Below are 57671 nucleotides of genomic sequence, written 5' to 3' on the forward strand. Positions count from 1 at the left end.
AGTAAGCCACGTCCGGTCTGCCGAGAACTGACCACCAACCCGCCAACCTTCAACCGCATACCGCTCCATTCGATGTCCCGTTCAATCGGGTAGGGGGCTATTGCCCGCGACATCGTGATCGTCACTGAGGAGCTCATGTATCGCCGAACCAGCACTGCGGTGGCAGTTTATGAAACATTCAGGCTAGGCAGCGCGAGGCGGGCCTGATATTACAGTTTCCAGACATAGGCGACGCGCGCCCAGCTTTCCACCGGCTTGCCCTTGGCGCTGGCCGGGCGGAACTTGCACAGCTTGAGCGCCTGGTGCGCCGCGTCGTCGAGCGCCGGGTGGCCGCTCGAGCTTTCCACCTTGCTGTCGGCCAGCTTACCGTCGGCGCCGACCAGGAAGGCCAGCTTCACCGTGCCGTCATGCTGTGCGGCGCGCGCGTCGGCCGGGTAGACCGGCTTGGCGCAGGATGCCAGGTCGACCTTGGGGTGGCTGGCGGCGGCCGGCGCGCTGAAGGCGGCGCAGGCCGCAACTGCCAGTATGGCCATCGAATTGATAAATGGGTTCATGCGATCTCCTTTGGTGGCGTCGTGCGCCTTGGTTTGGGCGGGTGCCTGATTTATAGATTAATCTGTCTAGACAGAGTTGTCTATGACTTTCTTTCCGTCTTTATTGTCAGTGAAATTTATGTAGACAACATTGTCTACGTTGCGTATTCTCGCGTTTTCATTTCAGATCATCCGCGGAGAACCCATGCTCAAAACGATCGCCGCCGCCGGCGCCCTGTCCCTGTTGCCGATGGCCGCGCAAGCGTCTGGCTTGCCCGATTATCCTTTCATCCATGTCAGCGGCGTTGGTACCGCGGTTGCCATGCCGGACCTGGGCCAGATCGATTTCGAGATCGCCGCCTTCGACGCCGACCCGGCCGCCGCCGTCGGCGTGGTCGAGGCGCGCGCCACCGAGATCCGCGCGGCCATGGCGCAGGCGGGCGTGCCGCTCGACGACGTGGAAATTCGCGATGTGCGCAAGGACTTCCGCAAGCAGGACGCGACTGCGGCGGGCGCGCCGGTGCAGTACGATATCCGCGCCGGGGTGCGCATCAACGTGCGCAACCTGGCCCAATGGCGCGCCGCCGCAACGCCGCTGCTGACCATGCCGAACCTTGATGGTTTCATGATCGTGTTCGATACCACCCAGCGTGAAAAAATAGAGATGGAACTGGCCGGCGATGCGCTCAGGATCGCGCGCCGCAAGGCGGAGGGGATTGCGGCGGGACTGGGAAGAAAGCTGGGAGCGGCGAGCGCCGTCAGTACAGGGGACTTGAAGAATCTGACCCGGGCCATGGGGCTGGCGCCGAGCGAGGCTGGTGCACGGTCGTCGCCGGACCAGAAAATCGGCACCGAGCGCGCCGACCTGCTGACGGTGATGTCGCTGAAATTCGCGCAGCCGGTCGACGTGATCTATCGTTTGAAGTAGCCGGGTTCCCGCAGGGTGGGTTGTGCCCTGCGGGAGAGGGCGAAGGTCAGGCGGCTTTGCGAACCGGGTACAGTTCGCTGTCGTCGTCCATATGGGTTGGATTGGCCAGTTCGCGTTTCATGCGGTCGTGATCGAGCTCTTTTTCCCAGTGCGAGACCACCACGGTGGCGACACCGTTGCCGACAAAATTGGTCAGTGCGCGGCATTCGCTCATGAAGCGGTCGATCCCGAGAATGAGCGCCATGCCGGCCACCGGGATGGTCGGCACCACGGCCAGGGTGGCGGCCAGGGTGATGAAGCCGGCGCCGGTGATGCCGGACGCGCCCTTGGAGGTCAGCATCGCCACGCCCAGGATGGTGAGCTGCTGGCTAAGGGTCAGGTCGGTATTGGTGGCCTGCGCCACGAACAGGGCCGCCATGGTCATGTAAATGTTGGTGCCATCGAGGTTGAACGAGTAACCGGTCGGCACCACCAGGCCGACCACCGATTTGGAGCAGCCGAGTTTTTCGAGCTTGCGCATCAGGGCGGGCAGGGCGCTTTCCGAGGAGCTGGTACCGAGCACGATCAGCAGTTCTTCCTTGATGTAGGCGATGAAGCGGAAGATCGAAAAGCCGGTCATGCGGGCGATGGCGCCGAGCACGATGAACACGAACAGGGCGCAGGTGAGGTAGAAGGAACCCATCAGCTTGGCCAGCGGCAGCAGCGAGGCCAGGCCGAATTTACCGATGGTGAAGGCCATCGCGCCGAAGGCGCCGATGGGAGCGACTTTCATAACGATGCCGACCACGCCGAAAATCACATGCGACATGTCGTCGATCAGTTTCGCGACCGGACGTCCGCGCTCGCCCAGCATCGACAGCGCGAAGCCGAACAGGATCGCAAACAGCAGCACTTGCAGGATGTCGCCCTTGGCGAAGGCGTCGACGACGGTGTTCGGGATGATGTTCATCACGAAGTCGACCGTGTTCTGGCTATGCGCCTTGGCCGTGTATTCGGCAATGGCCTTGGTGTCGAGCTTGGCCGGATCGGCGTTGAAGCCGTCGCCCGGACGCACCACGTTGGCGACGATCAGGCCGATCGCCAGCGCGAAGGTGGAGACGACCTCGAAGTACAGCAGCGCCTTGCCGCCAACGCGGCCGATTTTCTTCATGTCCTGCATGCCGGCGATACCGGCGACGACGGTGCAGAAAATCACGGGGGCGATGATCATCTTGATCAGCTTGATGAAGCCGTCGCCCAGCGGTTTCATGTCGACCCCGAGTTTCGGGTAGAACACGCCGAGCAGCACGCCGCACACGATGGCGATCAGAACCTGAACATACAGGATCTTGTAGAAGGGTTTTTTCATGACGGTGTCTCCGTTCGATATTTGAATATCTGTATCTTTATCGAAATCGTGTACGTCATCTATTGTGGATACCCGCAGAATGCGAAGTTTCCACATGTAAATATTTAATGATTGATATGCGGCAATGTCAGTGTCTCTTATCGGGGACACGCCGAGCGTATGAAGTTGGCAATGAGCTGTTCGCGCGCGTGGCCGCTGTGGGCAAACACGCCGATATTGCTGCCGTTGGCGATCGTCGCGCCAAGCCTGCGCGCCAGCTGGGAGGCGCGCGCAGCTTGCAGCTTGTAGCATCAGCCGAAAGAAATGCTGGGCAACAGGGTCGACAGCGCGAGGCGCAATAGTGATCGCATGGGCTTCCTTTGTTGGTACGCGAAGGGCCATGGTGGCCGAGCCCGGCCGCTGCGTCTGCATGGGCGTGGGGCGTGGGATAATGTTGGATTGACATTGAAGGAAACGCATGCAGCGAGCACTCTTTATCTGCAGCCAGAACCGGCTGCGCAGCCCGACGGCCGAGCAGGTCTTCGCCAGCTGGCCCGGGGTCGAAACCGATTCGGCGGGCCTGGGCGGCGATGCCTCGGTGCCGCTCTCGCCCGAGCAGATTGCGTGGGCCACCATCGTGTTCGTGATGGAAAAAGCGCACCGGCGGCGCCTGGGCGAGCGTTTTCGCTCCCATTTGAACGGTAAAAAAGTGATTTGCCTCGATATTCCCGACAACTATACCTATATGCAGCCGGAGCTGATCGGCATCCTGGAAGCGAAGGCTGGAAAATTCCTGCGTCCATGAAGCGGCCCCTGTTACTCGTCGCCGTGTGCGCGCTGTCGCTTGCGTAATTGTGCATGTGACCACCCCGCACGCGGTATAGTCATGCTTTCGACCCCGCGTCGGCCACCTGGGACACCCGCCATGAAATTACTCCGTCATCTGCTGCTCGCTGCCGCCATCGCACCAGCCATCGTGCACGCGGCGCCCAAGGCGAAACCGGCGCCCAAGTCGGTGACCTCGTTCTTCCCCCAGCTCGAACTGGGCCGCTTCCTTGCCGATAATTTCGACCTGGCCTCGGTACGCAGTTCACTGGCCGCGCGGCGCACGCCGGAGCTGCGCACCTTCGCCGATTTCGGCATGCTGCCGACCAATAGCGGCGACGATGGCGTGACCTTCGACGGTGAACGCTGGCTGTACCAGCTGCGCGTGGTGCGCCGCGCCGACATCAACAACGACGGCATCGAAGACCTGGAAGTGTGCTTCACCGACCGCGCCAAAGGCGCCAGCTACGACTCCTCGCAAAGCCTGCTGGTGAGCCGCTACTCCGACGAAACCTACGCCGTCGCGCTGCGCTACGAGTCCGATGCCTGCGGCCCGGCCAAACGCGAAAAGACCAGTACCACGCTGACCGTCCCGTCCAGCAAACCACAATAACCACCAAGGCCATCTTGCACACCACAACTACGATGATCCACGCTGTTTCCCGCACGGCGCTGCGCGCGCCGCTGCTGCTTGCCCTGCTGTCGCCGCTGCAGATGGCCGCTGCCGCCATTCCCGCCACGCCCGTGAAAGCCGCCATGCCCGCGCCGCTGCCTGCGGCCCACGTCGAGGCGGTGCGCCAGATGCTGTCGGTCGTCAAGGGCGAAACCCTGCTCCAGGCTGCGGTGAAGGACAACGCCGCATTGCGCCCGTCCCAGCAAGCGCTGTTCAAGCACCTGTTTGCCACCACCACGCCGCAGCGCCAGCAGGAACTGATCTTGCGCGCGCTGGCGCGCCACCTGACCCTGGAGGAGGCGCGCAGTATCGCCGAAGCCTACGCCACTGCGCCCGGACAACGAGCCCTGGCGCTGCCGGCCGGCGCCAACCAGTCCGACGATGTGGCGGCGTTCAACGCCTTGCCGCCGGCGCTGCTGCTGGCCGGCGCCGTCAAGGCGGCCCGGCCCGCCATCGAGCAGGCCGCCAACGAATGGGGAGCCGATGCGCTCCACAAGCTGACCGAAACCGCGGTCGCGGTGGCGCGGCTGAAAATCGGCGACATCAATAGGGGCGACGAATACAGCGCGCCTGTGTCGATTCAGTACTGGTCGACCAGGACGGGCGTAGCTGCAGCCGACGAACTGGCCCTCGCCCTGGTCGTCTGCGCGCTGAAGACGGACCATGCGAATCGGGAGTTTCTTCTCACGGCCAAGGAAATGGCGTGGGGAGAAATGCTTTGGCCCGCCAACCTCGCGTCACCGGAGAAGGTCGCGTCCAGCCTGCGCAGGCTCGATCTGGTCGAAGTGGCCGCCGGCCGCTATTTGACCGAACAGCGCGCCGGCTTCCAGCAAGCGAACGACAGCTTCGACAAGATCGATATGCCGTTCGACACGGGCCACGTGGCGGACGCCGCGAAGTCGCTGCTGCCCATCGTCGCGATCGTAGACCGTTTCGGGAAGGCCCAGAATGCGATCATCCCGGCCCAGCGCGCCATCCTGGCGTTTGCCGCCGAGCGCCCGGGCCAGTTCAGCGTCAAGAACGACAAGCTGGTCATCGCCAGCAAGGCCGACGAACGCGCCTTCGCGGCGCTCAACAAGAAGCTGGTCGCGGCGCGCGCCCTGCAGAGCGCCAGATAGCGATTATCAGCGGCTGTCGGTGACGGGCGCCTACTGCGCAGCCCAGCCGCCATCCATGTTCCAGGCCACGCCGCGCACCTGGTTGCCGGCGGCGCTGCACAGGAAAACCGCCAGCGCGCCCAGTTCTTCGGGCGTGACGAATTCGCCGGACGGCTGCTTTTCGCCCAGCAGGGCCTTCTTGGCCTCTTCGTTGCCGATGCCGTCGCGCGCGGCGCGGTCGTCCACCTGTTTTTGCACCAGCGGCGTGAGCACCCAACCCGGGCAGATGGCGTTGCAGGTCACGCCCGTGCCGGCCGTTTCGAGCGCGGTCACCTTGGTAAAGCCGACCAGCCCGTGCTTGGCCGCCACGTAGGCCGATTTTTGCGCCGAGCCGACCAGGCCGTGCACCGAGGCCAGGTTGATGATGCGGCCCCAGTTCTTCTGTTTCATGGCGGGCAGCGCCAGGCGCGTGGTGTGAAACGCCGAGGTGAGGTTAATGGCGATGATTGCATCCCATTTTTCGGCCGGAAAATCCTCGATATTGGCCACATGCTGGATGCCGGCGTTATTGACCAGCACATCGACGCCGCCGAATTTGTCGGTCGCGAACCGCATCATCGCTTCGATCTCGCTTGGCTTCGACATGTCGGCGTTGTGATACGCCGTCTGTACGCCGAATTCGCGCCCCAGGTCGGTGTGCAGTTTGTCGATCTGGCCGGCGTCGCCGAAGCCGTTGAAGACGATGTTAGCGCCTTCCCGGGCCAGCGAACGCGCGATGCCGAGGCCGATGCCAGAGGTGGAACCGGTGACCAGTGCGCTTTTACCGCTCAACATACCTGATTTCATTGTGTCCTCTACAGAAAGAGTTTGGGGGTGGATGAGGTAGAATTCTAAACGCAGTGAAGATTGAAGCACACATTGGACAATGGCGACGGATCGACACGCTTGACAACACCTCAACAGGAGCCGGCATGAGCGAGGCAAGAATCAAATCCGTCCAGTGCATGTCGCCCGCCGGCCTGCACCAGATGTCGTACAAGGAGTGGGGCGACCCGGCCAACCCGCGCGTGCTGGTGTGCGTGCATGGCGTCACGCGGGTGGGCGACGATTTCGACAGCCTGGCGCGCGCGCTGGCCGGCCACTACCGCGTGGTGGCGCCCGACGTGGTGGGGCGCGGCCGCTCGGGGCGCCTGGCCAATCCGCAGCTGTACCGCGTGCCCCAATACGTGAGCGACATGGTGACCTTGATCGCGCGCATCACCGGGGGCAATGGCATTGATGGCGTCGACTGGTTCGGCACCTCGATGGGTGGCCTGATCGGCCTGGCCCTGGCGTCGCTGCCCGGCACCCCGGTGCGCAAACTGGTCCTGAACGATATCGGCCCGACGCTCGACCCGGCGGCGCTGCTGCGCATCGGCGACTATATCGGCCAGGAGCTGCGCTTTCCGACCTTTGACGCGGCCGCGCGCTTTGTGCGCGAGGTGTCGCAGTCGTTCGGCGAGCACACCGAAGAGGAGTGGCGCAAGCTGGCCGCCGACGTGCTGCGCCAGGAGCCGGACGGCCAGTGGGTGCGTCATTACGACATGGGCCTGGCGCTGCCGTTTCGCTCGGCCACGCCCGAGAGCACGCGCGCCGATGAAGCCATGCTGTGGGCCGCCTACGATGCCATCGCCTGTCCGACCCTGCTGGTGCGCGGCGAACACTCCGACCTGCTCTCGCGCGCCACCGCCGCCAGCATGGCCGCGCGCGGGCCGCGCGCCACGCTGGTGGAGATTGCCAACGTGGGCCATGCCCCGACCTTTATTCACGACGACCAGATCGCCATCGCACGACAATTTTTGATTGGTACTTGAAAGACATTATGGAAATTACACGACTGCACGTAGGAAAACGCCTGTCCGAAGTGGCGATTCACAATGGCACGGTCTACCTGGCCGGCCAGATCGCCGAAGACACCTCCGCCGACATCGTGGGCCAGACCCGCGAAGTGCTGGGCCACGTCGACCGCCTGCTGGCCGAAGCGGGCAGCGACAAGAGCTGCATCTTGATGTGCCAGATCTTCATCGCCGACATGGCCGGTTTCGCCGGCATGAACGCGGTCTGGGACGAATGGGTCGCATCCGGCCACACGCCGCCGCGCGCCACCGTCGAATCGAAGCTGGCCGACCCCGCATGCCTGGTTGAGATCGTCGTTACCGCAGCCCTGCGCTAAGCCGCATGGTCTCGATTGCAGCACTCGGCAGCACAACGGCCGAACTGGTACAGGGGCTCAGTCCGGACGACTGCGCGCGCGTCGAAAGCGCGCTGGCGTATGCGGGCGACGCCTACAAGGACATGGCCTGCGCGTCGGGCCAGAACGCCTTCGATTTCGCGGTCGGAGTGGCCAGCACCCTGGCATATTTGCGAAGCGATGCCGAAACCCGCATCGCCGGCTTGATGTTCGAGCTGACGGTGCTCGATCCGAAAGCGGTGGAGGGCCTGGAAGCGCGCGTCGGGCGCGAGGCGACCGACCTCGTGACCGGCGTGCGCCAGCTGATCCGCCTGCGCGACATGACGGTCGGCCACCAGACTGTCGGCCGTGGCAAGAACGCGGCCCAGCAAGCCGTGGCCCAGGTCGAAACGCTGCGCAAGATGCTGCTGGCGATGGCCACCGACATGCGCGTGGTGCTGGTGCGCCTGGCTTCGTGCGTGACGACCCTGCGCTATTTTGCCGACATCAAGCGCTTCGACGACCTCACCTGCGCCTACGGGCGCGAGACGCTCGACCTGTACGCGCCGCTGGCCAACCGGCTCGGTATCTGGCAGCTCAAGTGGGAGCTGGAAGACCTGTCGTTCCGCTTCATCGAGCCCGATACCTACAAGCGCATCGCCAAGATGCTCGAAGAAAAACGCATGATGCGCGAAGGCTTCGTGCAGTCGGCCATCGTGCGTTTGCAGAACGAACTGGCGGCGGCCGGCATCACGGCCGAAGTGTTCGGGCGGCCCAAGCACATCTACAGCATCTGGAGCAAGATGCGCGGCAAGGAGCTCGATTTCAACGAGCTCTATGACGTGCGCGCCTTCCGCGTGATCGTGGCCGACGACAAGACCTGCTACACGGTGCTGGGCGTGGTCCACAATATCTGGACCCCGATCCCGAAGGAGTTCGACGACTATATCTCGCGCCCCAAGTCGAACGGCTACCAGTCGCTGCACACGGTCGTCACGGCAGATGATGGCCGCCCGCTCGAAGTGCAGATCCGCACCCAGGAGATGCACAACTTCGCCGAGTACGGCATCGCGGCGCACTGGCGCTACAAGGAAGAGGGCGGATCGAACTTCAAGGGCCAGGCCTACGACGAGAAGATCGCCTGGCTGCGCCAGTTGCTGGCCTGGAAGACCGACGTGGCCGACGCCGTCGTCGGGCAGGAGGAAATCCAGCGCGAGTGGGTCGAAAAGCTCAAGTCGACCACCCTGGACGACCGCATTTTCGTCCTCACGCCGCAGGCGCGCGTGCTGGAACTGCCGGTGGGCGGCACGCCGATCGACTTTGCCTATCACCTGCACAGCGAAGTCGGGCACCGCTGCCGTGGCGCGCGCGTGGACGGCATCATGGTGCCGCTCAATACCGCGCTGAAAAACGGCCAGACCTGCGAGATCATCACCGCCAGTCGCGCCTCCGGCAGCGCCGGTCCGTCGCGCGACTGGCTCAATGCCGACTACACGGTCAGCACGCGCACGCGCGCCAAGGTGCGCGCCTGGTTCCACGCCATCGACCTGGAAGAGACGCTGGCGCACGGCCGCGCCTTGGTCGAAAAGTCGCTCCAGCGCGAAGGCAAGACCGCCGTCAACCTGGAACAGTTGGCGCACAAGCTGGGCTTCGCCAAGGTCGACGATCTGTTCATCTCGGTCGGCAAGGAAGAATTCAGCTTGCGCCACGTGGAGCAGGCGCTGCACGACACCGGCGAAGTGGTGGTGCCGGAAGACGCGGTGGTGCTCGGTAAAAGCCGGGCTTCGAGCGTGGAGCAGGGCGCCAAGTCGGGCGTGCTGGTGGTCGGCACCGAGGGCCTGATGACGGCGCTGGCCAAGTGCTGCAAACCGGCGCCGCCGGACGGCATCGTCGGTTTCGTCACGCGCGGCAAGGGCGTCTCGATCCACCGCGCCACCTGCAAGAACTTCGCCGAAATGCGCGCCAAGGCGCCCGAGCGGGTGATCCAGACCGACTGGGGCCGCGCCGGGCACGACACGGTCTACCCGGTCGACCTGTTCATCCTGGCGGGCGACCGCCAGGGCTTGCTGCGCGATATCTCCGAAGTGTTCTCGCGCGAGAAAATCAACGTCATCGGCGTCAATACCCAAAGCGCCAAGGGGCAGGCGCGCATGACGTTTACCGCCGAAATCGGCTCGACCGCGCAGCTGCGAAAAGCCCTGGGAGCGATCATGGAGGTAGGCGGCGTACAAGAAGCGCGGCGGCAGTAAGTGGTGATCCTGCCCAAGTCGTTCCTGTACTCCAAGCCGCGCGATTGGGGCCGCCACGCCTGGCGCTTCTTTTTCAGCTGGTGGTACATGGTGTACCTGGGGGCGGTCGCGCTGGTGATGGCGTTTTCGCCCTCGACCTACAACCGCACCAACCGCCTGGCCACGTCGCGCTACATCTACACCAGCACCTGGCAGGTGCTGCCGTGGTTTACCTTGCTGGCGGCGCTGGTGAGCCTGGTGCTGATCCGGGTGGTGGTGGTCACGTCGCAAAGCTACGGCCTGTCGCGCTACGCGCTCGAGATGGTGGTGCGGGTGCTGGTGCTCGAACTCATTCCCCTGACCGCCGCCATGTTCGTGGCGCTGCGCGCGGGACTGGCGTTCAATGCCGGCGACGCGCTGGCGCTGGCCGCCGCATCGACGCCCGACCGTTCGCGCCAGGCCCAGAACCGGCTGCGCCAGGACCTGGTGCCGCAGGTGATCGCCAATGCGTTCGCGGTCCTCTCCCTGGCCATGGTCAGCAGCGTGATCGTGCTGGTGCTGGCCTACACCAGCGTGTACGGCCTCTCGCCCTGGGGCCTGGGCGACTATACGCGCACCGTGGGGCGCATTTTCAATCCGGCGGTGACGATTGGCTTCGTGCTCAAAACCGTGTTCTTCGGGCTGTCGGTGGCGGTCATTCCGAGCGCCGCGATCCTCGAAGCCCACCGTTACGGGCGCACCTCGTCGTCCACCGTGCAGCCGGGCGCGGTGCGCCTGCTGTTCGTGTTGCTGCTGATCGAAGCGGGCTCGCTGGCCGTCAAATACATATAGGTGGAACAAACAAGTGGAATCGAAGATGAGCCAACCCAACCCGAATCCGGACGAAGCCCCGGCCGAGGCGGTCGCCAACGTGGAAGTCAAGGCGGTCGTGCTGCTGGTACTGATGAGCGCCCTGATCATCACCTTTTTGCTGTACGTGATGTACGCGCGCGGGGTGTTCGAAAGCACCCAGCGCCTGGTGCTGCTGTCGGAGGATTCGGACGGCGTCATCCCTGGCATGGACGTGACGTTTTCGGGCTTTCCGGTAGGCCGGGTGCAGCGCGTGGAGCTCGCGCCCGACGGCAAGGTGCGCATCCTGGTCGACGTGCCGCGCAAGGACGCCAAATGGCTCAAGACCTCGAGCGTGTTTACCGTCGAGCGCGGCCTGGTGGGGGACACGCGCATCAAGGCCTTCAGCGGCATCCTGAGCGATCCGGTGCTGCCGCCCGATTCGGTGCGCACCGTGCTGCGCGGCGACACCGCCGCCGAGATCCCGCGTCTGGTCGCCAGCGCGCGCGCCTTGCTGGAAAACCTGGAGAACATGACGCGCAGCGATTCGGCCATCAATACCAGCCTGGCCAACATCCAGGCGGCGACCGGGCGCCTGTCGGGCAAGTATGGTTTGCTCGGCACGGCATTGGGCAGCGAGGGCGAGGCCAAGAAACTGCTGCAAACGCTGGAACATGTCGACCAGTTGCTGCTCAAGGCCGACCAGCGCGTGTTCGGCAAGCAGGGCGTGATGGACGAGGCGCAGCTGGCCATCGTGCAGTTGCAGGTGGTGCTCAAGGATGCCAGCAACAGCCTGAAAAAGGTCGATGCGGTGCTGGTCGAAGCGCAGGCCGTGGGCGCCAACGCCAAGGTGGCGACCAAGGACCTGGGCGCGCTGCGCGCCGAGGTGGACGCCAGCCTGCGCAAGGTGACGCGCCTGATCGATGAAATCAACCGCAAGTGGCCCTTTGCACGCGAGACGGAGCTGAAACTGCCATGAAGACCATCTACCTCACCGCCTTGACCGCCGCCGTCCTTGCTGGCTGCTCCGGCAACCCGCCGCCGCCGGCGTGGAAGGGCAACGCCGGCAGCGCGCTGGCCAGTTTCAGCGACGCCTACCTGCGCGGCGAGAGCGGCATCGCCGCCACCGAATTCGCGCGTGCGCGCGCCGAGATGGCCAGCACCGGCCGCCCCGACCTGGTGGCGCATGCGGAGCTGGTGCGCTGCGCCACGCGCGTGGCGAGCATGGAATACGACACCTGCCCCGCCTTCGAAGCCCTGGCGCAGGACGCCACCCCGGCCGAACGCGCGTATGCCGCCTACCTCGCCGGGCGCTGGGACGGCCTCGATGCGGGCCTGCTCCCCGAGCAGCATCGCGCGGTGGTGGCCAGTGCGCGTGCCAGCGACGGCAAGAGCGTGCTGGCGCCCATCGCCGACCCGCTCGCGCGCCTGGTCGCCGCCGGCGTCCTGATGCGCCAGGCGCGCATTGCGCCGGCCGACATGGTGGTCGCCACCGATACCGCGTCCGAACAAGGCTGGCGCAGGCCGCTCTTGACGTGGCTCGGCGTGTCGCTCAAGCGCGCCCAGGCCGCCGGCGACACGCTGGAAGCGGCGCGCCTGCAGCGCCGCATCGACCTGGCCGGCGCCACGCCGCCGCCGGCCCCCTGATTTTCTTCACTAAGAAGGCTGTATGAACCGATCCCTGCGCAGCATGGCCAAATGGAGCATGCTGGCCGTGCTGTTATCGAATATCGCTTGCAACGCCAAGGAGATGCCGGACTCGCGGCGCGACTATCTGCTGGCGCACGATCATGGCTGGATCGACCTGGTTGTCAAGGCGCCGGCCACCGCGCCGGGCTTCAAGCCGGGCGAAGCCTGCTCGGTGGGCTTGAGGATCAACGGCGACATGCTGCTGTTCGAGAGCGCCAACCTGGCCGACGCCGGCAGCGCCGGGATTCCGGTGGGCTTTCGCTTCGTGGCGCCGGCCGGCAAGCTCGATGCGGCGCTGCACCTGCACGGCTGCGTCAAGGATGAACTGGTGCTCAAGCTGCCGCTGCAACTGACCAAGGACCATCTGGTCGAACTGGCCTTTGACGGCGTTGCGCTCACGGCCGGCGAGGCGACCCCGTTCGAACCGACCTCGCTCGAATGGGTACGCACCGAAATGCTCAGGATGCAGGCCAACGCCCACGCCGGCGACGCCGCCACCGGCAAGCTGACCACGCTGGCCACCGCCAGCGTGGCCCTGAACGCTTTCGGCCTGCTGGCGCTGCTGGGCTATGCCTGGAGCCGGCGCCGCCGCTGATCAGTCCGCGGCCGTCGCGCCGGCGCCGCTCAGCTGGGCGCAGGACTTGAAGTCGCCCGGGCCGGTCGCATCGAACTGCAGCGGCACGCCAGCCATTTCGATCTGCCGGGTGCGCGGCGCCACCAGCTTGTAATCGCCTTTTTTCAGGCGCTCGGTAAACTGCGGGCAGCGCGCCATGCTGTGCATCCTGGCGATGACGGTCCATTTTCCTGGGGCGGATTCGGCAAACACCGCCGGCGAGGTATAGGAACCGACACCGACGAACAGCAGTTCATCCTTGCCGTCGGCGTCGAAATCGATCAGGAACACGTCGCACAGCGCTTTCGCCTCGAACAGGCAATTGGGGACGTCGCCGGTGCGCTTCCAGCCCGACAGCGGAAAACTGGCCGGCAAGCGCGCCGCCGCCGGCCATACGTTCAATTGCTCGACCGGCTTGACGGTGTGCTGCTCGACGAAGCGCTCGCCGTTGTCCGGTGTTTCCAGTGCGGTTTTGGCGCGCTCCGCAACCAGCGCCGCCTGCGGGCCGGTCTTGCCTTCCTTGAGCTTGAGCAGGGCGGCGGCGCCGTAGCGCTTCGATGCCGACTTGAGGAAGTAGTAGTCGAACTTCTCGGCGCTGACGGCGCCGCGCTCGAGGCGCGCAACCTGGCTGTTGACGGCGATCCGGTCCGGGTCGGCGAGCGGCGAGATCAGCGCCGTCAGCACGGCAATGACGGCATACGCCGCACCCAGGTTGACCGGCGCCACGCGGCGCAGCCACGCGCCTTTGTCGATGGCGGCCCCTAGGTAACCGAACGCGTAAAAGCTCGCCACCAGCAGCGCGGCGGCGGCGAAGATGCGGTCCGACGTCCAGCCATGGTCGCCCACGCGCAGGGCCAGCGCATAGGTGGCGACGGCGGTCAGCGGCAGCAACAGCACGCAGGCGATGCGCGCGGAGAGGCGCACCAGGCGCGCCACGGCGTCGCCGACCCCGCCGTTTTGCCAGGCGGCGTTGATCAGCACCACCAGCAGCGCGTCGGCGGCCAGCAGGGCCACGGTGGCGTGGCGCGTGGCCCACAGCGCATCGAGCCCGGTGAAAGGCAGGCACAGTACAAAACCGCCGATCAGCAAGGTGGCCACCGGCAGCAGCCATGACATCAGCACCAGCAGCAGGTTGCGGATGCCGTGCACGATCGCGGGCCGCACATCGGTCAGGTGCAGGGCGCAGGCGAAGGCGCAGCACAGCAGCGGAAAGACGAACAGCGGGGACTTCATCAGTTCCGACAAGAAGCTGATCTTGACGAGTTCGAACAGGGTCGCGCCGAGCCACATGGCCAGTTGCAGCGCGCCGGTGAAGAAGGCGGAAAACACCAGCTGGATGAAGAGCTTCCAGGCGATGTCGAAATGGGTGGCGTAGCTGGCCAGGCGGCGGCGGTCATGGGCCGCCGCCAGCACCAGCGAGTGGCCGATGAACAGGATCACCATGCAGAAAAAGAAGACCAGCGGCAGCATGCCCGGCCATCCGGACACCCGTTCCGTGGCGTGGAGGACCGGCGTTTCGCGCCACCCGGTGTGCCAGCCGATGCCGGCCAGCACGCTCGCCGCCAGTGCGCACCAGAGGCCGAGCAGCTTGGGGCGCAGGTGGCCGAGGCTGGAAATGGCCAGCACCGGCACCAGCGCGCCGATCAGCAGCGCCAACGGGCGAACGAGCGGGTCGAACAGATCGTTCTGCTGGAACAGCAGGTACAGGAACAAGCCCTGCAGCACGCCGATGGCGGCGCGCGCCATGCCGACAGATTGCGAAGTTTCTGGGGTTGCAATGGCAGGGGAGGTCGACATGGTGGGTTGAGGGTGATCGCGGGTCGGGAAAAGGCAGCGCCGCCCGCTGGGGGCTGCGCTGCCGGCTGCGCTTACTTGTGCTTGAGCGTCCAGTCGCCCGGTGCGGCTGCGCCGGCCAGCTGGCCGCTCATGTCGAACAGGGCGGCTTGGCCGGACTGGGTTTCGCTCGATCCGCCGGCCACGCTCATGTTCAGTTTTACCACGCCGGCCTTGTCGACGCTGCCCGTCACCGCCGTCGTGCGCGCGCTTGCCTTGCACGAGCCGGTGATTACGCCGGTGAAGCCGATGTTCAGGTCGCAGGCGCCGTACCAGGCGCCGAAGTTACCGCTCCACGGGCCGGCAAAGCGGATCGGATCGAGGTATTCGCGGTTGGTCGAGGCCTGTCCGTAGCTGACCAGCTCGGTCGTGCTGGAGAAGCTGACGTCGCCGGAACCTTTGGACGTGGTCGAGGTGTTGCATGCCACCATCAAGCCGGTGATGATGTCGCGCCAGCAGGTTTTTTCGACCCAGTAGTTAACGTAGACGTTGGCGGTGCGCAGGTCCAGATTGGTTTCGCTGGAAACGATCTTGAGCGTGGAGAAGGTGCCAGCCGGAACAGTCTTGCTTTCGATACCGACCACCTTGCCCTTGCTGGTGAGCGCGCGCGAGGTTTCTTCCTTGGAGCATGGGATACTCATGGTGCTGGCGAAGTCGAAGCTGTCGCCGACCGCTGCGCTGTACGGCGCCTGCATGGCGGCCGGTGCGTAGGTGGCGGTGCAGGCGGCGTACGAATTGGTGGACCGCATGCCGCCCTTGCCATCGAAAACCTCGATGGTTTGCGCGCCTTTTTCCTGGCTGACCGAATCGGCGTTTTCCCAGCCGCCGTCGGCGTTGACCTTGGTGATGCGCTGGGTGACGGACACTTTCCAGCCCATCGTCACATCCGTGTAGGTGGCAAAATCGCCGACGCTGCGGGCCGGCAGGGTGTACGGGCCGCTTGCCGGTGGCGTGACCGGGGTTGGCATCGGGGTCGGCGGCGTCGGGACCAGGACCGGCGGGGTCGGAACCGGCGGGGTCGGCACAGGCGGCGTTGGAACCGGTGGCGTTGGAACCGGCGGCACGGCGACCGGTGGGATGACGGTCAGCGGCGGGTCGATCAGCTGCCCCGGGACGGGAATCGGTGTCAAGGGCGGCGTCGGCGTGACGGGAGCCGGGGTCGGCTCGCTTGGCGCCGGCGGCGTGACGGGCGTCACCGCCGGCGGTGCGACGGGGACCGTGGGAAGTGCCGGTGCCGGCGTTGGCGCCGGTGGCGCATCGCTGCCGCCGCCGCACGCAGTAAGGGCCGTCGCCGAAATCAATCCAAGTAGTCGCATCCGCATCGCTGTCATCCTTTTTTGTCATTATATATATCTCTTCGGTCAACTATAAAAACTAATGTTGAGTAAAGAGCATCGAAGGGTGCGATTATACATGTTGCATATGCTCAAGAATTGCCGAGAATGTTGTTTGGCTGTTTTTGCAACAATATTGGCCGAAACACGCGGTTTTTCTTCGCGCGTGTCGAACCTGCGCCCGCCCGTTCGTCGTCGGGATGCAGTACGCTTGTTTCGATCATTTTTCAATACGGAGACATCATGAACAAACAGATCATCTTTAACCTGCCGGTCAGGGACCTGGACAAATCGAAAGCATTCTTTGCGGCACTCGGCTTTGGCTTTAATGAAGAGATGAGCGGCGACAGCGCGGCGTTCATGAATATCGTGGACGGCAGCATCCACGCCATGCTGATGACCGACGACTTCTTCGCGTCCTTTACCAACAAGCCCGTGGTACGGGCGCTGGAGGCCAACGAGGTGATCATTTGCCTGAGCTGCGAGAGCGCACAGGAAGTCGACAGCCTGATCGCCAGGGCCGCCGCGGCCGGCGCGCGCATCCCGCACCCGCCCGAGGATCATGGCTTCATGTATGACCAGGGCTTCGAGGATCTCGATGGCCACCTGTGGAACCTGGTCTGGGTGGCGAGCGATGCCTGATTGTCAATGCCGGGTTAGGGCAGCCTTGATTATTCGCCCTGCCAGAAGTCCTTGAAAGTCGCATTCCTGAACTTGATATCGGAGAAGCGGGTGCGGAACTCTTCGCCCATGGGCGATTGCGCCGAGAAGCCGACTTTGACAGTGGCCGCGCCCGGCAGGCTGAAGGCGCGCACCATGCTCCAGCTGGCACCGTCGGGCGCGGTGTAGAACACGAACATGTCCTTGCGCCGCACGACCTTGAGGTAAACCTCGCTGCCTTCCCGGGTGCCATGGTGAGCGTCATCGCCCGCGCCCCTGGCCACCGTGGTGGAAATGCCTGGCTTGCCTGTCTTGGCCAGTTCGAACAGCAGCTTTCCCCAAATCGCCTTGTCGCCGTACACAATCAGCGCTGCGCCGTCGAAGGGTTTGCCGAAGCTGGCCGTGGCTTTGGCGGAAAAGATAAAGTCGCCGGCGGGCTGGAACAGGACGCGCGGAGTGTTATCGGCCGTCTCGGTGCCGTCGGTATTGGCGTACAGATCGGTGCCTTTTTTGGCCACCAGCACCAGCGTTCCGGCTTGCACCTGCGCCGCGCCCGGATCGACGCGCATGTCGAGCGCAAATGGCAGCGTGGCGATCGCCGGCTTGACCTCGCTCGGGATGGGGGCGCTTGCCTGTGCTTGCAGGGCGAACAGGGCCGCCGCCAAGGCGACTGTAGCAACTACCGATGCCGGACCGCTTTTCATATCGGGATTCCTGTTGTGGCGAGGTGGGGCGCGCGCTGGAGTGGCGTGCCAAAAAGAGGTTGGAATCGCTTCCAATCACTTTTTCGAAGGTAACATGCTCGCTTCCGCGTTGTCAATATGTGCCTTCGACCCCCGTCGGGGCTACACTGCTGCCGTGTTTCTCTCATTCCATCATCGACAGACCAGCATGTATATCAGTGAACTAGGGCGCCGGACCAAGGCCTCGCCCAAGGCAATCCGGCTTTATGAATCCCTGGGATTATTGGGCAAGGTGGGCCGCAAGGGGACTTACCGGGTCTATTCCGAGCAGAACCTGCAGCAGGTCCGGCTGATCCGCCAGGTGCAGGCGCTCGGGTTCAAGCTGGCCGAGATGGGGCCGCTGCTGGTCGCGGTGCAGGGTACGCCCGACTGGGCGCAGCTCCTGGTGGTCGTGGAGCAGCGCCGCGCGCAGGTAGCCGCCGAGGTGGCGCGTTTGCAGGAGCTTGAACGCGCGCTGGGCGCGGTCGGCGCCGAGATCGGCGCCTGCCTGGCCGCACCGCTGCCGTCGACCCTGGCCGATTGCGTCGACGAGGTCCTTGACTCTGCCCCATGGGACAAGCTGCATACTTCCTGAAATTCATTTTTCAGGAGCATGGCATGGGCGGCAAGACAGGGGCAAAACGGGTTCTGGTGATCGCTGCGCACGCGTCGGATGGCACGTTCGGCAGTGCGCTGGCGCAGGCGTACGCGCAAGCGGCGGGGCAGGCCGGGCACGAGGTCCGGGTGCTGGCCCTGGACCAGATCGCCTTCGATCCGATCCTGCATCACGGCTACAAGGTGGTGCAGGAACTGGAGCCCGATCTGAAAAAGGCGCAGGAGTCGATCACGTGGGCCAATCACCTGGTGTTTGCCTTTCCGGTCTGGTGGGGCGGCATTCCCGCGCTGCTCAAGGGTTTCCTGGACCGGGTCATGCTGCCCGGCTTTGCCTTCAAGTACCAGAAGGGCAAAGCCTTTCCGGCCAAGCTGCTCGGCGGGCGCAGCGCGCATCTGTTGGTCACGATGGATACGCCGCCGTGGTATTACCGGCTGGTGTACCGCGCGCCGGCGATTCGTCAAATGAAAACGACCACGCTGGAGTTTTGCGGCATTACGCCGGTAACAACCCTCCACTGCGGCCCGATTCTCGATTCCACGCCGGAAAAACGCAGCGCCTGGCTGGACCAGGCACGCGCCATGGCCGGCACCATTTAAGCGCGCCGTTTTCCCTGCTTGCCGCTGGCAAAATACAGCGCCAGCCCGGCCAGCGCGGCCGGCAGCCATACCCACAGCAGCTCGGAGACGATCACCACGATGCCGCGCCCGCTGAGGAAGGTCTTGATGGTCAGCGGGCTGACCCGGATCACGCGCACCGGGAAGAACAGGCGCGCGTCCGACACCGGCCAGGCCAGCGCCACGCCCAGCCCGCCGGTGGTGAACATGTCGAGCAGGCCGTGCGAGACGGCGCTGGCGGCGATGAACAAAAAGGCGGCAAGGCGCGACGCACGCAACTGTCGCGCACACGCCGCCGCCAGCAATCCCAGCACAATGGCGAACGCCAGCGAATGCGATGCGCCCCGGTGGCCGAGTTCGTTCGCGTAGGGAACGCCCAGGTGCAAACCGGCGACGTCGAAATCCGGCACGATCGATGCCAGCACGCCGGCCGCCAGCAAGCGGCCCGGAATAATGCGCGATCCGAGCGCCAGGCCGATAGCGAGGGGAACGGCGGGGTGCGAAAAAATGGTCGGCATGGGAATAATCGGGTGGGCTGTCGATATTGACGGGCGAGATGATAACGCGGCGCCGTGTTATCGGTAGTAGTTATCAGATAAATCTTTATGGCAATTTGTTATCGCTTTTGCGATATACTTCGATGGCGTTGCCATGGCGGGGAAGCCACCGGATAAAGCAGCGGTCCTGGCTCGTGAGCCCAGGCTGGCGCGACGGCGTTACCGTTCGCGTACCGCGTTATCCGGCCTTTCTCAGGTTCGATTCCTGATTACGCAGCCGGTAGTTTTTTCCGGACTCACCATCCGGTTCGTGCAACACTTATGCATCATCCCTCAGGCGGCCAATTTCCGGTTGTTGCGCCGCGCGGCGTCAATCCATCGGCGCCGCATTGCGCAACGACAGCGTGCCCCGGCTTTGCATGGCAGTCACTCGGCGCCGGCCCTGCGTTTCAAACCGACGTATCAACGGTTATCCCGATCATCCTGCGCCTTGGGCTGGTCTGCATGACCCTGCGTACCCGGCCCGATTCGGCAGCGCCATCCCGATACCGCCGTCCGCCCGGTTGCGTGGAAGGCTGCCGCGAGGGTTTTATCGAGATACTCCATGTTCCAGCGAAAATTGATAGAAGAACGGCAGGTCGGCCTGCTCTCCACGCCAAAAGGATTCGACAAGATCCTCGGCGCGGGCAGCTACTTCCTGCCGTCCTCGAAAACCCTGCAGGTGCTCAGCTTGTCGGATTTTCCCGCGAACGTGCCCAACCTGGAATGGCTGGTCAACATGCATGGCGCCACCTTGGCCGCCCACCTCGATATCGTGCGCACCGGCGTCGATGAAGTGGCGCTGGTGATCAGCGGACAAACCCAGCATGTGGTGCCGCCCAATTCGCTGCAAGCGTTCTGGAAAAACGGCCTGCCGATCGAGGTCTTGCGCGCCAGGGCCGGCAGCGACCTGAAGGTGCCGGCCGACTGGCTGGCGCGCCTGCCGATCGGGGTATCCATGGCGTGTATTAAACAGGTCGCGATTCCGGCGGCGTCGTTCGGCATGCTGTTCGTCGACGACATGTTCGCCGACTTCCTGGCGCCGGGGCGCCATGCGTACTTTGACGTGCTGCCTAAAACCAAGCTGGTGACGTCGCTGCAAGCGCAGGTGCTCGAAGCGAAAGACGTGGTCAGGTCGATTTTGGGCAGCGGCCATGCGGCTATCGGCGAGCACCTGTTTTCGGTTGAAACCGGCGGCAAGCAGCTGGCGCTCTGGTGGGACAAAAACCAGCTGGTGCATGTGTCGGGGCCGGCCAGGCAGGCGCTGGCCAGCCGGCAGTTGCGCGCCGAATCGATCGAACTCGATGGCGCGCCCTTGCCGGTGCCGGCCCATATCGTCGCGGCCATGCGCGGCAATGCGGCGGTCGCGGCCTTGCTGCAGCCGTACCTGACGACGTGCGAGGTGCCATCGCAGCATGTCGGCATGTTCCATGTGGACGGCGTGTTCGAGGCGACCTTGAAACCCGGTTTTTATGCGTACTGGCATGGCGGCAAGCGCCTGGCCATGACGGCCATCGATACGCGACTGATCGTGATCGAAGTCACCGGGCAGGAAATGCTTACGCAAGACAAGGTGCAATTGCGCGTGAATGTCACGGCGGGCTACCAGATTACCGATGCGCAGCTGGTTACGTCCAAGCTGAACGACTACAAGGATTTCATCTACAAGGAAATCCAGTTCGCCCTGCGCGCCGCCATTGGCAGCCGCACCCTGGACGGTTTGCTCGAGAATAAGAACGACACCGACGAGCAGATTCTCGGCTACATGCAGAAAAAGGCCGCCGTGCTGGGCATCGCGATGATCTCGCTCGGCATCAAGGACTCGATACTGCCGGGTGAAATCAAGGCGATCCTGGGCAAAGTCGTGGAAGCGGAAAAGGCGGCGCAGGCCAATGTGATCCGGCGCCGCGAAGAAACCGCGGCGACCCGTTCGCTGATGAACACGGCCAAAGTCATGGAAGACAATCCGGTGGCGCTGCGCCTGAAAGAACTCGAAACCCTCGAAAAGATTACCGAGAAAATCGAGCATCTGAATGTGTACGGCGGGCTGGAAGGCTTGCTCAAGCAGTTGGCGCCGTTGAAGGGCGGCGCTTAAGCGGACATCCGCAGCCTCAGCGGGTGACTTTTTTCATGTCCAGTTCAATCCAGGTGGGCGCGTGGTCGCTCGGCTTGTCGCGCCCGCGCACGTCGCGGTCGACATTGGCGGCCGTGAGCGCGCCGGCCAGCATGGGGCTGAGCAGCAGATGGTCGATGCGCAGGCCGGCGTCGCGCCCATACGCATCGCGGAAATAATCCCAGAACGTGAAAATGCGCTCGTCCGGGTGCATGCTGCGCAGCGCGTCGGTCCAGCCCTGCGCCACCAGGCGCTGGAAGGCTTCCCGCGTTTCGGGGCGGAACAGGGCGTCGGTAACCCAGCGCTCGGGTTTATAGACGTCCAGCTCGGTCGGGATGGCGTTGAAGTCGCCGGCCAGCACCACCGGCGCGCCGCTGGCCAGCAGCCCTTCGGCGTGGGTGATCAGGCGTTCGAACCAGGCCAGCTTGTAATCGAACTTGGGGCCGGGGCAGGGGTTGCCGTTGGGAAGATACAGGCAGGCCACCAGCACGCCGTCGATGGCCGCTTCGAGGTAGCGGCTTTGCTCGTCGGCGTCGTCGCCCGGCAAGCCGCGCCGCACTTCCACCGGTGCCGTGCCGCGCGCCAGGATCGCCACCCCGTTCCAGCTTTTCTGGCCGATCCACAGCGCCTGGTAGCCGGCCTCGTTGAGGGCCGCTTCGGGGAACCTTTCTTGCGGCGCCTTGAGTTCCTGCAGGCAGGCGACGTCCGGTTGGGTTTCTTCCAGCCATTCCAGCAGGGCGGGTAAGCGGCTGCCGATGCCGTTGATGTTGTAGGTGGCGATGCGCATGGGAGGTCCGGGTCAAGTCAATGTCATGCTATTTTGAACGCAGATGCGCATCGTGCGCCGCACGTTAGTGGCCTGGCCTGAATTCGTCGGGCGGCAAACAAGGTCGTGGTTGAGGATTGCTTTTAGGAATGAATGGTTTCGGATAGAATTGCCTGTTCCGGCGTACTTACGCGCGCGCAATCCCGAGGTACGCTGTTGTTCAATTTCCCATGACTTTACGCTGGCACAGTACGCCCCTGGCGCGCACGGTTCTCGTCGGCCTGATCGTCGCCGGCACCTGCCTGCGGCTGGACTGGCTCGCCACGCAGTCGTTCCACGCGCGCGAGCGCGCCCGCGTGGCCGAACAGGTCGCCGCGCTGCGCTCGATGCTGGAACAGCGGCTGCACCTGCACCTGGCCCCGCTGGCGGCGGGCGCGGCCGTGGTGCAGCTGAAACCGGACCTGACGCAAGCCCAGTTCCAGCGCCTCGGCCAGGGCCTGCTCAAGGACGCGCCCGCCGTGCGCACGCTGGCCTTGTCGCCGAATGCGGTGGTGCGCCACGTGTTTCCGCCCGATCAAGCTGCTCATCTGCACACGATGCCGACCCTGGCCGAGGTCGAGCAAAGCGCGCGCGACGGCACGGTGCGCCTGGCCGGGCCGATGCAACTGGGCGATGGCGGCCTGGGCATGGTGGCGCGGCGCCCGGTCTACCTCGACCCGGACAGCCGGCTGCAGTTCTGGGGCTTTGTCAGCGCCGTCATCGATTACGACCGCTTCATGGCACTGGCCAAACCGCTGCTGGCCGCGCCCGACATCGCTTTCGCACTGCGCCATGTCAGCCCGGGTGGTGCGCCGCGCGCCGTTTTCCAGGGCGCGCCGGCGACCTTCGACGCGCTGTCGGAAACGGCGCTGATCGCCACGCCCGACGGCTTTTGGCAGGTCGGCGCGCGTCCGCAAGGCGGCTGGGAGCAGCCGCGCCCGTATTCCCTGCCGCTGCGCCTGCTGATGCTGGCCGTGCTGCTGGTGACCGGCGCCGCTACCTGGGTGTTGCGCGCCCGTGGCCTGCGCAACAAGATGCTGCTGCGCGAGCTGGAAGCGGGCGAGGCAGCCCGGGTGCAGTGGGTGGCCGATACCTCGCACGAATTGCGCACCCCCATCACGATCCTGGCGACCCATCTGGACGCCATGCAGGACGGCATCATCGCCCCGACTCCCGACAGGCTGGCGGTCTTGTCCGACACGGTCCGGGAGATGGAGCGGCTGGTAAGCGACCTGCACGTACTGGCGCGCGCCGATGCCGGCGCCCAGGCCTTGCTGTGCCAGCAGGTCGATGTGGCCGCGCTGTGCGGCGAGGTGGCGGCCGCCTTTGCGCCGCGCCTTGCCAGCCATCCCTTGCACTATCGCCTGATCGATGAACTGGCGCCCGGCTGCCTGGTCCAGGGCGACCGCCAGCGCCTCGGCCAGGTGCTGACCAATCTGATCGGCAATTCGCTGCGCTACACCGACGCCGGCGGTGCCTTGCACCTGACGCTGGCGCTGGCCGGCCCGCACATCGTCATCCGGGTCGAGGATTCCGCACCGGGCGTGCCCGATGCCGCGCTGGCGCGCCTGTTCGAGCGGTTTTACCGGGTCGACGAGTCGCGCAGCCGGGCCAGCGGCGGTTCCGGGCTGGGCCTGGCGATCTGCGAGGCCATCGTCGCCGGCCACGGAGGGCGCATGCAGGCCGGGCATTCGCCGCTGGGCGGCTTGCGTATCGATATTTTTCTGCCGGCCCATGCGCCGCACGCCCACCACGGAGATTGCCCATGACATCGCCCCTCGTTTTGCTGGTCGAGGATGAACCGCGCATTGCCGAGATTCAGCTTGCTTACTTGCAGCAGGCCGGCATGCGCACCCACCACTTGCTGCGCGGCGATGAAGTGGTCGAGTGGGTGCGCGCCAAGCTGCCCGACCTGGTTTTGCTCGACCTCATGCTGCCCGGCCTGGACGGGACCGCCGTGTGCAGCCAGCTGCGCACGTTTACGGACGTGCCGGTGATCATGGTCACCGCGCGGGTGGAAGAAATCGACCGCCTGCTCGGCTTCGACGTGGGCGCCGACGACTATCTGTGCAAACCGTTCAGCCCGCGTGAACTGGTGGCGCGCGCAGGTATGCCTGCGCCGGCGCGGGAAAGCGGCGGCCGGGCCGCGCACGCCGACCAGCGCGCTGTCGATCGACGAGGAGCGCCAGTGCGCCACCTGGAACGGGGCGCGGCTGGAACTGACGGCGCAGCAATTTCGCCTGCTGAACGTGATGGCGCGCCAGCCCGGACGTATTTTTTCGCGCGCGCAGTTGCTGGAGCTGGCCTTCGAGGCCGGCAGCGAACGTTTCGACCGCGCCATCGACAGCCAGATCAAGAACTTGCGCAAGAAACTCTCGCAGCAAGTGGTGGACCAGGAATTGATTCATTCCGTCTACGGCGTTGGCTACCGTTTCGAATGCCAGCCGGCATGATGAATCTTGCCCGGACGCCATAATTGCGCCACATTTGCTCGTCAATATGCAGGCTCGGAAGACAGCCATCATGCATTTGGGAGAGAAAATGGGTTTCACAAAATGGGTCAAGAAGACGGTCAAGAAGGTCGGCAAATCGTTTAACGATGTCGTCAACGACACGGTCAAGGATATCGGCGGCGGCATCGACGATATCGGCAACAGCTTCGACGACATGGGCAATGCGGCGCGCGAGATCGCGGAAGACATCGCGGAACTGGGCTACACCAAGAAGAATTTCGGCAACGGCAACGACAATTTCACCTCCAGTTCGGCGGGCGGCAACTTTTTGTATGGTGGTGGCGGCAATGACACCCTGCGCGTCACGGCCGGCGCTTACAACGTGCTCAAGGGCGAAGACGGCGACGATACGCTGAGCGTGCAGGTCGGCGGATACAACAAGCTCGACGGCGGCAACGGCAACGACAACCTGTCGGTCAGCGCCGGCGCGGACAACGTCCTGTTCGGCGGCGAGGGCGACGACAGCATCTCGATCGGCGCCGGCGCGAGCGCCGAGATCGATGGCGGCGGCGGCAATGACCGCATCAACGTGGCGGCCGGCGGCGCGGTCAAGGTGAGCGACTGGAACGGCCACAACACGATCCATTACAACGCGCTGTCGGGCACGGTGAACACGGGCGGCGGCAACGATACCGTGACCGGTAACGGCGCCAAAAACACCATCAACACCAACGACGGCGACGACAAGGTCGAGATGACGGGCGCGAGCAACAACGTCAACGTCGGTAACGGCAACAATACCGTCAACCTGACCGGCGGCAGCAATGTGCTCAACGCCGGCAACGGCACCGACCGCATCACGGTCGGTGGCGGGCGCAACGTGGTCAACGCGGGCGACGGCGCGAATGTGATCAAGGCGGACGGCATCGCCAACAAGATCACAAGCGGCAATGGCGCCGACAAGGTGACCGTGAGCGCGGTGTCGAACGAGATCAACACCGGCCAGGGCAACGATGACGTCGTTGCCAGCAGCGCCAGCAATATCATCGATACCGGCGACGGCAACGATACGGTCAAGGTCGATGGCGCGTCCAATATTGTGCGCACCGGCAACCACGACGACAGCGTCAACGCGAGCGGCGGCTCGAACCTGCTGGAACTGGGCAGCGGCAACAACAGCGCCAATGCGGCGGGCTTGTCGAACGTGATCAAAGCGGGCGATGGCAACGACACCGTGGTCGCCATGGGCGGCGTGAATACCGTTTCGGTCGGCAACGGCGCCAACAGCGTGACCGTGGGCGGCGGCGCCAACATCGTCACCAGCGGCAACGGCAACGACAAGATCCACGCTTACGGCGGCAGCAACACGCTGACCATCGGCAACGGCAGCGACAAGCTGGTGGTGCTGGGCGGCGTCAACGTGGTGGTCGCCGGCGACGGTGGCGACAGCATCATCGCCGGTGGCGGCGGCAACGCGGTCGGCAGCGCCGGCGGCAATAACAGCATCCTTGCCGGCGGCTTGCTGAACGTGGTGTACAGCGGCGGCGGCGACAACCAGATCGGCGCGCTCGGCAATACCAACGCGCTGGCGGCCAACGGTGCGTCCAACCTGATGGCGGCGGTGGGCAACACCAACGTCGTGCTCGCGAACGGCGGCAAGAACACCGTGCTGGCGGCCGGCATGGGCAACCTGGTCGCGACCACGGTGGGCGGCAACACAGTTGCCGCGGTCGGCGGCGCGAACGTGATCCTGACCGAAGTGGGCGGCATGCTCGACGCCGCCAGCGGCGGCCTGGGCAAGGTACTGGCCGGCGCGATTCCGGACAAGACCGTTGCCACGGCCATCAACAGCGCCACCGGCAAACTGAGCGGCGCGATCCAGAGCGGCAGCGGCAAGGACGTGGTGATCGCGGTCGGCGGCACCAACGTGATCTACACCGGCGCGCAGGACGACGTAGTCGGGGCCATCGGCGGCAATAATGTGCTGCTGGCCAACGGCGGCAACAATGTCAGCACGGCCATCGGCTCGAACAACCTGCTGATCAATACCGCCGGCAGCAACGTGGTGACGACCCTGGGCAGCGCCAACGTGGTGCTGACCGGCGCGGGCGAGGGCATCACCGACCTGGCGAAGAAGCTGGACAAGGCCACGACCGGCAGCGCCACCAGCGCGATATCCAAATTCCTCGGCAATAACCTGGCCAAGGGCGACGGCAACGATATCGTTACCGCGATCGGCGGGGCGAATGTGGTCTACACCGGCAGCGGCAATGATGTCGTCACCGCCCTTGGTTCGACCAACGTTGTGTGGGCGGGCGCGGGCAACGACGTGGTGACGGCGGCCGGCTCCAACAATATCGTGTGGGCCGACGGCGGCGTGGATCTGGTGACTGCTGCGGGTAACAACAACCTAGTGGTGACCGGCAATTACGCCGAGGTGGCGGCCACCGCCGTCGGGCTGGTCGATGCGATCGCGGCCGGTGTCGCAGCGGTCGACCTGGTCGGCAAGGCCGGTTTGGGCGGCGTGGCGACCAGCCAGGGCGGCACCGAGGTGGTGACCGTGATGGGCAAGAACAATGTGGTGGTCGGCGGTAGCGGAGCGACCGTCGTCACGGCGCTGGGCAGCAACAATCTGCTGGTGACCGGGGCCGGTAACGACGTCATCAGTGCGGCGGGCAGCAAGACCGGCATTGTGGCTGGCGCCGGCAACGATGTGGTGACCGCGCTCGGCTCGTACAACGTGCTGGTGGCGGGCGAGGGCAACAACGTGGTCACCGCCGTCGGCAAGGGTAACCTGATCAGTGGCGGCAGCGGCAACGATGTGCTCACCGCGATCGGCGTCGGTTCGGTCGGCGCCAGCAAGGCGAACCTGAACGTGCTGCTGGGCGGCGACGGCAACAACGTCATGACGGTCGTCGGCAAGGACAATATCGCGATCAGCGGCAGCGGCAAGGATGTGCTGGTCATGGCATCGTATGGTTCGCAAGAGAAAACCACCGAAAGCGGCAAGGAAGGCGCCGACACCACCACCACCAGCACGACCAAATTCGACACGCAGGCGAACGTGGCCTGGACCGGGGGCGGCGACGATACGGCCGTGCTGTACGGCTCGCACAATGTGCTGGTGGCCGACAGCGGCAACGATACCGTGATCGTGGTCAATGCCGGCAGCAAGCTCGATTACAAGAGCGAAACGACCAACGGCGCCAACGAAGTGGTGTCGTCGACCAAGGTGAACGCCGATACGGGCTTCAATTTCGTGCACGCCGGCAGCGGCAACGATACCTTGGTACTGGCGGGCACCACCACGGTCGGCATGGGCGGCGAGGGCAATGACGTGATCGTCACTGCGGCGCAGAACAATATCGCCATCGGCGGGGCGGGCAACGACGTCATCATCGGCCTGTCCGAAATGACGGTGTTCAACGCCGTCGAAAGCCTGGTCGAGAACGACTACGAGTCGGCCGGCGACTGGGTCGGCGCGGCCATGAACTACAACTTCGCCTCGTCGCAGGTGAAAGCCTTGACCAGTGGCAGCCTGAGCAAGCTCAATCTGGTCGGCAATGTGTTGCTGGGCGGCGAGGGCAACGACACGGTGTTCGCCACCAACGCCGGCACCTATATCAGCGGCGGCAATGGCGACGACGTGATGATGGGCATGGGCTGGGGTGTGATTACCCAGTTGCTGGGCAAAAATGCGGCCACCTTGGGCGGTGCGGTCGGTGGCGGCTTTGCCGATGTCAGCAAGTATCTGGGCGAGAGCATGCTCAAGGACTTGTCGAGCGGCTGGGACCAGATGGGTCCGGGCATCAAGGCCAAGCTGGCGGCGGCCACGGCCAGCGCCGCTGCGCTGGGCACCAGCCTGGACGGCGTGAGCGGCAAGGCGCTGGGCGCGGTGTCGGGCGTGACCGGGGTGGAACTGGGCGACTTCAACGTGGCCGGCGGCATCAAGGGTGCGATGAATGGCGTCTCGACCGGTGTCAACACGGCGGTGGCCGGCATCGGCAAGGGCTTCAGCTACGCGGCCGATGCCGATGTGGCAGGCGCGCTGGCCGACAGCGCCAGCTTCCTCGGCAGCAAGGTTGCCGCAGGCAGCGAGGCGACCTTCGACGGGCTGGCGTGGCTGACCGACAAGCTGGGGCTGGACATGGACTTCGGCGATTTCAATGGCGCCGAAGGCTTGGTCGGCGGCTTCCTCGCCTATCTGATCGGTTACAAGTATGCCGGCGACAACGACCTGCACGGCGGCGCCGGCAACGACACCTTGTACAGCGGCATGGGCAACGATGATTTGCGCGGCGGCAGCGGCAGCGACACCTACGTGGTCTCGATGGGCGATGGCAAGGATACGATCTACGAAAGCGCGGGCGGCAACGACATCCTCCAGTTTGCGGCCAACAGCATTTTCTCGGGCGTGACGATGCAGGCGGCTGGCGTGAAGGCCAATATCAGCGGCAAGGACCTGGTGATCAATTACGTCAACGACAAGGTGTCGTTCGCCAAAGTCACGATCGCCGACTATGCCAGCGTCAACATGAAGGAAGTGCAGTTGATCGACCAGTCGGGCGTGCTGGTGTCTACTATCAGCATGCATAGCCTGATCGCCGGCGCGGGCGACAGCGACCCGTATGCGATGACCTCGGTGTGGACCGCAAACCACCTCGATGCCTTTGCCGAGCTCATTCTCTTGGGCACGCAGCAGCAGGCGGCTTAAGCCGGTTTGCGCGCAACAGACAACGCAGCCTGTGCCAAGGCTGCGTTTTTTTGTTGTTGGCGCCAGCCGCGCCGCGTAGGCAAGCCGGAAATATTTCCATGGCATGGTAAAATTTTATGATTGCCAGGGCGATGGGCGCCATCGGCTTTTACCTTTTTGCGGACGCACACCATGCCGATTTCTGAAGAAACTGTCACCTTTTTCAACCGGACGGTCACGGAGTACGACCCCTCCGAGCCGGTCACCTTGTCGGACGATACCGTCTACCGTCTGTCGCTCGACTACGAAGATGAGCAATCGATGTCGGAGCTGATCGAAGAATTCCTCGGCCTCATCGACAAATCCCAGCTGAGCGCGCTCATTATCGGCGCGTGGAGCGACGAATCCGACGTCAGCTCGGCCGCGCTCGTCGAAACCCTGGTCCGGCACGCCGGCGAGCTGCCGAACCTGCGCGCCCTGTTCATCGGCGACATGACGTACGAAGAGCGCGAAATTTCCTGGATTGTGCAGAGCGATCTGACGCCGCTGCTGAACGCTTTCCCGCAGCTGGAAGAGTTTCGCGTGCGTGGTACCGACGAGCTGAAGTTCCAACCGTTCACCCACGCCAAGCTGCGCACCTTGACCATCGAAAGCGGCGGCTTGCCGGCCAGCGTGGTCGAATCGTTGGCCGCCTCGACAATGCCTGCGCTGAGCCATCTGGAATTGTGGCTCGGTACCGATGGCTACGGTTTTTCGGGCGATGTGGCGCTCTACCAGGACCTGGTGGTCAAGCTGCGCACGCCGACCCTGGAATACCTGGGCCTGCGCAATGCCGAAATCGCCGATAAGCTGGCCGTGTGGCTGGCCGGCTACGAGCTGGTCGGCTGCCTGACAACGCTCGACCTGTCGCTCGGCACCCTTGGCGACGTCGGGGCCGAAGCCCTGTTCAACAGCCCGTACGTGCCCAAGCTGAAGACACTGAACCTGGAGCATCACTACATTTCCGAAGAATGGCAGGAAAAGCTCAAATCGCTGCCGATTACGGTCGATCTGTCCGATCCGCAAGACGACGATGACGACGGCGATCGTTACGTCGCCGTATCCGAGTAAGGTTCAGCCGGCGTGGCGCGCATGCCTGGCGATGGCGGTCGCAACTCCACGCCCTTCATTTTGTTGGGCGTGCGTGGCGGAAAGCGGGAGAAGTTGACGCAGGCGGCCCGCGCCGCGCTTGGCCTGCCGCCGGCGCAGTTGCTCGACTGGTGCGAATGGCTGCAACAGCCGTCCCTGCTGGCGGCCAGCCTGGCGCGCCCGTGCGTGTTCAAGATCGACTCGCCGGGCGACGATGCGCGCGTGCATGCCTTGCTGACGCGGCAGGGCTGCGACGCCCTCGGGTGCGCCTTGCCGCGCTTGCCGGACAGGGGCGAAATCGCCGTCTCCGGTGAATGGTTTGCCGGCTTGTCGCTGGCGCTCGGGAGGGTGGCGGATGAACTTTTGGCGCTGCCCCATGTCCAAGTAATGAATTCGCCGCATGAACTGCTACTAATGACAGACAAGCTGGCTTGCCAGCGGCATTTTGCCGGGCGAGGCATTCCCATTCCGGGGTTGCTCGGCCCCATCGAAGGTTATGCGCACCTGCGCGCGGTGTTGGACGAGCACGACCTGCAACAAGTGTTCCTGAAAACGCGTTACGGATCGAGCGCGTCCGGCGTGGTGGCGTACCGGCGCAACGGGCGCGGGGCCGAGCAAGCGACCAGTTCGGCCGACCTGGTGCACGGCGAGGGCGGGGCGCGCCTGTACAACGTCAAGCGCCTGCGCACTTACAACGCGCAGGCCGACATTGCCCGCTTGATCGACTTGCTGGCGCGCCAGCAAACCTATGCCGAGGCGTGGATTCCCAAGCCGCGCCACGGCGACGGGCATTTCGACGTGCGCGTGGTGACCTTGGGCGGGCAAGCCACGCACCGGGTGGCGCGGGTCGGCGCGCGCATGATGACCAATCTGCACCTCGACAACCAGCGCGCCGATGTGGCCAGCTTGCTGGGCGAGAAAGACCTGGCCGTGCTGGAGCGGACCGCGTGCGCGGCGGCTGCCACTTTTCCGCAAAGCCATGTCATCGGCCTCGATCTGGTGGTGCGCAAGGGGCGCGCGCATGTGCTCGAAGCGAACGCCTTCGGCGACCTGCTGCCCAAGTTGCTCTGGCAGGGCCGCGATACTTACGCGGCCCAGTTGCACAGTTTTGCATCCCATGAAGCCTGATCCGCGTTCGATTCCCGACATGAACCAGGTGGTCGGCAGCCACGACATTGTGTTCATCACGCTCGACACCCTGCGCTACGACGTGGCCCAGCGTTTGTACCAAGCGGGCGAGTTGCCGGTGCTGGGGCCGCGCCTGCCGCCCGGCGGCTGGGAGCGCCGCCACAGCCCGGCCAGCTTTACCTATGCCGCGCATCACGCGTTTTTTGCCGGCTTCCTGCCCACGCCCGACCATCCGGGACGCCATCCGCGCCTGTTCGCCACGTCATTCCGGGGCAGCGAGACGACCTCGGCCCACACCCACGAGTTTGCGCAGGAAAGCGTGCCGGCCGGCCTGGCTGGCGCTGGGTATCGCACCATCTGCATCGGCGGGGTCGGCTTTTTCAACAAGGAAACGGCGCTCGGTTGCGTGCTGCCGGGCATGTTCCAGGAAAGCCACTGGAAGCGTTCGCTCGGCGTGGACGGCCTGCATTCGACCGAACGCCAGGTGGCGCTGGCGATCGCGCGCCTAGACGCGCTCGGCCAGCAGCGCGTATTCCTGTTCATCAACGTCGCGGCGATTCATTCGCCCAACCGTGGCTATCTGCCCGGCTGCACCAGCGACAGTCTCGACAGCCATGCCGCCGCGCTGCGCTATGTGGACGGGGCGCTGGCGCCGCTGTTCGCGGCCTGCGCGGCGCGCGCGCCGACCTTTGCCATCGTCTGCTCCGACCATGGCAGCGCGTATGGCGAGGATGGCTTTCGCGGCCACCGCATCGCCCATGAAAGCGTATGGAATGTTCCATACGCCCATTTCTTTATCGACTTTGAGGGACCGACGCCATGAATCATCCCGCCACTCCCGGCACGCTCGCCCAGCGCATGCGTCACACGCCGTACCAGGCGTATTCCTATTCCTATCCGCACAAGGCGGCATACCGCTCCCTGGCCGCGCCGGCGTCGTTGGCGCAACTGTGGGCGGCGCAGGACCGCTCGGCCCTGTTCGCCTACATCCACATTCCGTTCTGCGAAATGCGCTGCGGCTTTTGCAATCTGTTCGCGATGGCGCGCCCGACGCCGGAGATGGTGGAACGTTATGTGGCGCAGGTGGTCCAACAGATGCGTGTACTCGACCAGGTGCTGGGCGAGCGCAAGTTTGCCCGCTTCGCGCTCGGCGGCGGCACGCCCACGTTCTTGTCGGCGGCGCAGTTGCAAACGCTGCTCGATGGCGCGCGCGATATTCTCGGCATCGATCTGCAGACCACGCCGGCCGGCATCGAAGCTTCGCCCGAGACCGTCACGCCCGAGCGCATGGCGGTGTGCCGCGGCATGGGCATCGACCGGGTGAGCCTGGGTATCCAGAGCTTCGCGGCGGGCGAGATGCGCTCGCTGGCGCGGCCGCAGCAGAACGAGGTGGTGACGCGGGCGATCGGCTATATCCGCGATGCGGGTTTTCCGACGCTCAATCTCGACCTGATTTACGGCATTGGCGGGCAAACGGTGGCGAGCTTGCTGGCGTCGATCGACAGCGCCCTGGCGTTCAGGCCGGAGGAACTGTATTTGTATCCGCTGTACGTGCGCCAGCATACGGGGCTGGGCAAGATTGCGAACAGAAAGGGGGCAGCCTCATTCGATCCGATTGTGCTGAACCAGGAAGGCGACAGCCGCATGCAGCTGTACGAGGCCGCGCGCGACCATCTGCGCGCGCGCGGCTACGTGCAGGTGTCGATGCGCATGTTCCGTGCGCCGCACGCGCCGAGCGAAAGCGGGCCGTCCTACTGCTGCCAGAACGATGGCATGGTGGGGCTCGGTACCGGTGCGCGCTCGTACACGCGGGACCTGCACTATTCGACCGATTACGCGGTGGGGCGGGCCGATACCATCGGCATCATCGACAATTACCTGGCGTTGGACGCCGACAGTTTTACCCATGCACACCACGGTTTTGCGCTGGGGCCGGACGAGCAGCGGCGCCGTTACGTGATCCAGTCGCTGCTGACCGATCCCGGGCTCGATCCGGCGGCGTACACGCAGCGCTTCGGCGGCGACTGCATGCAGGACTTGCCGCAACTGCATGAACTGGGCGCCCTCGGCTTGCTGGAAGAGGGCACGCCGATTCTTCGCCTGAACGATCGCGGCTACGGTTACGCCGATACCATCGGCCCGTGGCTGGCGTCGGACCAGGTGCGCCACTTGATGGCCGACGGCGGCACGACATGCTGAGCATGCTGCCGGCTGCCGCGCTTGACCAGGCGCAGCCGGCGCGGCAAGCGGAGCAGCCGGGGCAGCAGTCACGGCAAGCGGTGCTCTCGCTTCTGTATCGCGGAACGCTGTCCGGATGCAATTACGACTGTGCGTATTGCCCCTTCGCCAAACGGCGCGACAGCCGGGCCAAGCTGGCGCGCGACGCGGCCGAAGTGGCGCGCTTTGTCGCCTGGGTGGGCGCGCAGGAGCGGCCCATCAGCGTGTTGTTCACGCCGTGGGGCGAAGGCATGATCCGGCGCCATTACCGCGATGCGATCACGGCCCTGTCGGGCATGGCCCATGTGCGCCAGGTGGCGATCCAGACCAATCTGTCCGGGCCGCTGGCATGGCTGGAGCAGGCCGATCGGCGCAAGGTGGGCTTGTGGTGCACCTACCATCCGAGCCAGGTGCGGCTGGAGCGCTTTGTCGAGCGCTGCGCGCGGCTGGCGCGCATGGGGGTGGATTTTTCGGTGGGCATCGTGGCCATGCGCGAGCACTACGAGGATATCCGCGCCTTGCGTGCCGCGTTGCCGAGCCAGCACTATCTCTGGCTCAACGCCTACGACCGGCGCGCGCCGGGGTATTACAAGGCCGAAGACCTGGCCTGGCTCGATGCGATCGATCCGTGGTTCAGCTACAGCCGCAATCCCGAGATGTCACGTGGCAAAGCCTGCCGGGCCGGTTCGGAGGCGCTGTCGGTGGACGGGGATGGCGAGGTACAACGCTGCCATTTCTTGCCGCAGCGCCTGGGTAATCTGTACCAGGATAGCCTGGAAAACATGCTCGTCGAGAAGCCGTGCAGCCGCCTGCGCAAATGCGACTGCTATATCGGTTACGCGCACCGGCAGGACTTGCCGTTCTATGATGACTTCGGCGCCGGTGTGCTGGCGCGCATTCCGCTGCGGCTGGTGCCGGCGCAGGGGTGAACGCAATGCTGCGGCAGATCACGAATCCACACCGCGTTCTCGTCGAGGCTGGCATGACCGGATGCTTCAGCTCAGACCTTTTCTCCTTTGAATTGGTGCTGGGACCCCACGAAGCGCTTGTCAGTTTTTCCAGGAGTACCCAGCACATTTTGCCCGGATAGCCGAAGGCGAAGCGGGCAGTGCGCCGCTGCTCGATATGACGTCGAACGACATGCCAAGGGAATTTTTGGAAGACGTTGTTGCCGATCCCACAACGCAGCCTGCCCTGGCCGAACGGATACGTACAGCACTGGCGCAGGATTCCTTTAACCGGGCGTTTGCTATTGTTGTATTGGCGCGGCAACTGGCGCACCAGTTGGGGTATGGCCCGCTTCGCGCCAGCGCAATTCCGGCGGCGCGAATCTGACTGTTGGGCATGCGTTTTCCCCTTGCCGCTCAATATAGTGCCGTGCGTAGCGCTTTTCGCTATTGCACCAGCGGCATGCCGGGCGCAAAATCGATCGCATCGCATCCACAGGGGAGACCTGGCAATGGCTAATTCAGTGCTGGCTGGCATGCTTGCAGCGGCGGTAGCGGCATCCCCGGCGCCACCGGCGACGCTGAAGGTAAGCGGAGGCAGTCTTGCCGGCCTGCTCATGGCCGATGGCAGCAGCATTTACTACGGCATCCCGTACGCGGCCGCGCCGGCGGGCGAGCGGCGCTGGAAACCGCCGGCCGAGCGCGCGCCATGGAGCGGCGTTCTCGACGCGCGCAAGCCGGCGTCCGCTTGCGTGCAGGAGAATGTCGGCTGGAATGGCGATTTTCTTGCCGGGGCCAGCGAAGATTGCCTGACGCTCTCGATCCGCGCGCCGGCCGCCGCCGGCAAAACCAGGCTCCCGGTATTGGTCTATATCCACGGCGGTTCGAACTCCGCCGCCGGGGCGGGCAATATGGCGGAAGACGCCCTGCACAGGGAAGGCGTGCTGCTGGTCAAGATCCAATATCGGCTGGGCCTGTTCGGCTTCATGGGCCTGGATGCCTTGCGCGAGGAAAGTCCGAACAAGACGTCCGGCAACTATGCCCTGCTGGACCAGATTGCCGCGCTGAAGTGGGTCAAGGCCAATATTGCCGCTTTCGGCGGCGATCCCGGCAACATTACCATCAGCGGCAATTCGTCGGGCGCCTTCGATGCGCTGCTGCTGACCATCTCGCCGCTGGCGAAGGGATTGTTTCAAAAAGCCATATTGCAAGCGGCGGCGCCGGGGGCGCCCATGACGGCGCAGCAGAACGAGGAGCTCGGCAAGGTGGTGCTGGAGCGGCTCAAGTTGCCGCCGGGCGCGGCCGGCCTGGCCCAGTTGCGGGCGCTGCCGGCCGACACCGTGATCAAGGCCGGACTCAAGCTGCCGGTGCGCACGGGCATCGATCAGCGTTTTTTGTGGGAACAACAGGTCGTCGACGGTTATGTGTTGCCGTATGCCTATAGCGAGGCGTATGCCAACGGCGCCGGGCGTGGCCTCGCCATCATCATCGGCAACAATCGCCAGGAGCTCGGGGCCGACCGCAAGCCGGACGTCGTCCCCGCCATGTTGGCGTCGGCATTCGGCGCGCAGGCGGGCGCCGCGCGCGCTCTCTACAGCGACGATGCGCGCCTGGGCAGCATGCCCACCCAGCTCCTGACCGATATGTGGTTTCGTTGCCCGGTCCATTGGCTGACCGGCCGCATGCTCAAGGCGACCCCGAAAGTGTGGCGTTACGAATTCGGTTTCGGCGTGCCCGGATCAGGCCGGCCGCCCGAACACACCAGCGAGATGCACTACGTGTATAACGCGGTGCCGGCGAGCGCGATCGACGCCGCCTGGCCGCCGCTGCAGCGTTACTGGGCCAATTTCATGCGCAAGGGAGATCCGAACGGCAGCGGCTTGCCGCCCTGGCCGCCCATGGGAGCGCGGGGGGCGTATTTGTCGGTCGCACCGGAAGGCATCGGCACCGGGGAGGGTTTGCGCTCGGCGATCTGCGAGCTGATGTACAAGGAGCGTGACTATCCGGCTTCGCCAGTGGCTCCCGGCTGATGCGGGGGGCCACTGGCGCAGCTTGGTCGCTTTATTCGAGGATGGCGCCGCTACCCTGAGGCAGCCGCTGGCGCGCCGGAACCTGGCTTGCGCCGGGGGCACGCGCGGCAAGCAGCCGCGCACGCCGTTTGCGCACCCAGATGATCACCCCGGTCACGCTCAGCATGGCCACCACCACGCCCAGGAACGACAGGACAATGCGGCCCGGCAGACCGGCGATGCGGCCCGAATGCAGGGGGAACTGGAGTTGCAGGAAGATATCGCCGGCACTGCCCGTACCCGGCACGCGGTCGGCCACGAATTTGCCATCCTTGCCGTCGAAATACAGCCAGGAATTGCCCAGGCCGACATCGCCGTGATCGTTGCCCGGCTGGAAGAAGCCGACACCGTAGAGGCCGTAAGCGGAGGCGTAAAACACGCCGCCGACCGGGTCGGTCCAGCCGCGCTTGTTGCCTTCGGCGCGCGCCAGCGCTATCACCTGGTCGCGGCTGATGAGCGCCGGAATCGGCTTTTCCGGCGGGTTCATGGTGCGCGCGGCAAACGCATCCGGGCTGAGCGTGGAGACGGTCGAGAGCAGCGGGCGCACCACGCGGTCGGTCAGGTTCATCGACACCGAGGTGATGGCCAGCACCAGCAAGAGCAGCCAGGCCCACACGCCGCCCGAGCGGTGCAGGTCGAAATTGAGCTTGGGGCCGCCTGCTTTCCAGCGGAAAGCGAAGGACTTGCGCCAGCTGCGGACGTTGGGAAACGACAAGTACAGGGCGATGAAGCAATCGAGCACCCATACCATGGCGATGATGCCCATGAACCAGATGCCCAGTTCGATGCCCTTGACCTCGGGAATATGCATCGAGTAATGCAGCTTATACAGGAAGGGCAGCAGGTTTTCGCGCGCCAGCGAAATGTCGCCCCACTGGCGCCTGGCCTGGATCTTGCCGGTCACCGGATCGACGCCGATCTGGTTAAAGCCCAGTTCGTGCGGCTTGCCGGTGGCCGGATCGATCGTCCCTTCGACCGACATCATCGAGGTGTGGCCCGGCTCGACCTCGGTCATCACGTAGCCGATGCGCACGCGCGGATCAAGCGCTTCGATCGCCCGCGCCAGCTCGGCGCCGGGGATCTGGCGCTGGGCCGCCGGGCCGCTGTGGGCATGGAACAGGTCGGGATTGAGGGCCGCGTCAAGCTCGTGATCGAAGGAGATCAGGGCGCCCGTTGCACCGGAAATGAACAGGAAGATCGCCACGCCGAGTCCGAACCAGCGGTGCAGGATGACCAGTGCGGGGCGCATATCAGTATGTCCAGTTGAGGGTGGCGCTGGCGCTGCGTGGCGCCGCGTAGTACGCCTGGCTCCAGTACAGCGAGGTCAGGTATTTTTTGTCCGTCACGTTGTTCAGGTTCAGGGCCAGGGTCATGTTGCGGTTGATCTCATAGCGCGCCATCAGGCCCAGGGTGGCGTAGCTGTCCTGGCGCGTGACGATGCCCTGCTCCTGCTCCTGCTCCTGCTCCTGCCCCTGCTCGCGCTCGATGTCGCTCTGCCAGTTCAGGTTGGCGCCGATCTTGAGCTGGGGCACGGCCGGCAGGCGGTAGGTGCTCGACATGCGCAGCAGGCGGCGCGGCACGTAGGTCCTGGTCTTCTTGCCCTCGCCATCTTCCACTTTCAGGTGGGTGTAGCCGACGCTGGCCAGCCAGCCCTTGGCCAGTTCGCCCGTCACTTCCAGCTCGGCGCCGGTCGATTCGGCATTGATGCCGCGATAGTAGGCCTTGGCGCCATTCATGTTGACCTGCTCGGCGGTATTGTCCTGGCGTGCGCGGAAGAGGGCGCCGGAGTAGCTGGCCTTGCCATCGAACAGATCGCCCTTGAAGCCGGCCTCGGCGCTGCTGCCCATGATCGGATCGAGCGCCACGCCGTTGATGTCCTGCTCGCTTTGCGGGCTGAAAATTTCGGTGTAACTGGTGTACAGGCTCAGCTGCGGCAGCACGTCGACCACCAGGCCCACGTACGGCGAAGTCCGGCTGGCCGATTTCTGTTTGCTGCTGCCGTAAGACAGGCCGCTCGAATCAGCCTTGGTCGCGTTGAAGCCGGTCAGCAGCTTGACCGTGTCGGCCAGCGTAAAACGCGCCGCCGCATACACGGTCTTGCGCACGTCCTGGTAGGTGCTGCCGTCGAAGCGCGCGTCGAATTCCGGCAACGGATAGGCGCCGGTAAAGTCGGTGCTGGCGGTGAGCGCGGTGCCGATGCCGCGGCCGTAGCCGGACAGGTCGTCCAGGCGCGAGCGCGACCAGCTGGCGCCGAAAGAAAGATCGTGCTGGCGGCCGGCCAGCGTGAACTGTCCGCTCGCGCCGATGTCGAACAAGGTCTGGCTATGGTCCGAGCGGTAGGCCGACGGGTACGAGAACAAGCCTGCGCCGGTGGCCTTGTCCGGCGTGCCGTACACGTAGAACAGTTTCGAGCGCGACGATTCCTTGTTGTGGCTCAAGGTCGACTTGAGCGCCCAGCCCTGGCCCAACTGATGGTTCAACTCGACAAAGCTGCCCTTGGTCGTGCTGTCCCAGAACGACCAGTCGGCCGAAGTGCTGGCGCCAGTCGGGTAGTTGGTGGGGCTGCCGTCGGTGAAATACAGCGGCAGGGCGCCCCACATGCCGCCGCGCGACTTGTTGTCTTGCCAGGTGTGGCCGATGCTGAGCAGGGTGTCGCTGCCCAGTCTGGCTTCGACGATGCCGTAGGCGACGTTCTTTTTCGTTGCGTAGCGATCGAGGTAGGAATCGCCCTGCTGGCTGGCGACCACCACGCGGCCCTTGACGCTGCCGCTGTCGTTCAGCGGGCTCGACAAGTCGGCATCGATGCGGCGCGTGTTCCACGAGCTCAGGGTCAGGCCGGCGTTGGCGGCAAAGGCGGCGCCGGGACGCTTGCGGATGAAGTTGACGGTGGCGGACGGGTTGCCGGTGGAGGCGGCCAGGCCGTTGGCGCCGCGCACGATGTCGACACGGTCGAACAGGGCGGTATCGAGGTTGCCCATCATGTTGCCGAATACCAGCGGCGTGCCGACACCGTCGACCTGGAAATTGATGATGTCGAAACCGCGTGCAACATAATAGGTGCGTTCGGTTTCGACTTTTTCGACGGTCACGCCGGTGGTGTTGGCGAGCACGTCGTTCACCGTGTCGAGACGGAAATCGTCCATGCGCGCGCGCGTGACGACCGAGACCGATTGCGGGGTTTCGCGCAGGGTCAGGTTGAGTTTGCTCGCACTGTCGCTCTCGCGCACCTTGTAGTTGCCATGCTCGTTCGCGCCGGTGATGGTGATGACTGGCAGCACGGCGGCCTCGGGTGCATCGGGCGCCTCGTCGGCGGCGCTGGCGGCGCCAGCATGGCCGAGCGCCACGGACAGGGCGAGGACCAGCGGACGCAGGCGTGGACGGGGAAAGGACGAGACGGACGTGTTGATACGGCGAGGCATGCAAAAACTCCTGAGGTGAGAAAGATCGTCACTGGCTTGGAGACTGCGCCTGGCTTGCGAACGATGGGGTGCGGATGTGCTGCGGATACGGTGCGCTGTCGTCAACACAGATGCGAATGATTCTCATTTTATCAAAAATGCCAGGAGGGCGCAAACGGCCTCGCGGCTTGCGCCGTTGTCATGATGAAATAACTGTTGCAAAATTGGCGGTTTGGGGCGGATTGGCTTGGCTGGACTGCCGCGCCGGGTTACGCTTGATACTGAAGCGAACAATGCTGGCAAGTAAAGAAAACGGGAGGGTGACGGATGCGTCCTGATGGGCTGATGATGGTGGCGCTGCTGGCCTGTTCCGTTCCGGCGCGCGCATGTGATATACCGCCCGTCACCATTGCCGATTACGTTCATGGCGCGGCGAATGGCAGGGTTGTGTTCGTTGGCAAGGTGGTGTCGTCGGCAACGCAAAAAACGGGCGGCGTGGTGATCGAAGACGTGACCGTGCGCGTGGGCAGGGTGTTTGGAATCAGCAATCTCCCTCCGACCTTGCCAGTTCTGAACCGCATTACTGGCGGCATGAATCCCTGCGGGATCAGGGATTTTTCCGCCGGGACTGGAGACCAATGGCTGATTTTCGGCCAGCGTGACGCGGAGCGCGTCTATCCGGATCTTCACCTGAGCCGCAAATTGGTCAACGGACACATTGACCAGTCGCTCTTGCGCCAGATCACGCCCTCGCTACGGTCGGGAAAATGAGCGCGCTCGCGCGGCAGCTGTGCAGGGGCGCTGGCGCTGGCAAGCGCTCAATAGTCGCAGCGGTAGAAATGCCCCATGATCGGCACCACGCGGCCGGCGCAGTCGGAAAAGAGGGACAGGTCGCTGCTGGTCCACGCCGCGCTGTCCTTGGGCTCGGCGATGCGGCCGCTGGCGTCGTAGATTACGTAGGTGGTGTTGGTGTCGATCTTGCTCCAGTCATAGGCCAGCACCGGGCGCTTGCCGGGCGGATGGGTCACCAGTTTTTTATCGAAGCTTTGCCCTTCCGACATCAGTTGCACCACGTTCGAGGCGCGGCCGATGGTCGCTTGCAGCAATTCGGGTAGCGAGAACAGGGCCGCCAGCACGACGATATAGGTGGCCATGGATGCCGCGCGGCGCCATCGATGGTGCAGCAGGGCGCGTACCAGGCCGAACAGCGAACACAGGGCGCCGAACAGCGCGACCGGAAGGATCAGCATGCCCGCGAGGCCGGAAAACGGCACGACAAGGACAAAAGCGAGGAGCGAGGCGCCCAGCAGCCAGATTGGCCAGCTGAAGTAGGCGTCGCGATGGTGGATGGGGCTTGCGTGTTTGCTGCCGTGCGCGATAGTTGACATGATCGTAATCTTTCGCAAATGAACTGGCGACTTGTTTTTAGCGTCCTGGGCCAGTGGCGTGGCCTATATTGTCACTACCTTGCCGTTAGCGCAATTTGTTTTTGCTGTCGTGCGGCCCCGCCCCTATGCGGGACGGTCACGAAAATGATAGGGCAAGACACTGTGGATGCGGGTCGCCGCGATCGCTGCTTGCCCAGCGGCTACACTTATCTGGTTCAAGCCCTGGGCCACGTCGCCGATGGCATACAGGCCCTCGACGCTGGTCTGCTGGTGGGCGTCGACCCGCAATTCCATGCAGGCCGAGGTGTGCGCGCCGAGCGCCGCCGCCAGGTCGGAGCGCGCCGCTTCGCCCAGCATGGGATAGAGCACGTCGCACTGGTAGGACTCGCCGTCTTCCGTATGCATTACCGGCGTCATGCGCTCGCTCATGGTCACCCCGCGTAGCGGCGAGGTGAGGTAGCGGATGCCGGCGCTGGTGAGGCGCTCGCGGTCGGCCGGGTCGACCAGGGCGTCCCTGGTGCGTTCGAACAGCGTCACGTCGGCCGAAAAGGTGCGCATGAACAGGGCGTGGCCGACCGGGTTGGTGGCGGACGTGACCACGGCAATTTTCTGGTCGAGCACATCGAAGCCATCGCACACCGGGCACAGCCTGACAGCGCCGCACGCCACCGCATCGAGGAAGTTTTCGATCGGCATACCGGTGTCGGCGATGCCGGTCGCCAGCAGTACCGTGCGGGCGCGGATTTCGCCGCCGTCGTACGCGGCCACGAAGCAGCCGTCTTCGTGGACCAGGCGGGTGACTTCGCCCGCGATCACGTCGCCATCATAGCGCTTGAGCTGGGCACGCAGTTTGTCGAGCAATTCCTGGCCATGGATGCCGTCCGGGAAGCCCGGATAATTATGCGTGACGGGAATCCAGCCCAGCCGGCTGTTGCCTTTGTCGACCAGGATGACGTTACGGCGAAAGCGGCGCAGGTAAATCGCCGCCGTCAGCCCGCCGGGGCCGCCGCCAATGATCAGGGTGTCGTGGATGACGGGGGAGGGAATGTAGGGAATCATGGGCGCATTATCGAAAATGCCCGCACAAGCCGGCATCGGTGCGACTCCCGCTGATGGGTAAGACAGGGCTTACACCATCGTTTGCCGCGCACACTTACTTAGTCGTGCGCCTCCGGTTGCAGGGTCACGTGGTCGATACCGTGCCTGGCGAGCAGCATTTCCTTGACCATGGCCAGCACTTCCGGCCAGTCGCGCAGGTTGCCGATGCGCAGGTGGCCGATCAGGGCTGGCTGGCCGGGCGACATGTCCCACACATGCAGGTCGTGCACCGACAGTACGCCCGGCACGGCGGCGAGGTCGGCGCCCACTTGCAGGTAGTCGATCTGGTGCGGCACGCCTTCCATCAGCGCGTGGTAGGAGTCGCGCAGCACGCCGATGGTGGACTGTAATATCAACACCGATACAAACAGCGACAGCAGCGGGTCGATCGGCATCCAGCCGGTGAAGTAAATCACGGCGCCGGCGGCAATCGCCGCGATCGAGCCGAGAATGTCGCCCATCACATGCACCAGCGCGGCGCGGGTGTTGATGCTTTCCTGGTCGCGCGAGAGCAGCCAGGCCACCAGCAGGTTGATGGCCAGGCCGATCACGGCGACCACGAACACGGCGCCGCCCTCGACCTGCTGCGGGCTGCGGAAGCGGTGCAGCGCTTCGAACGCGATCCAGCCGACCACGGCCAGCATGGCGAGCGCGTTGACGAAGGCGGCCAGCGCTTCGGCGCGGCCGAAGCCGAACGAGTGGCGCGCCGAGGGCGGGCGCTTGGCGATCAGTTGCGCCAGCAGCGCCAGGCCGAGCGCGGCGCCGTCGGTGACCATGTGGCCGGCGTCGGAGATCAGGGCCAGCGAATTGGAGAGGAAGCCGGTCAGCACTTCGACCACGGCGAACACCAGGGTCAGGCAGAGGGCGACGGCGAGCGCGCCCTGGCTGCGGCCGACGCTGACGTGGGTATGTTTGGCGTCGCCCTTGTGATGGGCGTGCAGATGGGCGGAGGAGGGGGTGGGTTTGGCGTGCATGACAGGAGTGTAATAGAAAACGCCAGCGCATTTCCCTGCCGTCAGGCGGGGTACTTCGAGGCGCTTGAACATCGTGTTTAAAAAGCGCTTGTCATTCGGGGAATGGCTCTCTATAATGCTGGTCTTCGGGCGGTTAGTTCAGCTGGTTAGAATACTTGGTCGACATCCAAGGGGTCGGGGATTCGAATTCCTCACCGCCCACCAGAACATGCAGTACTGAGTAAGAGAGAGAAAGGCACCATGGTTATGACACCGCGAACTACGACGGAGTTATTCCAGCGACGCTAGTCGAGGTGCTTCCTTTTGCTTACTCAAAATGAAAAACGCGGCTAGTCCGCGTTTTTTTTCGTCCGCATTTTTGCGCACCCCTTTGTTTATACTCTTATTTGTCATTCCCTATCAGTTTCGTTCAGGAGAACAGCATGGTTTCAGTCCGCCTTCCCGATGGTTCAGAGCGCCAGTTTGATGGCCCAGTCACCGTAGCCCAGGTTGCAGCGAGCATCGGTACAGGCCTGGCCAAAGCGGCGCTGGCCGGCAAAGTCGACGGCAAAGTCGTCGATACCTCCTTCCTGATCGAGCAAAACGCCGATCTGGCCATCATCACCGATAAAGATCCCGAAGGCCTGGACGTGATCCGTCACTCCACCGCCCACTTGCTGGCCTACGCGGTCAAGGAACTGTATCCGGAAGCCCAGGTCACCATCGGCCCGGTGATCGAAAATGGTTTCTTCTACGATTTCGCCTACAAGCGCCCGTTCACGCCGGAAGACCTGGTCGCGATCGAAAAGAAAATGGCCGAACTGGTCAAGAAGGATGAAAAAGTCACGCGCACCGTGTTGCCGCGCGACGAGGCTGTCGCCTATTTCAAGTCCATCGGCGAAGCCTATAAAGCCGAAATCATTTCCTCGATTCCGGCCGGTGAAGACGTGTCGCTGTACGCAGAAGGCGGTTTTACCGACCTGTGCCGCGGCCCGCACGTGCCCAACACGGGCAAGCTGAAAGTATTCAAGCTGATGAAGGTGGCGGGCGCCTACTGGCGCGGCGACTCCAAGAATGAAATGCTGCAGCGTATCTACGGCACCGCCTGGCTCAGGAAAGAAGACCAGGAACTGTACCTGCACAACCTGGAAGAAGCGGAAAAGCGCGATCACCGCAAGCTGGGCAAGGCGCTCGATTTCTTCCACTTCCAGGATGAGGCGCCGGGCTTGATCTTCTGGCATCCGAAGGGCTGGACCATCTGGCAACAGGTTGAGCAATACATGCGCAATGTGTACCAGGTCAACGGCTACCAGGAAGTGAAAGCGCCGCAGATCCTCGATCGCGGCCTGTGGGAAAAGACGGGTCACTGGGACAACTATCGCGAAAACATGTTCGTCACCGAGTCGGAAAACCGCTCGTACGCACTGAAGCCGATGAATTGCCCTGGCCACATCCAGATTTTCAATTCCGGCATGAAGAGCTACCGCGACCTGCCGCTGCGCTACGGCGAATTCGGCCAGTGCCACCGCAACGAGCCGTCCGGCGCGCTGCACGGCATGATGCGGGTGCGCGGCTTTACCCAGGATGACGGCCACATTTTCTGTACCGACGAGCAGATTCCAGGCGAAGTCGCCGCCTTCCACGCGCAGGCGATGGAAGTCTATACCGCCTTCGGCTTCGAGAGCATCGACGTCAAGCTGGCCCTGCGTCCGGACAGCCGTATCGGCAGCGAGGAAAGCTGGGACATCGCCGAGGAAGCGCTGCGCAGCGCGCTGCGTGCCTGCAAGGTGGAATGGACCGAGCTGCCGGGCGAGGGCGCGTTCTACGGTCCGAAGATCGAGTACCACCTGAAAGACAGCCTGGGCCGCGCATGGCAGGTCGGCACGGTGCAGATCGACCCGTCGATGCCGGGCCGCCTGGGCGCCGAGTACACCGCGCCGGACAACACCAAGAAAGTGCCGGTCATGCTGCACCGCGCGATCGTCGGTTCGCTCGAGCGTTTCATCGGCATCCTGATCGAAAACTATGCCGGCGCGATGCCGCTCTGGTTGTCGCCAGTGCAAGTATCGGTGCTCAATATTTCGGATGCGCAAGCCGACTACACCCAGGAAATCGCAACGAAGTTGCGCAAACTCGGGTACCGCGTTCACGCTGATTTGCGCAACGAGAAAATTACGTTTAAAATACGTGAACATTCCGTCCAAAAAGTACCGTACATCCTCGTGATCGGTGACAAAGAACGGGATGCCAACACTGTGGCCGTGCGAGCTCGTGGCAATGTCGACTTGGGAGTCATGTCCCTCGATGCCCTGGTGGAGCGCCTCAAACACGAGGTCGATTCCAAAGCTTGACGAGTTAAATCTCGACGCGGCTAATTCATCAGATTTTAAAAGGAAACAACATAGCTACTGACAAGTCGCATCGCATCAATGGCGAAATCACCGCCCCCGAAATGCGTTTATCCGGGGTGGAAAACGAGCCGCTTGGCATTGTGAGCCTGGCTGAGGCTTTTCGTCTGGCCGAAGAAGCGAACGTAGATCTGGTGGAAATTGCGCCGACCGCGCAACCACCGGTATGCCGTCTGATGGACTACGGCAAGTTCAAATATTCGGAGCAGAAGAAGGCGCACGAAGCCAAATTGAAGCAAAAGATCATCCTCGTGAAGGAAGTTAAATTCCGTCCGGGTACTGATGATGGCGATTACAATATCAAGCTGAAAAACCTGATGAAGTTCCTCGATGAGGGTGACAAAACCAAGATCACGCTGCGTTTCCGCGGTCGTGAGATGGCTCACCAGGACATCGGCTTCCGCATGCTGGAACGTTTGAAGGCCGATCTTGAGCCGTATGGCCAGGTCGAGCAGTTCCCGAAGATGGAAGGTCGTCAGATGATCATGATCCTCTCGCCGAAGAAGAAGAAATAAGCAAAGAACGGGCTGCCCAGGCAGCTTGTGCAAAGAAGCGCCCCGCCACGCAAGTGCCAGGGGCGCTTTGTTTTGTGGGTCCACTGCGTGGACGTGCATTCACACGCAAAAAAGTGCAAGGGCAATGCAACTTCTCCGCGGGCTGCTTGCAACATCATGCAACTTCTGTGTTATGATCTCCGGCTTCCTCCTTCACTGGCGGAAGACAATGTGAAAGCAGGCATCTAAGTGCAGCACAGCGTTGCCACCTGCAATCCTATAATGGAGCTGTCCGGAAGGACAGAACTGCTATGCCTAAAATGAAGACCAAAAGCTCCGCGAAGAAGCGTTTTCGCGTGCGTCCAGGTGGAACCGTTAAATCGGGTCACGCTTTCAAACGTCACATCCTGACCAAGAAAACCACCAAGAGCAAGCGCCAACTGCGCGGAATCACGAACGTCGATGCAGCGGATGTCAAGTCCGTCATGCGTATGATGCCGTCGGCTTAATCTCACCACTCACATTAAGGAGTTACTATGCCTAGAGTAAAACGTGGGGTTACAGCTCGTGCCCGTCATAAGAAAATTCTTGTACAAGCTAAAGGCTACCGTGGTCGCCGCAGCCGTGTATACCGTGTTGCCAAGCAAGCAGTCATGCGTGCTGGCCAATACGCTTACCGCGATCGCCGCAACAAGAAACGCGTATTCCGCCGCCTGTGGATCGCTCGTATCAACGCCGCTTCCCGTGAGCATGGCGTAACGTACAGCGTATTCATGAACGGCCTGAAAAAAGCATCTATCGAACTGGACCGTAAAGTCCTGGCCGATATGGCTGTGATGGACAAGCCGGCTTTCGCCGCGATTGTCGCAGCAGTGAAAGCCAAGATCGCTGCGTAAGCAATGATCGATGCAAGCGCCGCCCCCGGGTGGCGCGCAAAAAGCGGGGCAGAGGTTCAAACCTGTGCCCCGTTTTTGATTGTGGCGCGTGCGCCAGTCCCGCTCAACAGGAAAAAAACATCGCATGAACTCCCTGGAAGAACTCGTCGTCTCGGCACAGGCTGACTTTATCGCCGCCGAAGATGCTGCCGCACTGGAAAACGCCAAAGCCAAGTACCTTGGCAAGACTGGCCAGATTACCGAGCAAATGAAGGGCCTGGGCAAGCTCGATCCGGAACAGAAAAAGACCCAGGGCGCGCTGATCAACGCCGCCAAGGTCCGGATCGAAGCCGCCCTGACCGCACGCCGCGACGCGCTCGCCAACGCCCAGCTCGAAGAGCGCCTGAACGCCGAAGCGATCGACATCACCCTGCCGGGCCGTGGCCGCTCTGGCGGCGGCATCCACCCGGTGATGCGCACCTGGGAACGGGTCGAGGAAATCTTCCGCTCGATCGGTTTCGATGTGGCCGACGGCCCCGAAATCGAAAACGACTGGACCAATTTCACGGCGCTCAACAGCCCGGAAAACCACCCGGCGCGCTCGATGCAGGACACTTTCTACATCGAAGGCAACGACAGCACCGGCAAGCCTTTGCTGCTGCGCACCCACACCAGCCCGATGCAGGTGCGCTACGCGCGCACCCACACGCCGCCGATCAAGGTGATCGCGCCCGGCCGCACCTACCGCGTCGACAGCGATGCGACCCACTCGCCGATGTTCCACCAAGTCGAGGGCCTGTGGATCGCCGAAGATATCTCGTTCGCCGACCTCAAGGGCGTGTACCTGAATTTCGTCAAGGCCTTCTTCGAGACCGACGACCTGCAGGTGCGCTTCCGTCCGTCGTACTTCCCGTTCACCGAACCGTCGGCCGAGATCGACATCGCCTTCGGCAGCGGCCCGCTCAAAGGGCGCTGGCTGGAAGTGTCGGGCGCCGGCCAGGTGCACCCGACGGTGGTGCGCAACTTCGGGCTCGACCCGGAAAAATTCATCGGCTTCGCGTTCGGCTCCGGCCTCGAGCGCCTGACGATGCTGCGTTACGGGATCAACGACCTGCGCCTGTTCTACGAAGGCGACCTGCGCTTCCTGAAGCAATTTAACTAATTCAAGGTTCACTGATTATGCAATTTTCCGAAAATTGGCTCCGTACCATGGTCGATCCGAAGATGACTTCGGATGAACTGGCTCACCTGCTGACCATGTCCGGCCTGGAAGTGGAAGAAGTCGAAGCGGTCGCGCCGCCATTCTCGAACGTGGTCGTGGCCGAAGTGCTGGAAGTGGCCAAGCACCCGAACGCGGACCGCCTGAACGTGTGCAAGGTCAATGTCGGCACCGGCACCCTGCTCAATATCGTGTGCGGCGCGCCGAACGTGCGCGCCGGCATGAAGGCCATCTGCGCCATGGCCGGCGCGATCCTGCCGCCGGGCGCGGACGGCAAACCCTTCGTGATCAAGGTCGGCGAACTGCGCGGCGTGGAATCGCAGGGCATGATGTGCTCGGCCAAGGAACTCAAACTGTCCGAGGAAACGAGCGGGCTGATGGAGTTGCCGGAAGATGCGCCGGTCGGCCAGAATATCCGCGACTACCTCGCGTTGAACGACCTCAAGTTCACCATCAAGTTGACCCCGAACAAGGCGGACTGCCTGTCGGTGCTGGGCGTGGCGCGTGAAGTGTCGGCCCTGACCGGCACCCCCCTGGTCTTGCCGCAAACGCGCCAGGTCGCGGTCAACGGCAGCGAAATCTTGCCCGTCAAGATCAGCGCGCCGGACCTGTGCGGCCGCTTTAGCGGGCGCGTCATCCGCGGCCTGAACGCCAGGGCCGCCACGCCGGACTGGATCAAACAGCGCCTCGAGCGCAGCGGCCAGCGTCCGCTGTCGGCCCTGGTCGATATTTCCAATTACGTCATGCTGGAACTGGGCCGTCCGTCGCACGTGTTCGACATGGACAAGATCCATGGTTCGCTGGACGTGCGCTGGGGCAAAAAGGGCGAGTCGCTCAAGCTGCTGAACGGCAACACCGTGGAAGTCGACGACTGGATCGGCGTGATCGCCGACGAGCAGGAAATTGAATCCCTGGCCGGCATCATGGGCGGCGACGCCACCTCGGTTTCGCTCGAAACCACGAATATCTACCTGGAAGCGGCGTTCTGGTGGCCGAACGCGATCCAGGGGCGCGCGCGCCGCTTTAACTTTTCGACCGATGCGGGGCACCGCTTCGAGCGCGGCGTCGATTTCGCCACCACCGTCGAGCACATCGAGCGCATCAGCGCGCTGATCGTGGAAATCTGCGGCACCCAGGACACCGTGGTCAGCCCGATCGACGACCAGATCGTCAACGTGCCGCTGCCCAAAGCGGTGACACTGCGCACCGCGCGCGCGCAAAAAGTGATCGGCGTGCCGATTACCGACGCCATGGTGGCCGACATCTTCACCCGCCTGGGCTTGCCGTTCACCCAGGAGCCGGGCGTGTTTTCCGTCACCGCGCCGACCTACCGTTTCGATATCGAAATCGAAGAAGACCTGATCGAGGAAGTGGCGCGCGTGTACGGCTTCGAGAACATCCCGGCCTTGCCGCCGGTGGCCGCCAGCCAGATGATCATCGCGCCGGAAAACACCCGTTCGCTGTTCGCCGTGCGCCACCAGTTGGCCGACCTCGGCTACCAGGAAGTGGTGAACATGAGTTTCGTCGATTCCGCATGGGAAACCGACTTCGCCGACAATAAAGACCAGATCAAGCTGGTCAACCCGATCGCCAGCCAGATGAACGTGATGCGTTCCTCCCTGATCGGCTCCCTGGTTGCCAACGTGCGCTACAACCTGAACCGCAAAGCGGGCAGGGTGCGCGCCTTCGAAGTGGGCGCCATCTTCCGCCGCAATGCGCAAGCGCTCGACGGTCCGCTGTCGATCGCCGGTTTCGAGCAGCCCAAGCGCGTCGCCGGTATCGCCTACGGTCCCGCGCTGGACGAACAATGGTCGGTAAAATCGGCGCCGGTCGATTATTTCGATGTCAAAGCCGATGTGGAAGCCCTGTTCGCGCCGCGCACCCTGCGTTTCGTCAAGACCAGCCACCCGGCCCTGCATCCGGGACGCTCGGCTATGATCGAACTGGACGGCCAGGACATCGGCTTTATCGGCGAATTGCACCCGCGCTGGCTGCAAAAGTACGATTTGCCGCAGGCGCCGGTCCTTTTCGAGGTGGATGCCATTGCGTTGCAGCAACGATCCGTGCCAAAATATGAAGAGATTTCAAAATTCCCCGGCGCCACGCGCGACCTTGCCTTTGTCGTGAAAAACACGGTGGCGGCGCAGGACCTGCTGGACGCTTTCACTGCGGAATTGCAAGTAAATCCGGCAGGAAAGATTGTGCAAGCCATTGTTTTGTTTGATGAATATCGCGGAAAAGGATTGGAGGCGGACGAAAAAAGCCTTGCTTTCCGCTTTAGCTTGCAAGATACTCAAACCACCCTGCAGGACGATGTGGTCGAAGGCGTCATGAAGGCGCTGGCTGCGTCGGCCGAGCAGAAACATGACGCGAAGCTGCGTTCATAACCGATCCCACCAGCAGTAACGACACGAGGCAGGGCTGTAAAATTAATAACAACGACGTTGATTCCGCCGTACTCCAGTCGGCGCTGGCGGCCGACCTGCACCGCGCGATGCAGGACGCCAGGGTTCGCCAGGACGCGGCGAAGAATCTGCCGACCCTGACCAAGGCCGAGCTGGCCGAACTGCTGTTCGAGCAGGTCGGCCTGAACAAGCGCGAAGCCAAGGACATGGTCGAGACCTTCTTCGACGAGATCAGGAACGCGCTCGAGCGTGGCGAGGCGGTGAAGTTGTCGGGCTTCGGCAACTTCCAGCTGCGCGACAAGCCGCAGCGCCCTGGCCGCAATCCCAAGACTGGCGAAGAAATTCCCATCACGGCGCGTCGCGTCGTGACCTTTCACGCCAGCCAGAAGCTCAAAGGCATGGTTGAAGAAACCAGCCCGATGGCGCGCGCCGCCTGAAGTGACCCATGAATGATCGTGCGAGCAAGTCTGACCTGATCGTGCTGCCGGCCATCCCGGCCAAGCGCTATTTCACGATCGGCGAGGTCAGCGAGTTGTGCGGCGTCAAACCGCACGTACTTCGCTACTGGGAGCAGGAATTTACCCAGCTTAAACCGGTCAAACGACGTGGAAACCGCCGCTATTACCAGCACCACGAGGTGTTGCTGATCCGTCGTATCCGCGAACTGTTGTACGAACAAGGCTTTACGATCAGTGGGGCGCGCAATAAACTCGATAGCCGCATCGGCGCGCTGCTGGCGCCTCCCGAGGACGACGCCGGCCCTGCGGAGACGGCGCCGCCCGAGATCGACCGCGCCCTGATCCGCAGCGAACTGCTGGCCATCCTGGCCGTGCTCAAGGGCGCAAGCTAAGTAAGTGTGCAGAAATTATTGTGATTTCTAGCGAACAGAAGCGGATGCCTTGCAAGGCGCACGCCGTGACGCAGTGCGAGCACTGCTAGCGGTGGGCAACACAGCAAGGCGCCGCTTATGGAAGCTGGAAATGACAAGAATTTATGCGCACTTACTTGGGGCGGCGGCGACGGCCCGTGGCATCTTGCAGGGGGCCGCGTGCCCCCTGTTTTTCGCGCTCCATCCGGGCGGGCCGGGCCGCGCGGAGCGTCATACGTGTTTGTACTGAACAGCCAGAGTGCTAGAATACTAACGCATGCGCAGTGCCGGGCGCGCGGTTCGCCTCGGCTCTTTCCTATGCAAGGATAATTTAAGGGAAGACAATGATACGCGTTGCCATATGTGACGATCACCAGATAGTACGTGCAGGTTTCAAACAGATCTTTTCTTCGTCACCCGACTTCGATGTCGTGGCCGAAGGGGCCACCGGGCGCGAAGCCCTCGACATCGCGCGCCGCGAAATCTGCGACGTGCTGCTGCTCGACATCGCCATGCCGGACCAGAGCGGGATCGACATCCTGCGCACCATCCGCCAGGGGCAGCCGAACCTGCCGGTGCTGATCCTGTCCGGTTATCCGGCGCAGCAATATGCGCTGAACCTGTTCAAGATGGGCGCCAACGGCTACCTCAACAAGGAATGCGAAGCCGATGAGCTCAAGACCGCGGTACGCACCGTGTTCCAGGGCCGCCGCTACGTCAGCTCCACGGTCGGCGAACTGCTGGCCCAGAGCTTCGACCGCGATCCCAACACGGCGCTGCATACCGAGTTGTCGGACCGCGAGTTCCAGGTGTTCCTGCGCCTGGCCAAGGGCGCGACCGTGTCCGACATCGGCGTGGCGCTGTCCCTGAGCATCAAGACGGTGTCGACCTACCGCACCCGGATCATGGAAAAAATGGGCTTGCAGTCGAACAGCGACCTGACCTATTACGCCATGAAGAACAACCTGCTCGACTGATCTTGCGGGCGCGCCGGCCACGCCGGACGCCTGTTTTGCCCGCCGCGCGGCCTGTCGGCACGCCCCGCCCGCGCCGGCGCGTCCCTCTCTCCTACAGTCCAGCTTGGCTGCGGCACGGCATTTCCCGGTCTATAATTTGTTTCTGCCCGGCTCTGCAGTGCGCAAAAGGATTCCCAGGATGTATTTTTCCACCGAACCAGCGGTCACCACCGGCTTGCCCTTCTATAAGACCGTGCTGTGCCTGACGTGCGTGCTCATCCTCATCATCAACGGCGTGAGCCTGTTTCACAACCTCGGCCAGCTCAAGGGCGCCAACGAGATCCAGGGCCAGACCGCCAAGGTGATCGACAAGGTCCAGTACGTCAATGTGCTGATCATGGATGCCGAAAGCAGCTTGCGCGGCTACTTCCTGTCCGGCTCCGAAGTCTACCTGGGGCCGCTGCGTACGGCCTCGTCCGAGATCGACGCCCAGTTCGCCGAGCTCGACCGCTTGCTGGCCGAGACCCCGTCCCAGCGCCGCAGCTTGGCCCAGCTGCACACCCTGGTCTACCGCAAGCTCGACACCATGAACCAGGTGCTCGACGTCTACCGCCAGGGCGGGCTCGATGACATCGTCAAGATCGCCGGTTCGTCCGACAGCAAGTCCGACATGGATGAAATCCGCCTGCAGGTGGTGATTTTGGTGCAGGAGCAAAATGAATTGCTGGCTGTTCGCAGCGCCACGTTTGCGCGCGAGTACCGGAACGCCGTGTTTTTGGGCATCAGCATCAACGCCATGGCGATCCTGGTGCTGGCCTTGTTCTACCGCCTGATCCGGCGCAGCTATTTTGCCCGCGCGACTACCCAGCGCGCGCTGGAAAGCGCCAACGACAACCTCGAATCGATGGTGGTGCTGCGTACCGAGCAATTGTCGGTGCTCTCGCGCCACCTGATCAGCGTGAGCGAAGAAGAAAAGGCGCGCCTGGCGCGCGAACTGCACGATGAACTGGGGGCCAACCTGACCTCGATCAATATCGACTTGAACGCCGTGGCCGACACCGTGCGCGCCGGTGCGCCCGAACTGGCGCTGATGCTCGACCGCGCGCGCGCCACCCTGGTCGAGACGGTCGAACTGAAGCGCCGCATCGTCGACAACCTGCGCCCCAGCCTGCTCGACCACCTGGGCCTGGCGGCCGCCGTGCAAAGTTATTGCGAGGAATTCGGGCGGGTCACCAAGCTCGACTGCGAAGCGCTGATCGACGGCGATATCGATGTCGCCAGTCCGATGCATGCGATCGCGGTGTTCCGGATCGTCCAGGAGTCGCTCAACAATATCGCCAAGTATGCGCGCGCGCGCCACGTGATCGTGCACCTGGGACGCGAAGCGGGTGGCCTGGCGCTGGAAGTGAGCGATGACGGGGTCGGCATCGACGCCGACGCCGTGGCCAAGCCGAAATCGCATGGCTTGCTGGGCATGCGCGAGCGCGCCTTGTTGCTGGGGGGGAGTTTGCGGGTGAAGCGGGGCGTGAACAACGTGGGAACCTGCGTGGAAGCGTTTATTCCGCTCTCGCGCGTGGCCGACAGCGGCGAGGCGGCGCCGCACGTCGCGGCGCCGCTGCCGTTTAGCGGGCTACATCCATCAGAAGGCGATCGTACTCAGTCTTTGCGACCTTATAGCATTCGCCGGCGTACGCTTCGAGGCCCTGGCGGTCAATCACGGTGATGTTGCCGCGACGGTATTGAATCAGGCCATCGTCCTGCAGCTTGCCGGCGGCGGCGGTAATGCTTTCGCGGCGCACGCCGAGCATGATCGAAATCAGTTCCTGGGTCACTTTCAGCTCGTTCGATGCGGAACGGTCGAGGCGGTCGAGCAGCCAGCGGCACAGCTTTTGTTCGATCGAGCTGTGACGGCCACCGACGGCGTTCTGGGCCATCTGCGCGAACAGCGCATTGGTGTAGCGCATCAGCAGCTGGGGCAGGGCGCCGCCCTGGTTGAAGGCGTCGCGCAGGTACTGGGTCTTGAGGCGGTAGCCGTAACCGGCGCTCTGGACCACGGCGCTGCACATGGCGCGTTCACCCATGAACAGCGACATGCCGACCACGCCTTCATGGCCGACCACGGCGATCTCGGTGGTGGCGCCGTCTTCCATGACGTACAGCAGGGAAACGATGGCCGTCGTCGGGAAGTAGACGTTTTCGAGCTTGCTGCCGTATTCAAACAGTTCTTTGCCGAAAGGCAGGGCGACCAGTTCCAGGTGGTCGAACAGGGTCTCGAGATCCTTGCGGGGAAGCGCGGCCAGCAATTCGTTTTGCTGGGTGCCGCTAAAGCTGACAACGGGACGGGCTGCAACTTTTAACTCTTGCGCGCTGGCAGGAATCTGGCCAACCGGCGATGTGTTCTGGGCGCTAGCACCAAGTTGAGTGTTGTTCATTTTTATTCCTCACTAGCTGAGACGGACTTCAAGGGCGCTTCACCTTCACCTGCGGCGAATCGCGATGTACGAACAGTAAAGCTTCCGTCTGTTGGCGAACATAAGACTGGCAGTCGCCCCCATGTAGGTTCAATGCATAAATTCTTGTAATCCCAGTCCTACTGGGGGAAAAGCCGATAAATTGTCATTTTACTCATGCTTTAAGGTGGGCGAACGCACAGAAGATGCACAAAACCACGTTTTTGACCTTCCCCAATCCTTGGAAGCTGCCCCCGCCATGCCTCATAATGTGAATATCGCAACTTACTGAAAGCACCGGCATGCACGTATTACTGGTCGAAGACGATGCCGTGCTGGCCGACGGCCTGACCCGCCTGCTGCAGGGACACGCGATGGTGGTCGACGTGGTGGGCAGCGGCACCCAGGCCGACCAGGTGCTGCAACGCGCCGAGGTGGCGGTGGTGGTGCTCGACATCGGCTTGCCCGGCATCGACGGTTTCGAGGTGGTGCGGCGCCTGCGCGCGCGCGGCAGCGCCGTGCCGGTGTTGCTGCTGACCGCGCGCGACGCCATCGAGGACCGCGTGCGCGGCCTGGAACTGGGCGCCGACGATTACCTGGTCAAGCCCTTCGCCACCGCCGAACTGGTGGCGCGCATCAAGGCCCTGGCGCGCCGCAACACGCCCAAGCCGGTCAGCCTGTCGCTGGGCCGCCTGACGCTCGACACCTCGTCCAAGCGCGCCCATATCGAAGGGCGCCCGGTGGAACTGTCGGTGCGCGAATGGGCCGTGCTCGAATACCTGTTGCAGCACAGCGCCCGCGTGGTGTCGAAGCAGCAGATCATCGACGCCATCCTGCCGTGGGGGGAGGATGTCAGCCTGAACGCGGTCGAGGTCTACATTTCGCGCCTGCGCATCAAGATCGCCGACGCCGGCATCAGCATCCGCACCATCCGCGGCTTCGGCTACATGCTCGAGCAGGATGTATGACCAGCATCCGGGTGCGCCTGCTGCGATGGCTGATCGTCCCGATCCTGCTCATCAACCTGGCGGGCGCGGCGCTGACCTACATGCTGGCCTGGATTCCGGCCCAGCTGGCCTTCGACCAGAGCCTGGCTGACGCCGGCGGGGCGCTGGCGGCGCGCCTGTACGGCGGCCCCGGCCAGCCGGGCATCGACTTGCCGACCCAGGCCGAGCAAGTCTTGCGCGCCGATGACGTCGACGCCCTGTACTTCATCGTGCGCACCCACGATGGCAAGGTGATTGCGGGCGACGTCGACTTTCCGCAGCTGGCCGCGCCGTCCAGCCGCGCCTACGACGACGTGATGCGTGGCGAGGAGGTGCGGGTCTCGAGCCGGATTGTCGGCAAGGGCGCGCGCGCGGTCCACATCGGGGTGGCGAAAACCATGCGCAAGCGCTTGCAGGTGCGCTCGGCCACCTTGCGCGCCCTGGTCTTGCTGGAAACCCTGTTCACCCTGGCCCTGGTCGGCCTGATCTGGATTTCGGTGACCAATGGCTTGCAGCCGCTGGCGCGCATGCGCGCCAACCTGCTGCAGCGCGACGCGACCGAGCTGGCGCCGATCGACCATGCCGGGGTGCCGCTCGAATTGACCCCGGTCACGGCCGCCTTCAATGAACTGCTCGACAAGGTGCGTTCCGGCGCCAAGGCCCAGCACGATTTCCTGGCCGATGTCGCGCACCAGCTGCGCACCCCGCTGGCCGGTATCAAGCTGCAGCTCGAATGGCTGGCGGCGCGCTACCCGGGCGAGCCCGAGACCGTCCATTCGGTGCGCCTGATGCTGCTCTCGAACGAGCGCATGATCCGCCAGACCAACCAGTTGCTGGCGCTGGCCCGGGCCGAACCGTCGCGCTTCGAGAAAACCCGGCTCGAACGGGTCGACCTGGCCGTCCTGGTCGAGCAGGTGATCCAGTATTTCGTCGACGAGGCCGGCAAGAAGCGGATCGATATCGGCTTCGAACTCAAGCGCGCCATCGTGCCCGGCAACAGCTTCCTGCTGCGCGACCTGATCGATAACCTGATCGACAACGCGGTGCGCTACACGCCGCGCGCCGGCACCGTCACGGTGCGCTGCTTCGCCGAGGACGGCGTGGCCGTGCTGCAGGTGGAAGACTCCGGGCCCGGCATCGCGCCGCACCTGCGCGGGCGCGTGTTCCAGCGCTATGTGCGGCTGGACGACAAGACCGAAGGCAGCGGCCTGGGCCTGGCGATCGTGCGCGACATCGCGCTGGCCCACAGGGCGCGCATCGATGTTGCCGCCGGCCCCGGCGGCAAGGGCACCCTGATGAGCGTGCATTTCCCGCTGATTTAGCAAAAAAACATCGGTTTACGTGCACTTGTCAGG

The 57671-nt window shown here is 63.8% G+C and carries 51 protein-coding genes, 1 tRNA gene and 1 pseudogene; 39 read left to right on the forward strand and 14 right to left on the reverse strand.

Going from position 1 to position 57671, the window contains the following annotated elements; translation table 11 throughout:
• Positions 1-209: 209 nt before the first annotated feature.
• Positions 210-554: an energy transducer TonB gene (locus tag F0185_RS19240; protein ID WP_229477097.1), complete on the reverse strand. Its 345-nt coding sequence runs from the start codon at positions 552-554 to the stop codon at positions 210-212.
• A 184-nt stretch (positions 555-738) separates the two neighbouring features.
• Here F0185_RS19240 and F0185_RS19245 point away from each other — a divergent pair, with 184 nt between their 5' ends.
• On the forward strand, positions 739-1461 hold the full coding sequence (locus F0185_RS19245) for an SIMPL domain-containing protein (RefSeq protein WP_167227125.1): 723 nt from the start codon (positions 739-741) through the stop codon (positions 1459-1461).
• Between the two features lie 46 nt (positions 1462-1507).
• On the opposite strand, the gene F0185_RS19250 is transcribed toward F0185_RS19245, so the two are convergent.
• Positions 1508-2809: a dicarboxylate/amino acid:cation symporter gene (locus F0185_RS19250; RefSeq protein WP_167227127.1), complete on the reverse strand. Its 1302-nt coding sequence runs from the start codon at positions 2807-2809 to the stop codon at positions 1508-1510.
• Positions 2810-3266: 457 nt separating this feature from the next.
• On the opposite strand from F0185_RS19250, the gene F0185_RS19255 reads away from it, so the two are divergent.
• The 3 genes from F0185_RS19255 to F0185_RS19265 all read left to right on the forward strand — a co-directional run bounded on the left by F0185_RS19255 (position 3267) and on the right by F0185_RS19265 (position 5404).
• A complete protein-coding gene (locus F0185_RS19255) occupies positions 3267-3593 on the forward strand; it encodes a low molecular weight protein tyrosine phosphatase family protein (protein WP_167227130.1) in 327 nt (108 codons plus the stop codon).
• A 120-nt stretch (positions 3594-3713) separates the two neighbouring features.
• On the forward strand, positions 3714-4226 hold the full coding sequence (locus F0185_RS19260; protein ID WP_167227132.1) for a hypothetical protein: 513 nt from the start codon (positions 3714-3716) through the stop codon (positions 4224-4226).
• A gap of 14 nt (positions 4227-4240) precedes the next feature.
• On the forward strand, positions 4241-5404 hold the full coding sequence (locus F0185_RS19265) for a hypothetical protein (RefSeq protein ID WP_167227134.1): 1164 nt from the start codon (positions 4241-4243) through the stop codon (positions 5402-5404).
• 30 nt (positions 5405-5434) lie between these two features.
• Here the strand turns inward: F0185_RS19265 and F0185_RS19270 are convergent, their stop codons facing one another.
• Positions 5435-6217 carry a 3-hydroxybutyrate dehydrogenase gene (locus F0185_RS19270; protein WP_229477098.1) on the reverse strand — a complete coding sequence of 261 codons (783 nt, stop codon included), beginning with the start codon at positions 6215-6217 and terminating at the stop codon, positions 5435-5437.
• A gap of 137 nt (positions 6218-6354) precedes the next feature.
• On the opposite strand from F0185_RS19270, the gene F0185_RS19275 reads away from it, so the two are divergent.
• The 7 genes from F0185_RS19275 to F0185_RS19305 are packed head-to-tail and all read left to right on the forward strand — an operon-like array spanning position 6355 to position 12932.
• Positions 6355-7236 carry an alpha/beta fold hydrolase gene (locus F0185_RS19275; RefSeq protein ID WP_167227138.1) on the forward strand — a complete coding sequence of 294 codons (882 nt, stop codon included), beginning with the start codon at positions 6355-6357 and terminating at the stop codon, positions 7234-7236.
• 8 nt (positions 7237-7244) lie between these two features.
• Positions 7245-7595, forward strand: a complete 351-nt coding sequence (locus F0185_RS19280; RefSeq protein ID WP_167227140.1) for a RidA family protein — start codon at positions 7245-7247, stop codon at positions 7593-7595.
• Positions 7596-7600: 5 nt separating this feature from the next.
• Positions 7601-9841 (forward strand): RelA/SpoT family protein, encoded by a 2241-nt coding sequence (locus F0185_RS19285; RefSeq protein ID WP_167227142.1) that lies wholly within the window; start codon positions 7601-7603, stop codon positions 9839-9841.
• A complete protein-coding gene (locus tag F0185_RS19290; RefSeq protein WP_368737915.1) occupies positions 9842-10651 on the forward strand; it encodes an MlaE family ABC transporter permease in 810 nt (269 codons plus the stop codon).
• 25 nt (positions 10652-10676) lie between these two features.
• The gene (locus tag F0185_RS19295) at positions 10677-11627 is read left to right on the forward strand and encodes an MlaD family protein (protein ID WP_167227144.1); all 951 of its coding nucleotides are present in this window, start codon (positions 10677-10679) and stop codon (positions 11625-11627) included.
• Positions 11624-12295, forward strand: a complete 672-nt coding sequence (locus tag F0185_RS19300; protein WP_167227146.1) for a hypothetical protein — start codon at positions 11624-11626, stop codon at positions 12293-12295. Before F0185_RS19295 ends, F0185_RS19300 begins: the two co-directional genes overlap by 4 nt.
• Before the next feature lie 22 nt (positions 12296-12317).
• Positions 12318-12932: a hypothetical protein gene (locus tag F0185_RS19305; RefSeq protein WP_167227148.1), complete on the forward strand. Its 615-nt coding sequence runs from the start codon at positions 12318-12320 to the stop codon at positions 12930-12932.
• Here the strand turns inward: F0185_RS19305 and F0185_RS19310 are convergent, their stop codons facing one another.
• Together F0185_RS19310 and F0185_RS34305 are read right to left on the reverse strand one after the other, a co-directional pair.
• Complete coding sequence (locus F0185_RS19310) at positions 12933-14747, reverse strand: DUF4153 domain-containing protein (protein ID WP_167227150.1); 1815 nt, start codon at positions 14745-14747, stop codon at positions 12933-12935.
• Positions 14748-14818: 71 nt separating this feature from the next.
• The gene (locus tag F0185_RS34305) at positions 14819-16105 is read right to left on the reverse strand and encodes a hypothetical protein (RefSeq protein WP_187362594.1); all 1287 of its coding nucleotides are present in this window, start codon (positions 16103-16105) and stop codon (positions 14819-14821) included.
• 255 nt (positions 16106-16360) lie between these two features.
• Here F0185_RS34305 and F0185_RS19320 point away from each other — a divergent pair, with 255 nt between their 5' ends.
• The gene (locus tag F0185_RS19320; protein ID WP_187362595.1) at positions 16361-16759 is read left to right on the forward strand and encodes a VOC family protein; all 399 of its coding nucleotides are present in this window, start codon (positions 16361-16363) and stop codon (positions 16757-16759) included.
• Positions 16760-16788: 29 nt separating this feature from the next.
• Here F0185_RS19320 and F0185_RS19325 read toward each other — a convergent pair whose 3' ends face one another.
• Positions 16789-17481, reverse strand: coding sequence for a DUF1349 domain-containing protein (locus tag F0185_RS19325; RefSeq protein WP_167227152.1), 693 nt, complete (start codon positions 17479-17481; stop codon positions 16789-16791).
• Between the two features lie 187 nt (positions 17482-17668).
• On the opposite strand from F0185_RS19325, the gene F0185_RS19330 reads away from it, so the two are divergent.
• Complete coding sequence (locus F0185_RS19330; protein ID WP_167227153.1) at positions 17669-18094, forward strand: MerR family transcriptional regulator; 426 nt, start codon at positions 17669-17671, stop codon at positions 18092-18094.
• 23 nt (positions 18095-18117) lie between these two features.
• Positions 18118-18711 carry an NAD(P)H-dependent oxidoreductase gene (locus F0185_RS19335; protein WP_167227155.1) on the forward strand — a complete coding sequence of 198 codons (594 nt, stop codon included), beginning with the start codon at positions 18118-18120 and terminating at the stop codon, positions 18709-18711.
• Here F0185_RS19335 and F0185_RS19340 read toward each other — a convergent pair.
• Positions 18708-19247, reverse strand: coding sequence for a metal-dependent hydrolase (locus tag F0185_RS19340; protein ID WP_167227157.1), 540 nt, complete (start codon positions 19245-19247; stop codon positions 18708-18710). The two genes, F0185_RS19335 and F0185_RS19340, sit on opposite strands and share 4 nt — an antisense overlap.
• Before the next feature lie 583 nt (positions 19248-19830).
• On the opposite strand from F0185_RS19340, the gene F0185_RS19345 reads away from it, so the two are divergent.
• Positions 19831-21360, forward strand: coding sequence for a slipin family protein (locus F0185_RS19345; RefSeq protein WP_167227159.1), 1530 nt, complete (start codon positions 19831-19833; stop codon positions 21358-21360).
• A gap of 16 nt (positions 21361-21376) precedes the next feature.
• Here the strand turns inward: F0185_RS19345 and xth are convergent, their stop codons facing one another.
• Complete coding sequence (xth, locus tag F0185_RS19350; RefSeq protein ID WP_167227161.1) at positions 21377-22165, reverse strand: exodeoxyribonuclease III; 789 nt, start codon at positions 22163-22165, stop codon at positions 21377-21379.
• Between the two features lie 209 nt (positions 22166-22374).
• Between xth and F0185_RS19355 the strand changes: the two genes are divergently transcribed.
• The 10 genes and pseudogenes from F0185_RS19355 to F0185_RS19400 all read left to right on the forward strand — a co-directional run bounded on the left by F0185_RS19355 (position 22375) and on the right by F0185_RS19400 (position 36779).
• Positions 22375-23952 (forward strand): ATP-binding protein, encoded by a 1578-nt coding sequence (locus F0185_RS19355; RefSeq protein WP_167227163.1) that lies wholly within the window; start codon positions 22375-22377, stop codon positions 23950-23952.
• Positions 23949-24636, forward strand: a pseudogene (locus F0185_RS19360) (response regulator). Before F0185_RS19355 ends, F0185_RS19360 begins: the two are co-directional and overlap by 4 nt.
• Before the next feature lie 88 nt (positions 24637-24724).
• Positions 24725-29350 (forward strand): beta strand repeat-containing protein, encoded by a 4626-nt coding sequence (locus F0185_RS19365; protein WP_167227165.1) that lies wholly within the window; start codon positions 24725-24727, stop codon positions 29348-29350.
• A gap of 171 nt (positions 29351-29521) precedes the next feature.
• Positions 29522-30439: an STM4015 family protein gene (locus F0185_RS19370; RefSeq protein WP_167227167.1), complete on the forward strand. Its 918-nt coding sequence runs from the start codon at positions 29522-29524 to the stop codon at positions 30437-30439.
• Positions 30440-30460: 21 nt separating this feature from the next.
• Complete coding sequence (locus tag F0185_RS19375; RefSeq protein ID WP_267876015.1) at positions 30461-31585, forward strand: STM4014 family protein; 1125 nt, start codon at positions 30461-30463, stop codon at positions 31583-31585.
• A complete protein-coding gene (locus F0185_RS19380; RefSeq protein ID WP_223164537.1) occupies positions 31575-32408 on the forward strand; it encodes an STM4013/SEN3800 family hydrolase in 834 nt (277 codons plus the stop codon). Before F0185_RS19375 ends, F0185_RS19380 begins: the two co-directional genes overlap by 11 nt.
• Positions 32405-33784, forward strand: coding sequence for an STM4012 family radical SAM protein (locus F0185_RS19385; RefSeq protein WP_167227171.1), 1380 nt, complete (start codon positions 32405-32407; stop codon positions 33782-33784). Before F0185_RS19380 ends, F0185_RS19385 begins: the two co-directional genes overlap by 4 nt.
• Positions 33778-34731, forward strand: coding sequence for an STM4011 family radical SAM protein (locus F0185_RS19390; RefSeq protein ID WP_229477099.1), 954 nt, complete (start codon positions 33778-33780; stop codon positions 34729-34731). The genes F0185_RS19385 and F0185_RS19390 overlap by 7 nt, the downstream gene beginning before the upstream one ends.
• A gap of 196 nt (positions 34732-34927) precedes the next feature.
• On the forward strand, positions 34928-35137 hold the full coding sequence (locus tag F0185_RS19395) for a hypothetical protein (RefSeq protein WP_167227173.1): 210 nt from the start codon (positions 34928-34930) through the stop codon (positions 35135-35137).
• Between the two features lie 124 nt (positions 35138-35261).
• Positions 35262-36779: a carboxylesterase/lipase family protein gene (locus tag F0185_RS19400; protein WP_167227175.1), complete on the forward strand. Its 1518-nt coding sequence runs from the start codon at positions 35262-35264 to the stop codon at positions 36777-36779.
• Between the two features lie 31 nt (positions 36780-36810).
• On the opposite strand, the gene F0185_RS19405 is transcribed toward F0185_RS19400, so the two are convergent.
• Both F0185_RS19405 and F0185_RS19410 read right to left on the reverse strand, forming a co-directional pair.
• Positions 36811-38067, reverse strand: coding sequence for a PepSY-associated TM helix domain-containing protein (locus tag F0185_RS19405; protein ID WP_167227177.1), 1257 nt, complete (start codon positions 38065-38067; stop codon positions 36811-36813).
• A gap of 1 nt (position 38068) precedes the next feature.
• On the reverse strand, positions 38069-40237 hold the full coding sequence (locus tag F0185_RS19410) for a TonB-dependent siderophore receptor (RefSeq protein WP_167227179.1): 2169 nt from the start codon (positions 40235-40237) through the stop codon (positions 38069-38071).
• A gap of 324 nt (positions 40238-40561) precedes the next feature.
• Between F0185_RS19410 and F0185_RS19415 the strand changes: the two genes are divergently transcribed.
• Positions 40562-40987, forward strand: coding sequence for a hypothetical protein (locus tag F0185_RS19415; protein WP_167227181.1), 426 nt, complete (start codon positions 40562-40564; stop codon positions 40985-40987).
• 47 nt (positions 40988-41034) lie between these two features.
• Here F0185_RS19415 and F0185_RS19420 read toward each other — a convergent pair whose 3' ends face one another.
• From F0185_RS19420 to F0185_RS19430, 3 genes are all read right to left on the reverse strand, one after another.
• Entirely contained in the window at positions 41035-41604 is a 570-nt protein-coding gene (locus tag F0185_RS19420) for a hypothetical protein (protein ID WP_167227183.1), read from the reverse strand.
• Between the two features lie 123 nt (positions 41605-41727).
• Positions 41728-42663: an NAD(P)/FAD-dependent oxidoreductase gene (locus F0185_RS19425; protein ID WP_167227185.1), complete on the reverse strand. Its 936-nt coding sequence runs from the start codon at positions 42661-42663 to the stop codon at positions 41728-41730.
• Between the two features lie 98 nt (positions 42664-42761).
• Positions 42762-43676, reverse strand: coding sequence for a cation diffusion facilitator family transporter (locus F0185_RS19430; protein WP_167227186.1), 915 nt, complete (start codon positions 43674-43676; stop codon positions 42762-42764).
• Between the two features lie 127 nt (positions 43677-43803).
• On the opposite strand from F0185_RS19430, the gene F0185_RS19435 reads away from it, so the two are divergent.
• From F0185_RS19435 to F0185_RS19485, 11 genes are all read left to right on the forward strand, one after another.
• Positions 43804-43880, forward strand: a tRNA-Val gene (locus tag F0185_RS19435).
• A gap of 218 nt (positions 43881-44098) precedes the next feature.
• On the forward strand, positions 44099-46006 hold the full coding sequence (gene thrS, locus F0185_RS19440) for a threonine--tRNA ligase (RefSeq protein ID WP_167227188.1): 1908 nt from the start codon (positions 44099-44101) through the stop codon (positions 46004-46006).
• 32 nt (positions 46007-46038) lie between these two features.
• A complete protein-coding gene (gene infC / locus F0185_RS19445) occupies positions 46039-46578 on the forward strand; it encodes a translation initiation factor IF-3 (RefSeq protein ID WP_099878062.1) in 540 nt (179 codons plus the stop codon).
• Positions 46579-46868: 290 nt separating this feature from the next.
• Positions 46869-47066, forward strand: coding sequence for a 50S ribosomal protein L35 (gene rpmI / locus F0185_RS19450; RefSeq protein WP_054262960.1), 198 nt, complete (start codon positions 46869-46871; stop codon positions 47064-47066).
• A gap of 27 nt (positions 47067-47093) precedes the next feature.
• A complete protein-coding gene (gene rplT, locus F0185_RS19455) occupies positions 47094-47453 on the forward strand; it encodes a 50S ribosomal protein L20 (protein ID WP_054262959.1) in 360 nt (119 codons plus the stop codon).
• 124 nt (positions 47454-47577) lie between these two features.
• The gene (gene pheS / locus F0185_RS19460) at positions 47578-48594 is read left to right on the forward strand and encodes a phenylalanine--tRNA ligase subunit alpha (RefSeq protein ID WP_167227190.1); all 1017 of its coding nucleotides are present in this window, start codon (positions 47578-47580) and stop codon (positions 48592-48594) included.
• Between the two features lie 17 nt (positions 48595-48611).
• On the forward strand, positions 48612-51038 hold the full coding sequence (gene pheT, locus F0185_RS19465) for a phenylalanine--tRNA ligase subunit beta (RefSeq protein ID WP_167227192.1): 2427 nt from the start codon (positions 48612-48614) through the stop codon (positions 51036-51038).
• A 107-nt stretch (positions 51039-51145) separates the two neighbouring features.
• The gene (locus F0185_RS19470) at positions 51146-51493 is read left to right on the forward strand and encodes an integration host factor subunit alpha (protein WP_166879215.1); all 348 of its coding nucleotides are present in this window, start codon (positions 51146-51148) and stop codon (positions 51491-51493) included.
• Between the two features lie 8 nt (positions 51494-51501).
• Positions 51502-51906: a MerR family transcriptional regulator gene (locus F0185_RS19475; protein WP_167227194.1), complete on the forward strand. Its 405-nt coding sequence runs from the start codon at positions 51502-51504 to the stop codon at positions 51904-51906.
• Between the two features lie 362 nt (positions 51907-52268).
• Positions 52269-52901: a response regulator transcription factor gene (locus F0185_RS19480; RefSeq protein WP_054262954.1), complete on the forward strand. Its 633-nt coding sequence runs from the start codon at positions 52269-52271 to the stop codon at positions 52899-52901.
• 178 nt (positions 52902-53079) lie between these two features.
• A complete protein-coding gene (locus F0185_RS19485; RefSeq protein WP_167227196.1) occupies positions 53080-54603 on the forward strand; it encodes a CHASE3 domain-containing protein in 1524 nt (507 codons plus the stop codon).
• Here F0185_RS19485 and F0185_RS19490 read toward each other — a convergent pair.
• The gene (locus F0185_RS19490; protein WP_167227198.1) at positions 54503-55312 is read right to left on the reverse strand and encodes a Crp/Fnr family transcriptional regulator; all 810 of its coding nucleotides are present in this window, start codon (positions 55310-55312) and stop codon (positions 54503-54505) included. The genes F0185_RS19485 and F0185_RS19490 overlap by 101 nt on opposite strands.
• Before the next feature lie 320 nt (positions 55313-55632).
• Between F0185_RS19490 and F0185_RS19495 the strand changes: the two genes are divergently transcribed.
• Positions 55633-56298: a response regulator transcription factor gene (locus tag F0185_RS19495; protein ID WP_167227200.1), complete on the forward strand. Its 666-nt coding sequence runs from the start codon at positions 55633-55635 to the stop codon at positions 56296-56298.
• Positions 56295-57638, forward strand: a complete 1344-nt coding sequence (locus tag F0185_RS19500; protein WP_167227202.1) for a sensor histidine kinase — start codon at positions 56295-56297, stop codon at positions 57636-57638. The genes F0185_RS19495 and F0185_RS19500 overlap by 4 nt, the downstream gene beginning before the upstream one ends.
• The last annotated feature ends 33 nt before the right edge of the window (positions 57639-57671 follow it).

Origin of the sequence: Massilia rubra, assembly GCF_011682065.1 — a bacterium.
Taxonomy (GTDB): Bacteria; Pseudomonadota; Gammaproteobacteria; order Burkholderiales; family Burkholderiaceae_D; genus Telluria_A; species Telluria_A rubra.

Bases quoted from the DNA above. Each gene is read 5' to 3' on its own strand.
- F0185_RS19240 (WP_229477097.1), bottom strand. From the start codon at position 554: ATGAACCCATTTATCAATTCGATGGCCATACTGGCAGTTGCGGCCTGC.
- F0185_RS19245 (WP_167227125.1), top strand. From the start codon at position 739: ATGCTCAAAACGATCGCCGCCGCCGGCGCCCTGTCCCTGTTGCCGATG.
- F0185_RS19250 (WP_167227127.1), bottom strand. From the start codon at position 2,809: ATGAAAAAACCCTTCTACAAGATCCTGTATGTTCAGGTTCTGATCGCC.
- F0185_RS19255 (WP_167227130.1), top strand. From the start codon at position 3,267: ATGCAGCGAGCACTCTTTATCTGCAGCCAGAACCGGCTGCGCAGCCCG.
- F0185_RS19260 (WP_167227132.1), top strand. From the start codon at position 3,714: ATGAAATTACTCCGTCATCTGCTGCTCGCTGCCGCCATCGCACCAGCC.
- F0185_RS19270 (WP_229477098.1), bottom strand. From the start codon at position 6,217: ATGTTGAGCGGTAAAAGCGCACTGGTCACCGGTTCCACCTCTGGCATC.
- F0185_RS19275 (WP_167227138.1), top strand. From the start codon at position 6,355: ATGAGCGAGGCAAGAATCAAATCCGTCCAGTGCATGTCGCCCGCCGGC.
- F0185_RS19280 (WP_167227140.1), top strand. From the start codon at position 7,245: ATGGAAATTACACGACTGCACGTAGGAAAACGCCTGTCCGAAGTGGCG.
- F0185_RS19285 (WP_167227142.1), top strand. From the start codon at position 7,601: ATGGTCTCGATTGCAGCACTCGGCAGCACAACGGCCGAACTGGTACAG.
- F0185_RS19295 (WP_167227144.1), top strand. From the start codon at position 10,677: ATGAGCCAACCCAACCCGAATCCGGACGAAGCCCCGGCCGAGGCGGTC.
- F0185_RS19300 (WP_167227146.1), top strand. From the start codon at position 11,624: ATGAAGACCATCTACCTCACCGCCTTGACCGCCGCCGTCCTTGCTGGC.
- F0185_RS19305 (WP_167227148.1), top strand. From the start codon at position 12,318: ATGAACCGATCCCTGCGCAGCATGGCCAAATGGAGCATGCTGGCCGTG.
- F0185_RS19310 (WP_167227150.1), bottom strand. From the start codon at position 14,747: ATGTCGACCTCCCCTGCCATTGCAACCCCAGAAACTTCGCAATCTGTC.
- F0185_RS34305 (WP_187362594.1), bottom strand. From the start codon at position 16,105: ATGCGGATGCGACTACTTGGATTGATTTCGGCGACGGCCCTTACTGCG.
- F0185_RS19320 (WP_187362595.1), top strand. From the start codon at position 16,361: ATGAACAAACAGATCATCTTTAACCTGCCGGTCAGGGACCTGGACAAA.
- F0185_RS19325 (WP_167227152.1), bottom strand. From the start codon at position 17,481: ATGAAAAGCGGTCCGGCATCGGTAGTTGCTACAGTCGCCTTGGCGGCG.
- F0185_RS19330 (WP_167227153.1), top strand. From the start codon at position 17,669: ATGTATATCAGTGAACTAGGGCGCCGGACCAAGGCCTCGCCCAAGGCA.
- F0185_RS19335 (WP_167227155.1), top strand. From the start codon at position 18,118: ATGGGCGGCAAGACAGGGGCAAAACGGGTTCTGGTGATCGCTGCGCAC.
- F0185_RS19340 (WP_167227157.1), bottom strand. From the start codon at position 19,247: ATGCCGACCATTTTTTCGCACCCCGCCGTTCCCCTCGCTATCGGCCTG.
- F0185_RS19345 (WP_167227159.1), top strand. From the start codon at position 19,831: ATGTTCCAGCGAAAATTGATAGAAGAACGGCAGGTCGGCCTGCTCTCC.
- xth (WP_167227161.1), bottom strand. From the start codon at position 22,165: ATGCGCATCGCCACCTACAACATCAACGGCATCGGCAGCCGCTTACCC.
- F0185_RS19355 (WP_167227163.1), top strand. From the start codon at position 22,375: ATGACTTTACGCTGGCACAGTACGCCCCTGGCGCGCACGGTTCTCGTC.
- F0185_RS19365 (WP_167227165.1), top strand. From the start codon at position 24,725: ATGGGTTTCACAAAATGGGTCAAGAAGACGGTCAAGAAGGTCGGCAAA.
- F0185_RS19370 (WP_167227167.1), top strand. From the start codon at position 29,522: ATGCCGATTTCTGAAGAAACTGTCACCTTTTTCAACCGGACGGTCACG.
- F0185_RS19375 (WP_267876015.1), top strand. From the start codon at position 30,461: ATGCCTGGCGATGGCGGTCGCAACTCCACGCCCTTCATTTTGTTGGGC.
- F0185_RS19380 (WP_223164537.1), top strand. From the start codon at position 31,575: ATGAAGCCTGATCCGCGTTCGATTCCCGACATGAACCAGGTGGTCGGC.
- F0185_RS19385 (WP_167227171.1), top strand. From the start codon at position 32,405: ATGAATCATCCCGCCACTCCCGGCACGCTCGCCCAGCGCATGCGTCAC.
- F0185_RS19390 (WP_229477099.1), top strand. From the start codon at position 33,778: ATGCTGAGCATGCTGCCGGCTGCCGCGCTTGACCAGGCGCAGCCGGCG.
- F0185_RS19395 (WP_167227173.1), top strand. From the start codon at position 34,928: ATGACGTCGAACGACATGCCAAGGGAATTTTTGGAAGACGTTGTTGCC.
- F0185_RS19400 (WP_167227175.1), top strand. From the start codon at position 35,262: ATGGCTAATTCAGTGCTGGCTGGCATGCTTGCAGCGGCGGTAGCGGCA.
- F0185_RS19405 (WP_167227177.1), bottom strand. From the start codon at position 38,067: ATGCGCCCCGCACTGGTCATCCTGCACCGCTGGTTCGGACTCGGCGTG.
- F0185_RS19410 (WP_167227179.1), bottom strand. From the start codon at position 40,237: ATGCCTCGCCGTATCAACACGTCCGTCTCGTCCTTTCCCCGTCCACGC.
- F0185_RS19415 (WP_167227181.1), top strand. From the start codon at position 40,562: ATGATGGTGGCGCTGCTGGCCTGTTCCGTTCCGGCGCGCGCATGTGAT.
- F0185_RS19420 (WP_167227183.1), bottom strand. From the start codon at position 41,604: ATGTCAACTATCGCGCACGGCAGCAAACACGCAAGCCCCATCCACCAT.
- F0185_RS19425 (WP_167227185.1), bottom strand. From the start codon at position 42,663: ATGATTCCCTACATTCCCTCCCCCGTCATCCACGACACCCTGATCATT.
- F0185_RS19430 (WP_167227186.1), bottom strand. From the start codon at position 43,676: ATGCACGCCAAACCCACCCCCTCCTCCGCCCATCTGCACGCCCATCAC.
- thrS (WP_167227188.1), top strand. From the start codon at position 44,099: ATGGTTTCAGTCCGCCTTCCCGATGGTTCAGAGCGCCAGTTTGATGGC.
- rpmI (WP_054262960.1), top strand. From the start codon at position 46,869: ATGCCTAAAATGAAGACCAAAAGCTCCGCGAAGAAGCGTTTTCGCGTG.
- rplT (WP_054262959.1), top strand. From the start codon at position 47,094: ATGCCTAGAGTAAAACGTGGGGTTACAGCTCGTGCCCGTCATAAGAAA.
- pheS (WP_167227190.1), top strand. From the start codon at position 47,578: ATGAACTCCCTGGAAGAACTCGTCGTCTCGGCACAGGCTGACTTTATC.
- pheT (WP_167227192.1), top strand. From the start codon at position 48,612: ATGCAATTTTCCGAAAATTGGCTCCGTACCATGGTCGATCCGAAGATG.
- F0185_RS19470 (WP_166879215.1), top strand. From the start codon at position 51,146: ATGCAGGACGCCAGGGTTCGCCAGGACGCGGCGAAGAATCTGCCGACC.
- F0185_RS19475 (WP_167227194.1), top strand. From the start codon at position 51,502: ATGAATGATCGTGCGAGCAAGTCTGACCTGATCGTGCTGCCGGCCATC.
- F0185_RS19480 (WP_054262954.1), top strand. From the start codon at position 52,269: ATGATACGCGTTGCCATATGTGACGATCACCAGATAGTACGTGCAGGT.
- F0185_RS19485 (WP_167227196.1), top strand. From the start codon at position 53,080: ATGTATTTTTCCACCGAACCAGCGGTCACCACCGGCTTGCCCTTCTAT.
- F0185_RS19490 (WP_167227198.1), bottom strand. From the start codon at position 55,312: ATGAACAACACTCAACTTGGTGCTAGCGCCCAGAACACATCGCCGGTT.
- F0185_RS19495 (WP_167227200.1), top strand. From the start codon at position 55,633: ATGCACGTATTACTGGTCGAAGACGATGCCGTGCTGGCCGACGGCCTG.
- F0185_RS19500 (WP_167227202.1), top strand. From the start codon at position 56,295: ATGACCAGCATCCGGGTGCGCCTGCTGCGATGGCTGATCGTCCCGATC.